A 43,032-nucleotide genomic window follows, 5' to 3' on the forward strand; every position below is an offset into this window, starting at 1 on the left:
TGCGGGCCGATCCCGAGTGCGGGATGGCGCTGCTGGTGAAGGAGTCCGTGCAGGCCGTCGAGCGTGATCCGCTTCTTCCGGTTCTGATGTCCGAGGAGGGGACGCGCGTACTGGCCTCGCTTTCGCCTGCCGAGCAGCAGGAGCTGATGGAACGGGATGTGCGGCTCGTGCACCGGATCGTCGGTGTACTGCGGGAGGCCGGAGCGGCACCGGAGATCCCGGAACGAGTGCTCGTCGGGTTGCTGCGTTCCCTGGTCTTCGCCGGAATGCACCGCGCCGAGATCGGCGAGGACCTCCTCGCGGAGACCGCCGAATGGCTCACCGGCGTGCTGGAAGGGCGGGAGCGGTGAGCACGCCCGCCCTCCGGGTCGCGGGCCTGGCACACCGGTTCGGGACGACCAAGGCCCTGGACGGTGTCGACTTGACGGTAGAGCCCGGCCGGGTCCACGGGTTCCTCGGCCGCAACGGGGCTGGGAAGACCACGCTCATCCGTGCTCTCCTGGGCCTGCTCGTTCCCGACCGCGGCGAGGTCGAGGTGCTCGGCACGCCCGTGCGCGGCGGCCGTACTCCCGCCGCGCTGTGGTCGCGGGTCGGCTGCCTGGTCGAAGGTCCGGGCCTGTATCCCGCGTTGACCGTGGCCGATCACCTGCGCATGGCCGCCCGGCTGCGCGGCCTGCCGCGCCCGGCGGCCCCCTGCGTCACCGAACTGCTGGATCTGGGCCGCTACCTGGACGTGCCCGCCCGCGCTCTGTCGCTGGGCAACCGGCAGCGGCTCGGCCTGGCCCTCGCTCTGATCCACCGGCCGGCCCTGGTGGTGCTCGACGAGCCCGGCAACGGCCTGGACCCCGCCGGCGTGGTCGACGTGCGCAACCTGCTGCGCCGCCTGGCCGAGGAGGGCACCACCGTGTTCATGTCCTCCCACCTGATCAGCGAGGTCGCCCGCACCGCCGATCACGTCTCCATCATCCACGCCGGACGGCTGGTGGCCGAGCTGTCCGGCGCCGAGCTGCGGGCGCCCGGGCGGGCACGCCTCGCCGCGGCTTTCCGCGACGGCGAACACGCCCGTCTGGCCGCGGCCGCCTTGACCGCCGCAGGCATCCAAGCGCACGCCGACGGCGACGGCCTGACATCCGAGGCGCCCGAGGCGGTCGAGTACCCCGACCGGATGGCCGTCCGGCTGGTGGAGGCCGGCCTGCCGCCGATCCGCCTGGCCGTCGAGCGCGACGACCTCGAACACCACTTTCTGCGCCTCACCGGAGGAACGCGGTGATGAGCGACTACCGCGCGGCCCTGTACGCCGAGATCCTCAAGGCCCGCCGGGCCAGGGTCCCCGCCCTGACCTTCACGGTGATGGCGCTGCCCGCGGGCCTGGCCGCGCTGTTCATGTTCGTCCTCGCCGACCCCGAACGTGCGCGCCGCTTCGGCCTGCTCGGCCAGAAAGCCGAACTCTCGGGCATCACCGCCGACTGGAGCGGCCTGTTCGCCTTCCTCGCCCAGATCGTCGCGGTGGGCGACCTGCTGCTCCTGGCGTTCATCATCACCTGGGTGTTCGGCCAGGAGCACACCGCCGGCACCCACCGCTACCTGCTCGTCCTGCCCGTGCCGCGAGCCGCGACCGTCCTGGCCAAGTTCACTCTCACCACCCTGTGGGGGATCGGTGCCAACCTGTGGCTGGTGATCCTCGTCCTGTCCGCCGGGTGGGCGCTCGACCTGCCCGGCGGCGACGCCGGCGTCCTGGCCGACGGGCTCGGCGGTGTGACGGCGGCGGCCGCGCTGATGCTGCTGGTGACGACCCCGGCGGCGTTCCTGACCGGCGCCACCCGCTCGCACCTGTCTCCGCTGGCCGCGGCCGTCGGCGTCCTCGTCCTGGCCCAGGCCGCCGCCGTCCTCGGCTACGCCCATCTGTTCCCCTGGTCGATTCCCGCCGCCGCGACCGGCCTGGCCCCCACGGATCTGGGCACCGCGGGCATCGCCATCGCAGCCGTCACCGGCCTCGCCGGCGTCCTGGGCACCTTGTCCTGGTGGAGTGGACGGCACGCCGACCTCTGACCTCACGCGTTCTTCGGGCACATTCGGCAGACCTGGGCTGGACAACCGTATGGCATACGGATGTATTGTTGATTGAACGCTTGTATTGGAGGGGTTGCGTTGGACGGCCGGGGGACGACGTCGGAGGATCTGACCGCGCGGACGCGGATCAGGGACGCGGCGCTGCTGGAGTTCGCCGAGCACGGCGTCAGAGGGGCGACGATCCGGGGGATCGCCGCGGCCGCCAGGGTCTCGGTGGGGCTCGTGCAGCACCACTTCGGGACGAAGGAGCAACTGCGGGAGGCATGCGACGCTCATGCGCTGGAGACCATCCGCAGGACCAAGCAGCGCGCGTTCGACGAGGGGATGGGCGACCCGGGGTTCATGGCGATGGCGGTGGAGGTCGCGCTGCCGATCCAGCGGTACATGGCCCGGGCGTTGGTGGACGGATCGCCGGCGGCCGCCCAGCTGTTCGACGACGCGGTGGCCTTCACCGAGGAGCTGCTCGCAAGCGGCGCCCCGGGGATGGGCACACCGAACACCTCCGACCTGCACGCCTACGCGGCGGTGATGACGGGGATGAACGTCGGGCTGATGGTCCTGCACGAGCATCTGTCCAGAGCGCTCGGCGCCGACACCCTCAGCAGGGAGGGATACCGGCGGCTGGCGCTGGCGATACTGGACATCAACGACGACAGGCTGATGAGCCCGGAAATCGTCGCCCATGCCCGTGCGGCATTGCAGCAATTGCCTGCCGCCGGCACCGGCGGAGGCAGCGATGCGGAGTAGTTCCCTCTCGCGGTCCGCAGGCCCCTCGAGGCGCGTGAGGTACCACTCGGCCCGAGGGGCCGTCGAGCCGCTGGGCCGGATATCGACGTCGGCCGCCGCCGCCCGCAAGGCCGACTCCGACCCGCCCCGGGCCCGTGCGCGTCTTCCGCTGCTTCTCCCTGGTCTTCACGCACGGTTCCGCACTCCGTCCGGCCGGTTCATGCACTCACCCGAGGAAGAGGCCGGTGCCGTGCTCTCCTTCCCTTCGGCCTCCAAGAGGTGCAGACATGAACACACCTGTGACGACCCCGATATCGGTGTCCGGTCTGACGAAGTCGTTCGGCCGTACCCGCGCCCTGGACGGTCTGGACCTGACCGTCCGTTCCGGTGAGGTTCACGGTTTCCTCGGCCCGAACGGCTCGGGCAAATCCACCACCATCCGCGTCCTTCTGGGCATGCTGCGAGCCGACGGCGGCACCGTCGAGCTTTTCGGCGGAGACCCCTGGCGGGATGCGACCGAATTGCACAAGCGGGTGGCGTACGTTCCCGGCGATGTCACCCTGTGGCCCTCCCTGACCGGCGGCGAGGTCATCGACCTGCTCGGCCGGATGCGCGGCGGCATCGATTCGCGCCGCAAGACCGATCTGCTGGAGCGTTTCGAGCTCGACCCGCGTAAGAAGGGCCGCACCTACTCCAAGGGCAACCGGCAGAAGGTCGGGCTGGTCGCCGCGCTGGCCTCTGACGCCGAGCTGCTCATCCTGGACGAACCGACCTCGGGTCTGGACCCTCTCATGGAGGAGGTGTTCCAGGACCTCATCCGCCGGGAGCGCGCGGGCGGGCGGACCGTGCTGCTGTCCAGCCACATCCTCAGCGAGGTCGAGGCCCTGTGCGACCGGGTCACCATCATTCGTGGCGGCCGCACCGTCGAGAGCGGCTCCCTGGCCGAGCTGCGCCACCTGACCCGCACCTCCCTGGACGCCGAGCTCGAGTCCCCGCCGGACGGGTTGGCCGCGCTGCCGGGCGTCCACGACCTGCAGGTCGACGGCGTCCGCATCCGCTGCGAGGTCGACACCGTCCGGCTGAACGAGGTGCTGGCCCGGCTCACCGCGTCGGGTGTCCGCACCCTGACGAGCCGTCCTCCGACACTGGACGAGCTGTTCCTGCGCCACTACAAGGGCGGGTCGCAGGAGGTCACGCGATGAGCGCGTTCACCGGAACGGGCGACCTGGTGCGGTTGATCTCGCGCCGCGACCGCGTGGTGCTGCCGATCTTGGTGTTGTGGCTCGGGCTGCTCCCGGCCGGTTTCGTGTCGGCCACCGGGCAGCTCTACCCCACGGCGGCCGACCAGCTCCAGTACGCCCGCACCGTCGGTGCCAGTCCCACGTTCCTCGCCATGTACGGGCCCATGTACGACTTCGGCCTGGCCGGCATCGTGGTGCAGCGGAGCGGGGTGATCCCCGTGGTCATGGCGATCGCCGCCATACTCCTTTTGATCCGCCACACCCGGGTGGAGGAGGAGGCGGGGCGGCGGGAGCTGCTGGGCGCCGCGGTGCTCGGGCGGGGTGCGCCCGTCACCGCGGCCCTGCTGGTCACCATGGGGGCGAGCCTGGCCGTCGGTCTGCTGCTGGCCGCCGGTATGGCCGCCCAGGACCTGCCGGTCGCCGGCTCGGTCGCATTCGGAGGCCAGGCCATCGCCGCCGGGTGGCTGTTCGCCGCGGTGGCGGCGGTGGCCGCCCAGCTCTCCCAGGGCGCCGCCGCGGCACGTGGAATCGCCCTGACGGCGTTGGGCGCGGCGTTCGTGGTGCGGTTGGCCGCTGACGCGGGCGGTGCCGGCAGCGGCCTGTCCTGGCTGGGATGGCTGTCGCCGCTGGGCTGGGCGCAGCGGGTGCGGCCCTACGCCGCGGAGCGGTGGTGGCTGTTCGCCCTGGTCGTCGCCGCTGCCGGTGCGCTGGCGTGGGTGGCGGTACGGCTGGCGGCACGCCGTGACCTGGACGCGGGGGTCTGGCCCCAGCGGCTGGGGGCCGCCGACGCCGCACCCTGGCTGGCCGACCCGTTCGGCCTGGCCTGGCACCTGCACAGCCGGACGCTGTACGGGTGGCTGGCCGGATTCGCCGCGCTGGGCGCCGTCTACGGCGGTGTGGCGGGCGGGGTCGAGGACATGCTGCGCGACAGCCCCGGCCTCCGGGAGATCTTCGTCAGGCTGGGCGGCGAGTCGAGCCTCCTCGACGCCTATTTCTCCTCGTCGATGAGCGTGCTCGGCCTCATCGCCGCCGCCTACGCCGTCTCGTCCGCCCTGCGGCTGCGTTCGGAAGAGGCGGGCCTGCGCGCTGAGCCGGTGCTGGCTGCACCGGTCGGACGGTTGAAGTGGATGGCGAGTCATCTGGTGTTCGTGCTCGCGGGACCGGCCGTGGTGCTGGCCGCAGGCGGCCTGGTCGCGGGCTTGGTGCACGGGCTCGACACCGGCAGGGTCGGCGACGTGCTCCCCAGCGTGCTCGGTGCCGCGATGGCCCAGGTGCCGGCCGTCTGGCTGACCGCCGCGTCGGCGGTCGCGCTGTTCGGGCTGTTCCCGCGCCTGACCGGCCTGTCCTGGGCGGTCGTGGGTGCGGCGGCGGGCATCACGATGTTCGGAGCCGTGCTGGATCTCCGGCAGTGGGTCCTCAACCTGTCGCCGTTCACGCACGTTCCGGCGCTCGGCGCCCAGGACGGCACCGTGACACCGTTTCTCGGACTGCTGGCCCTGACCGCTGCGCTCGTGCTCATCGGCCTGGCCGGATTCAAACGCCGGGACCTCGCGCTGGGGTGAGGTGACAGGGGCGGTCGTCCTTCGCCTCAGCCGCCGCGTTCATCGGCCGCCGACCGGGCGCGCCGATGGACGCGGCCTCGGCATCAGTCTGTCTCTGCGGTGCGCTCGGTGTGCCAGCGGTCGAGGAGCGCGGGGATCTCGCGGAGCATGAAGGTGTAGAAGTCGCGCATCTCGGTCAGGCGGCGTGCGGCGGGGGAATCGGCGTCGACGGCCTCGATGCCCTGTTGGGCGGCTTCGAGCATGGCCAGGAGCATGCCGTTCTTGGCCGACATGAGGGTCGCCCAAGCACCTTCACGCAGCCGGTAGTGCTCGCGGCGGCTGCCCGGCATCGGAACGCGTTCGATGAGGCCGACGGTCGAGAGCATCTTGATCGCGCCGGAGGCCGAGCCGGAGCTGATGCCGAGCTGCTCCACCAGCTCACTCGCGGTGACGCTCTCGGTTTCGGAGAACAGGAACGCCGCCATCACGCGCGCGGTCGCCTTCTGCAGTCCGTTCTCGCTGAGCATCAGAGCCAGCCGTTCGGCGGCCTCCGCGGCCTCTGTCATCGCGCTCACCCTCCCCCTTCAGGATCCTGGACGATCCTAATGCATCAGAGTCTTCAGAAATCTTTGAAATCTCTGATATTGATGTAAGTATGAACGTCGCGATCGAGCTCACGGAACTCACCAAGACCTATGGAATTCGCCGCGGGCTGGACGGGCTGACCCTGCGGGTGCGTGCCGGTGAGGTGTTCGGCTACCTGGGTCCCAACGGAGCAGGTAAATCCACCACCATCCGGCTGATGCTGGACCTGATCCGCCCCACCGGCGGCACCGTCCGGGTACTGGGGAAGGACCCGCGCGCCGAGGCGGTGCGGCTGCACCGCCGGATCGGCTACCTGGCCGGCGACTTCGCCGTCGACGGCCGCCAACGGGCCGGCGAATGCCTGTCCTTTCTGGCGGGCCTGCGCGGCGGCGTCCCGGCGGCGCGCATCACCGAGCTGGCCGAACGGCTGGAGCTGGACCTCGCAGCCCGGATCAAGAGCCTGTCCAAGGGCAACCGGCAGAAGGTCGGGCTCATCCAGGCGTTCATGCACCAGCCCGAACTGCTGATCCTGGACGAGCCCACCTCCGGCCTGGACCCGCTGGTGCAGCAGACGTTCCTGCAGATGGTCGCCGAGGCCAAGGCGGCCGGGCAGACGGTGTTCATGTCCAGCCACATCATGAGCGAGGTGGAAGCAATCGCCGACCGGGTGGCCATCATCAGAGAAGGGCGCCTGGCGGCCGTTGACACCGTCGCCGCCCTGCGGGACCGGTCGCTGCTGCGGGTGAGGATCGACTTCGCCGAAACCATCACCGTCGAGGAGTTCGCCGCCCTGCCCGGTATCACCGGCCTGGTCGTGACCGGAACCGGAGATGGCACCACGCTGACCTGCCGCGTGGACGGCGCCCCTGATGCCCTCATCAAGGCCGCGGCCCGCCACACCGTCACCGGCCTGCGCGCCGAGAGCCAGGACCTGGAAGAACTCTTCCACGCCTACTACGCCGGAGAGAACCCCACCGGCTCATGACCGGCCGCACCGACTGATCCTTCTTCCCCTTCCACCGCTTTCGCCGAGGACGTGACATGACCGCCCTTCAGCCCGCCGCCTCTCGCACCGCCGTACCCGGTACCTCTGGGCTCTCGCGTGCGTTCGGGCGTTCGATGTTCGCCAAGACGCTGTTCGACAACCGGCGCATCTTCACCGTCTGGGCGCTGGCCACCGGCCTGCTGGCGCTGATGTACGCCGGCTTCTACCCGCAGATCACCGCCGACGCCACGGCCAGCGTGCCCGAGGCGATGAGCGGATTCGGCTTCGACGACCTGTCCTCGGCCGCCGGATACCTGCAGAGCGCGGTCTTCGGACTGCTGGTACCCCTGCTGGCCACCTTCTACGGCGCCGCCACCGGAGCCCGCATGATCTCCGCCGACGAGGAATCCGGCTACCTCGACCTGCTGCTGGCCCACCCCATCAGCCGCACCCGGCTGCTTCTGCACCGCTTCGCCGCCCTGGCCACCGGAGCCGTGCTCATCGCGGCCGTGGTGCTGGGCGCGATGCTGGCCATCCGCACCGGCGCCGAACTGGACACGATCTCCGTCGGCGGCTTCACCGCCCAGGCCGTCACCCTGGCCCTGCTCGCCCTGGTGTTCGGAGCACTCGCCACCGCCATCGGCGCGGCCACCGGCAAGAGTCGAGCCGTCGTATTCGGTGCGACCGCCGGAATCGGGGTGCTGTCCTACGCCCTCAACGGCTTCGCCTCCCAGATCGGCGCAGACTGGCTGCGTCGTCTCACTCCCTTCCGCTACTACATCGGCGGTGAGCCGCTGAAGAACGGCCTCCCCCTCGCCGACGTGTGCGTGCTGGCCGCCGTCACCGCCGTGCTCCTCGGCGTGGGGGCCTGGCGGTTCGCCCACCGTGACCTCGGTCGTTGAAACCCGGCTGCAGCCAGTACGCCCTTGCGTTCGACATCCGATCCGCCGGATGTCCGCTGCATCGGTGGTCGACGCCATCACACGTCGGTGCCCTGTCGCGTGGTCAGATCCAACCGTACTCGCGGGCGAGGCGGGCGGCGGCATGGCGGTTGTCGGCGTCCAGCTTGATGACGGCCGAGGAGAGGTGGTTGCGGACGGTTCCGCTCTTGCCGTGGATGCGGGCGTGCAGCGAAGAGCTGAATCAGGCAGTGGAGTCGAGGAAGAATTTCTCGAGTAGTGGTGCGAGGTAGTCGGGGTCTGGGTCGTGTGGCTGGCCGTGCATGGTCTGCTGCTGCGCGTGTGGGAGCAGGCCGGCGACGGCTTGGGCTGCGTCGCGGCGCCAGGGTGCGCTGATTTCGCCGTCGAGTACGAGTGTGGGCTGGGTGACGGTGGTGTCCCACCAGGTGGGCAGGCTGAAGTCGCCCATTATCGTCAGGTCGTATTCGATGGTGTGGGCGACTGCTTCAAGCTCTTGCCAGCGGGGCGCGCTGCGCATCGGGGCGAGCACTTCCGGGGCCATCTGGACGACCACGGTCAGGAAGTGCTCGACCGCGTCTCCACGGCGTCCGGCGGCGATCAGCTCTTCAAGCCGGGCGATCATGTCGATGGGCACCGGCTCCCTGGTCCCTGGCAGCGTGAACACAGGCTCGACCAGCGCGAGCCTCTCGAACGGGATGCCCTGGGCGGCGGCCTCGGCCGTCAGGACCGCGCCGGAGGTGACTCCGAAACCGAAGACCGGACCGTCGAAGCGCGAGACGAGTGCTGCGAGGTCCTCGATCTCGCGTGCCACCGCGTACGGGGGCGTGTCGCCGCTGTCGCCGCGTCCACGCCGGTCGTAGACGATCGCGGTGAACCGACGGGCGAGCCGCCGGGCCAGCGGGGCGAGGGCGCGACGGTCGTTCATCGTGTTCGTGACGAGGACGACCGGCGGGCCTTCCCCCCACTGCTGGAAAGCGATGGCTGTGCCGTCCGCCGAAGTCACGTACTGGACGGCACCGCTGATCTCCGGCTGTGACCGCTCCACCGGGCCCTGCTGATAGATGGCGCCGACATGTGAGAACAATTCTCCGTACCCGTACAGACGAGGTTCTGAGCGCTGCGCGATCCCCTGGTAGTAGGCGGCGTACCGAGTGCGGGTCTCCTCGACCTCCCCATTGAGCTGGTCGAGGCAGAACGCCCGTACGGTCTCCAGCAACCGAAAGCGCGACATCCCATCAAGCCGGACGACCAACGATCTGTCGACCAGCCTGGCCAGAAGATCGGCGACCTCGTAGGCGGAGATCTCGCCGGCCGCGCACACGGCCTCGGCCGCCGGCAAGGTGAAGGCATCGGTGTGCAGGGCGAGCCGGCTGAGCACCGCCTGCTCAGCGGAGGTCAGCAGGTCCCAGCTCCACGAGATCACCGCACGGAGGGTCTGCTGCCGGGTGGCGAGCATCCGGAACCGGTCGTCGAGCCGGGCCGCGACATCATGGACGCCCAGCGCACGGACCCGGGTCGCGGCCAGTTCGAGGGCGAGCGGCAGCCCGTCCAGACGGCGGCAGATCTCGCCGATCGCCTGGGCGTTGGCAGGCGTCACCTCGATTGCGGCCCGTTCGGCGAAGAGCTGAACGGCGCTGTAGGACGTGGTCGCCGCAGCGGGCGGGAGTTCGAGTGGACGAACCGGACAGGTCTGCTCACCGAAGATCCCGAGGGGTTCCCTGCTGGTGGCCAGGACTCGCAGCCGGGGAGCGGTACGCAGCAGCCGCTCGGTGACCGTGGCGGCGGCCTCGACCACGTGCTCACAGTTGTCGAGCACGAGAAGGAGCGGCCCGCGCGTGACGTCCACGATCGTGGCGATGGCCGCTTCGACCTGCACGGCCGATGCCTGCGCCGAGAGCGAGGCCAGTTCCACCAGCCAAGCGCTCTCCGGACACTGGCGGGCGGTCTCGATCGCGACACTGGTCTTCCCGACACCGCCTGGGCCGGTCAGCGTGATCAGACGGCTGTGTGCCAGCCGGTCGCGTACTCCGTCCACGAGATCCTGCCGTCCGACCAGGGCGGTGAGAGCGGCGGGGAGGTTGGTCTGCTCAGCGGCCGGGGACAGGGCCGGGTCCTGGGTGAGCATCGACTGGTGCAGCGCGTCGAGCTCGGGGCCGGGATCGAGGCCGAGTTCGTCGGCAAGGCGTTTGCGCAGGTCGTGGAAGGTGTCGAGGGCTTCGCTGTGCCGTCCGGAACGGTAGAGCGCATGCATGTAGGAAGCGCGCAGCCGTTCGCGGAACGGGTTCTCCGTGACCAGATGGCCCAGCTGGGCGACGTCGTGCTCGCCCAGTTCCAGCTGCGCTTCGGCCCGGGCCTCCAGTGCGGTGAGGCGTTCTTCGTCGAGCCGGGAGATCGCGGCACGCGCGAACGGCTCGTCGAGCACGTCGGCGTAGGCCGGGCCGCGCCACAGGTCCAGGGCTTCGTCGAGCAACGAGACCCTCGCGCGGGCGTCAGTGGTCTCTCGTGCGCGGGCGGCCAGCTCGCGGAAGCGACGGACGTCGTCCGCGCCGCCGCGCAGCAGATAGCCGGGAGGCTGAGTGACGACCAGATCGCGGCCACCGGGTTCGGCGTCGGCCAGGACCCGCCGCAGCTGTGAAACGCGGGTCTGCAACGTGTTGGCCGGGTTGGCGGGCAGCTCCTCGCCCCACAGGTCGTCGATGAGGCGGTCGGTCGAGACCGCCCTGCCCTCGTGGATGAGCAGGTGGGCGAGCAGGGCGCGGACCTTGCGGTCGGGTACCCGCACGGGCTCATCGTCGGCGGTCCGAACGGCCAGGGGGCCAAGCACATCAAAACGCACGATCTTGACTTTAGACGGCTGACAGCCGACCTGAAGTCTTTCTGAACCGCGATCCGGCAGAGTCAGGGACAAGAAGAAAGAAACACCCACCGGCAAGGAGAACGAAATGCGCGTCATGACCCTGCTGAAGTCCGCTGGAAACTTCGGAATGCCGCCGCAGGAACTGTTCGCCGCACTCGGCGCACTCGGCGAAGAGCTCCAGGCCACCGGAGTCCTGGTCGAAACGGCCGGCCTCGCGCCCACTGCCGCCTCGCCCCTGGTGAAGCTGGCCGACGACACCATCACCGTCACGAACGGCTTCGAAGGAGCCGGCACGGTCGACGCCTACGCCATCTACGAGGTCGAGTCGATCGACGACGCCGTCAAGCTGGCTCAGAGCTTCCTGGAGATCCACCAGAAGTACTGGCCCGCATGGAGCGGCGAGGTCGAAGTCCGTCAGACCTTCGGCGGCTAGCAGCCCGATCGAACAACCTCGAGAAGACGCGGCCAAGCCCGGTGCGATGCCAACGCACCGGGCGCTCAGCACGCGCCGACTCGCAGAACCTCCCGGTAGAAGGTTCTGTCATGGAATCGGCGTGACACGTCGCCTTTCGGCCATGGCATGAGTGAGACGCCCAGATCGGGCACGGCGAGCCGGACCTCCTCGGCCGCCGCGCCCTCGCCGGAAGAACGGGACCCGCGCATGATCTCCCCGACCTGGGGTAGCTCCCGAAAAGGGAGTTAAGGGGGACTCATGGCGGTCGAGACGGCGATGTTGACGTTCGTGGGGAACGCTACGACGATCATCCGGTACGGGCCGTTCACGCTGCTGACCGATCCGAACTTCATCCGGAAGGGGCAGCGGGCCTACCTCGGGTACGGGCTGACCAGCAGGCGGCTGAAGGACCCGGCGGTGTCCGTGGACGACCTGCCCGAGCTCGACGGGGTGATCCTGTCGCACCTGCACGGGGACCACTGGGACGGGGTGGCCGAACGGCGCCTGGACCGCCGCCTGCCCATCCTGACCACCCCGCTCGCCGCACGCGCCCTGCACCGCAAGGGGTTCCGCCACTCCGAGGGGCTGCGCACCTGGAACTCCGAGATCCTCACCAAGGGAGACCACCAGGTACGCGTCACCGCCATGCCGGGACGGCACGCGCCGGGCCTGCTGCGCCGCCTGCTGCCGCCCGTCATGGGTTCGCTGCTGGAGTTCGGGCCGCGAGGGGGCGAGCCGGAGCTGCGCGTGCACATCAGCGGCGACACCCTCCTGTACGACGAGATCGCCGAGATCGGGCGGCGGCATCCGCACATCGACGCGGGCGTCGTCCACCTGGGCGGGACCCGCCTGCTGAGGCTGATCCCCGCCAGCATGGACGGGCGGCAGGGCGCGCGCTGGGTGGAGACGGTCGGCTGCGCCACCGTCATCCCCGTCCACTACGACGACTACACGGTGTTCCGTTCACCGTTGTCGGACTTCGAGCGGGAGCTGGGCCGCCGCGGTCTGCACGGCAGGCTCCGGCGTGTCGAGCGCGGCGGGACGCACGTGCTCACCCGGCAGCAGGGAGCCGGTCAGATCCGGCGCTGAGGCCCCGCGCCGTCTCGGGAGCGTTCAGGCGCGGGGCGCGTACATGATGACCAGGACGCCGGCCAGGCAGATGAGGGCTCCGGTGATGTCCCACCGGTCGGGGCGGAACCCGTCCATGACCATGCCCCAGGCCAGGGAGCCCGCGACGAACACGCCGCCGTAGGCGGCCAGGATCCGGCCGAAGTTCGCGTCCGGCTGCAGGGTCGCGACGAACCCGTAGAGGCCGAGGGCGACGACGCCCGCGCCGATCCACCAGGTTCCCCGGTGCTCGCGCACGCCCTGCCAGATCAGCCAGGCGCCCCCGATCTCGGCCACGGCGGCCAGCACGAACAGGAGGAGGGACCGGGCGACTGTCATGGTCGGTACGGTACCGAGGGCGGCGCCCCCGCCGCGCTCCGGGCCATGCTCCCTTACCGGCATGGGCAAATCTGCCTCAGGTGATGTTCGTTTCGCCAGGTAGGTGGGCAAGGGTTACAAATCCTGACAGATCCTGATGCGGGGGCGCAGATGAAGATCGGGTACAAGCTCATGGCGGAGGGGTTCGGGCCCCAGGAGCTGGTGCGGCAGGCGGTGAAGGCCGAGGAGGCCGGATTCGACTTCGTCGAGATCAGCGACCACTACCACCCGTGGCTGCACGAGCAGGGGCACTCGCCGTTCGCCTGGTCGGTGCTGGGGGCCATCGCCGCGAAGACCGAGCGGATCGGGCTGGCGACCGGGGTGACCTGCCCGACCGTCCGCTACCACCCGGCGGTCATCGCGCAGGCCGCGGCCACGCTGGCGCTGCTGTCCGACGGGCGCTTCACGCTGGGGATCGGCTCGGGGGAGCGGCTGAACGAGCACGTCGTCGGGCCGGGGTTCCCGCAGTCGGTGCAGGCCCGCCAGGACATGATGCGCGAGGCGCTGGAGATCATCCGGCTGCTGTGGCAGGGCGGCTACCGCTCCTACCAGGGCAAGTACCTGCAGCTCCAGGACGCACGGGTGTTCGACCTGCCCGAGGAGCTCCCGCCGATCGCGGTGGCCGCGGGCGGCGCGCAGGCCGCCAGGCTCGCCGCCGAACTGGCCGACGGCCTGTTCTCCACCGAGCCCAAGGACAAGCTCGTCAAGGAGTTCCGCGAGGCCGGGGGCGACGGGCCGCTCTACGCGGAGGTCCCCATGGCGTGGGCGCCCGACGAGCAGACCGCCGCCAAGGCGGCGTGGGAGACCTCCCGCTGGGCGCTGACCGGGTGGAAGGTGATGAGCGAGCTGCCCAACCCGGCCAACTTCGCCGCGGCCAGCACCACCGTGCGCCAGGAGGACGTCCTCGAGCAGTTCGCCTGCGGTCCGGACCCGTCCCGCTACCTCGAGGTCACCCGGCCGTTCGTCGACGCGGGGTTCGACCACCTGGTGATGCAGAACGCCGGCCCCGACCCCGACGGGTTCATGGACTTCTACCAGAGCGAGCTCGACGGCCGGATCAGGAGTCTCCAACCCGCCTGACCGGCCGAAAGCAGCACCGCCGCCGCGGACACCGCCACCGGGACCGCGGCGAGCACGAAGCACAGGGACAGGGGCAGGCGGCCCACCACGAACCCGGTGAAGGCCGTCGCCCCCGTCGACCCGGCGCTCGGCAGGGAGTGCCCGGCGTCGCCTCTCACGCACAGCAGCGGAACATGCGGAACAACCTGACAGGCGGGGAGGACGTTCCGCGATCGCGCTGCGTCTGCCCGGATCTGGTCGGCTCTATTAATGTCGCTATACATCTCTATCTTCCCGTATATTCCTTCCAAAGCTATCTTAAAGGGAAGGATGGGGAAGTCGGATGGGCGATCACTTCCGCTCTCCGTCCCTTGATCACAGGGAAGAGGCGCTCGTGTCATGAGCACGATCTACAAGTCCGAGGCTGGCGGGAACGCGATCCGGCGGCGTTACCGGGAGGCTCTGGAGGACTGGCCGGTCCCCGCCGAGCATGTGCGGGTGAAGACCCGGGAGGGCGAGACCTTCGTCGTGTCCTCCGGGCCCCGGGAGGCCCCGCCCCTGCTGCTGCTCCACGGTTCGGGGACGAACACGGCGATGTGGATGGGCGACGTCGCCGTCTGGTCACGGCATTTTCGTGTCCACGCCGTCGACCTCGTCGGAGAGCCCGGACTGAGCGCGCAGTCCCGTCCGCCCCTGGCGTCCGACGCGCTCGCGCTGTGGCTCGACGACGTGCTCGAGGGGCTCGGGATCACGAGCGCCTCGATCGTCGGGGCCTCCCTGGGCGGCTGGCTGGCGTTGGACTACGCGGTCCGCCGTCCGGACCGGGTGGCGCGCCTGGCTCTGCTGTGCCCCGGCGGCGTGGGCGGGCAGAAGACGGGTTGGCTGTTCAAGGCGTTGTTCCTGCGCATGTTCGGCGTGAAGGGGATACGCCGGTCGGCGCGGGTCGTCACGGGTCTGGACACGTCGCTGGACCAGCACGTCCTCGATTCCTTGGCACTGACCTTCAACCACTTCAAGCCGCGCACGGAACGGCTGCCGGTGTTCCCCGACGACGCTTTGCGCGGTCTGGCCATGCCCGTGCTGGTGGTGGTCGGCGGCCGTGACGTCATGCTCGACTCCCATGCCACCGCCCGACGCGTACGCGAGTGTGTTCCGCACGCGACCGTGAACCTCCTGCCCGAGGTCGGACACGCGATCCTCGGCCAGACCGATTCCGTCCTGGCGTTCCTGCGCGATGAGGAGAACGGACATGCCTGACTCACTCCAGGACTTCTCGGGAACACCCGTCCTCGTGTACGCGCCGGACGGCCCTCCACTGCGGAACGAGAACGACGCCCTCGACGTGATCGGCGAGAGCGGCTACCGGGGCGCCACGTGGGTCGCGGTCCCGGTCGAGCGGTTCACGGACGAGTTCTTCCGGCTGCGCACCCGCGTCGCGGGCGACATCGTCCAGAAGTTCGCCAACTACGGGATGGGGCTCGCCGTCATCGGTGACATCTCCCGCCACCTGGACGCCAGCTCCGCGCTGCGCGACTTCGTCCGGGAGAGCAACCGGGGCGCTCGGCTCTGGTTCCTGCCCGACGCCGACGCCCTGCGTTCCCGGCTCGCACGGAGCTGACCGGGCGACGGGCCTCCGCCTTCAGGAGGGACCGGGCTCGGCGCGGAGGAATCGGCGCAGGATGAGGTGCAGGGTGGGGAGCTGCTCGGCGGGCTCGAACCCCGGGTTGGTGGCCGCACCGGTGTAGAGGGAGCCGATCAGGGTCTGGATCCACGTCGCGGTGCCGACCGGATCCAGGCCGGGGTCGATCTGCCCGGCTTCGGCGGCCCTGGACAGGAGCGCGGCGATCGCGGCGTGCTCTTCGGCGTTGTCCCGGCTCAGCGCCGCCTCGACCTCGGGGTCCCGGTAGGCCTGGACCATCGCCTCCATGACCAGCGGCGGGACGGTCGGTTCCGCCGCCGGGGCGGCGAGGAGGTCGACGACCTCGAGCAGGGCCGCCCACGGGTCGTCGCCGGCCACGGCTCGAGCCAGGAATTCGGCCTTCTCGTCCCCGTCTTCCTCGAACACGGCGAGGAAGATCGCCCGCTTGTTGGGGAAGTAGTGGAACAGGTTGCCCGTGCTCGTGCCCGCGGCCTTGCAGATCTCGGCGGTCGTGGTGCGTTCGAAGCCCTTGGCCGCGAACAGCCCGGCCGCCGCGTTCACGATGTTCCGCCGGCGGGCCTCGTGCTTGGCCGGGTCGATCGTCCTCATCATGCCCTTTCCTGACGGATCCCTCGCGAGCGGACCCACCTTATCGGCTCGGGACTAAAAATAGACCGAGCGCTCGGTTTATGATTTGATCGGCTCTCCCTCCGATACGAGAAGGAACCGACATGGACACCGACCGAACCGTCCCGGCCCCCTCACCGCGGCACGGGCTCGCGCCGGCGATCGGACTGCTGGTGCTGTCCCCGATCTGCGCCGAATACCTCATCGGCTACCTCGAGCTCATGGGCCGTCCGCTGGAACTGCTGGCCGGCCTGCTCTTCCTCGCCCCGCTCTACGGCACGGTCGCGGTGATGATCCGCGAGGCGGTCCGGCGAACCGGCCGCGGATGGCCGGCGATCCTGCTGCTGGGCGCGGCGTTCGGCCTGATCCAGGCCGGATTGATCGACCAGAGCTTCTTCAACCCGGATTTCGTCGACGAAGCCTCCTGGGATGAGGAGCGGCTGCCCACTCTCCTCCCGGGTCTGGGAATCAGCGTCGGCCACGCGCTGACCTTCCTCGCGGGCCATGTGATCTGGAGCTTCGCCGCGCCGATCGCCGTGGTCGAGGCCTGCGTTCCCCGGTTCGCCGACCGGCCGTGGCTGGGCAAGGGCGGCATGAGCGTGATGGTCGTGCTGTACGCGCTGGCCGTCGTGGTGTTCTTCCACGAGCACACCAAGGAGTTCATGGCCGCCCCCGCCCAGCTCGGCACCGCCGCCGCGCTCGCCCTCGTCCTGATCGCGGCGGCCTTCGCGCTTCCGCGCCGCGCCGTGAGACGTCCCGGCCGGGTACCGGCCGCGTGGCTCGTCGGGGTCATCGGCCTGATCCTCCTGGCCTCCTTTCACCTGTCGCCCGCGACCTGGCCGGGGACCGCTTTGAAGGCGGCACTGCTGGTCCTGTACGGCGGCCTGGTGCTGTGGTGGTCCACCCGAGCGCGTTGGGGACGCGCCCATGTGCTGGCCACCGGCGGCGCCGCCCTGGTGGCCAACGTAGGTCTCTCCTTCGTGGTCCAGCCGTTGGGCGAGGTCTCCTACCCCGCCAAGTACGCCGCCAACACCGCCCTGACGCTGGGCGTGCTGGCCCTCCTCGCTTGGGCCCGGCACCGGCTGCGCCGCGCGGAGTCCCCGGCCTCTGTGCCCGATGGCCGAGCCGCCCGTGCATTACCGCGACTCCACCTCGTGGAGTCTGCGCCGCAGATGGGCGCGTTCGGGTTCGGTGCCGGCGAGGTCAAGGGCCCTGCGGTAGGCGGCCGCGGCCTCGGGCAGGCGGCCGAGGCGGTGCAGGAGTTCTCCGCGGGCGGCCGGATAGGGGTGATGGGTGCGCAGCTTCTCGTCGTCGGCCAGGCTGTCGAGTAGCGCGAGGCCCGCTTCCGGGCCGTCGCGCATGGCGACTGCCACGGCGCGGTTGAGCGCGACGACGGGGGATGGGGTGAGTGCCAGCAGGACGTCGTAGAGCGCCACGATCTGCGGCCAGTCGGTGGCGGCGAAGTCCGGGGCCTCGTCGTGCAGCGCGGCGATCGCGGCCTGCACGCCGTACGGGCCGGGCGGGCCGCCCGCCAGAGCGGGCGGCACCAGGGAGAGGCCTTCTTCGATCATGGGCTGGTCCCACAGGGCTCGGTCCTGGTCCTCGAGCAGCACCATGCCGCCCTCGGCGCCGGTGCGGGCCCTCCGCCTCGCGTGGACGAGGAGCATGAGGGCCAGCAGGCCGGTGACCTCCCGCTCGGCGGGCAGCAGCCGGCGCAGGACCCGTGCCAGCCGGATGGCCTCCTCCGCCAGGTCGAGCCGCTGCAACCGGGTTCCCGAGCTGGCCGCGTACCCCTCCGTGAAGATCGAGTACAGGACCTGCAGGACCCCTGGCAGGCGTTCGGGAAGCTCGTCGGGGCCGGGCACCCGGAACGGGATCCGGGCCTCTCGGATCTTCTTCTTCGCCCGCACGATCCGCTGGGCCATCGTCGCCGGCGGGACGAGATGGGCCCGCGCGACCTCGGGCGTGGTCAGTCCGGCCAGGCAGCGCAGGATCAGCGCCCCGCGCGCCTCGGCCGGGAGGGCGGGGTGGGCGCAGGTGAAGAACAGCTGCAGCCGCTCGTCGGGGAGCTCACCCCCGGCGTCCGCCGCCGGGGCGGGACCGGCCCGCTCGGCGTCCACTCGCAGGACGGCGAGCCGGGCGGCGTACGCCCGCTCCCGCCGCAGCCGGTCGAGCGCCTTGCGGCGGGCCGTCGTCAGCAGCCACGCCCCCGGCCTGGAGGGCACCCCGTCCAGGGGCCAGCGCACCAGCGCCGCCTCGAGCGCCTCGGACGCGACCTCCTCGGCGAGGTCGAGGTCGCCGAAGCGGCTCACGAGGGAGGCGAGCAGAATGCCGTGCTCCTCCCGGAACACCGCTTCCACGGCCAGGTCGGCGGCGGTCGACCGATCCCGCATCCCCGTCAGGCCCCGAAGTCGGCGACCGGCCGCACCACGACCGACCCGCCCCCTCGCGAGCCGGGGCAGCGGGCCGCCCAGTCCAGCGCGACGTCCAGGTCCGGCACGTCGATGACGTAGAAGCCGCCCAGCACCTCACGGCTCTCCGCGAACGGACCGTCGGTGACCGTGCGCTCCCCGCCGGGCCCGACCCGGACCGTCGTGGCGGTGACCAGGTCCGCCAGGGACTCCGACGAGACGAGGATCCCCGCGTCCCGCACGGTCTTGTCGTAGGCCACCCAGTCCTCGACGGTGCAGCCCTCGGCCCCGCCGTTCTCGTCGACCCCACCACTGTTTATGAGCAGCATGTACTTCACGATCGGGCTCCTTCGCCTCGGTGTCCGCGGCGGCCTTCCGCCGCACACCCTGACGACGAACGGCACCCGGCCGTATCGACATCGTCCCAAAGTTTTCTTCCGCGACTTCGCGGATCCCGCCGTCAGAGCGCCCTTTGAGCTCCGGGTCCGGCGGACCGGGGTGCGGTCCGCCGGACTTCGGACGGGATCAGATACCTGCCTTGAAACGGGGGAGATAAGCGCCGGAGTGGCCGGCGGCGGTCGGATGGTAGGAGTTGACGATCGGATACTCCAGAGCGTGGATCCACTGGACGGAGTCGCAGAGTTGGTGGCCGGAGAAGCCCGGCCTGGTGCCGATGGCTTCAGGAGCCCATCCGCGTGTCTACGGTCAGGGCGTCACGATGTCGAAGTCGCGGTCGGGCTCGTCGAGGAAGCCGAGCAGAGTCGTGAAGACGCTTCGGTCGCCGTCGACATGGACCCCCTCCAGGCTTCTGGTCGCGATGACGCCGAGAAGCCGCGGTCTGGTCATCGTCAGCGTCAGGTCGGCCGAGGAGCCCGCGTGGTGAGCGCTCTGGGTGAGGACGCCGTTCGCGAGGGTCAATCGAACCTCCTCTTTGAGGTCGGTGAGGACCCAGTCGATGGTCAGGCGGGTGTCCCACGCGCGGGGACCGTTGACGCGGATGGCCAGGGAGTCGAAGAGCTGCTCGACGCTGAGGGCCCCCATGACATCGGGACTCGCGCTGTCCAGCGTGTTCTCGGGCTTGTTCCCCCGCAACTCGGCCGCCCCCTGGAGGTAGAAGTTGCGCCAGGTGCCGTTCTCGCTGCCGTGGCCGAGACGGGTGTAGGCGTCGGCGAGCATCCCGCGTGCCTCGGTGTCGCCCGGGTCGGCGAAGACGAGGTAGTTCAGGACCTGGGCGGCCCAGCGCAGGTCTCCCGCGTCGAGCGAGGCCCTGGCCTTGGGCAGGATCGCGTCGCGGCCGCCCATGAACTCCACGTGCTTGCGCGACGACTCCTCCGGCGGCAACTCCCACAGGTGAGCGGGATTGCCGTCGAACCAGCCCATGTACCGCTGGTAGATCGCCTTGACATTGTGGGACACCGAGCCGTAGTAGCCGCGCGCGTGCCAGGCGCCCGCCAGGGCGGGCGGCAGTTCGATCACCTCGGCGATCTCCGGACCCGTCATCCCCTGGTTCAGCATCCGCAGCGTCTGGTCGTGCAGGTAGGCGTAAAGGTCCCGTTGCTGCGACAGGAACCGCGACAGCTCCTCGGTCCCCCAGGTCGGCCAGTGATGCGAGGCGAACAGCACATCCGAGCGGGCCGCGAACATCCCGATCGCCTCGGTCAGGTAGCGCGCCCACACCCGTGGGTCGCGCACCAGCGCGCCGCGCAGCGTGAGGATGTTGTGCAGGTTGTGGGTGGCGTTCTCCGCCATGCACAGCGCCCTGTGCTCGGGCAGATAGAAGTTCATCTCGGCAGGCGCCTCAGTGCCCGGGGTGAGCTGGAAGATGAACCGGACCCCGTCGACCGTCTCCTCGTGCCCGGTCTCGGCGATCGACACGGTCGGCTCGATGAGCGAGACGGTGCCGGTGGACGTCGTCACGCCCAGGCCCGCGCCGAGCTGTCCTTCCGGGCCCCGGCCGAGTTCCGCGCCGTACATGTAGATCGCCCGGCGGTTCATCGCCGTCCCGGCGTACACGTTCTCGGCGACGGCGTGTTCCAGGAAACCGGCCGGGGCGATGATCGGAACGTCCGCGCCCTCGTCCAACACGCCGCGCACACCGCCGAAGTGGTCGGCGTGCGAATGCGTGTAGATGACGGCCGTCACAGGCCGGTGCCCCCGGTGCTCCCGGTACAGCGCCAGGGCCGCCGCCGCCGTCTCCACCGACAGCAGCGGGTCCACGACGATCACACCCCGCTCGCCCTCGAGGAACGTGACGTTCGACAGGTCGAACCCGCGCACCTGGTAGATCCCGGCCGCCACCTGGTACAGACCGTGCTTCGCCGTCAGCTGCGACTGCCGCCACAGACTCGGATGCGCGCTGTCCGGGCACGGCCCGTCCAGGAAGGCCGAGGCCGCGAAGTCCCACACCACCCGCCCGGAGTCGTCCTTGATCTGCTCGCGCGACACCGTCCCGACGAACCCCCGGTCGGCGTCGTCGAAGTCCGTCCGGTCCTCCGGCGACGGCGTGGTCTCCACAGCGGCTCCCTGCTGCTCATTGATCCTCTGCGCGCGACCTTCCCCGGATCCCTTCGGGGAAGGACCAGCACATGGCAATGAACTCGCCTCACAGCGAACCGACCGTCACATCACGGGCACCCGACAAGACCTCCGGCCCGGCGGCTCCGGTGGTGGCGGTCAGAGGGCGCGTTCGAAGGCGACGCTGACGTTGTGGCCGCCGAAGCCCACCGAGTTGTTGAGGGCGGCCGCCGGGCCGTCGGGGATCTTGCGGGGTTCGCCGGTGACGATGTCGAGGTCGATGGCCTCGTCGAGGTTGTCGAGGTTGGCGACCGGGGGCACGAGGCCCTCGCGCAGGGACAGGACGGTGAGCAGGGAGCCGAGCGCGCCGGCTCCGCCGAGGAGGTGCCCGGTCAGCGACTTGGACGCGGTGATGGCCAGCTCGCGGGCGTGGTCGCCGAAGGCGCCCTTGATGGCGTTGATCTCGGCGACGTCGCCCTGCGGCGTGGAGGTGCCGTGCGCGTTGATGTGGAGGATCTGCTCGGGGCGCAGGCCGGCGTGGGCGAGGCAGCGGACCATGGCCTTGGTCAGGCCCCGCCCGTCCTGGGGCGGCTGGACCATGTCGTGGCCGTCGGCGGAGTACCCGACGCCCGCGGCGTAGGCGTGGATCCGGGCGCCGCGCGCACGCGCGTACTCCTCGGACTCCAGGACCAGCACCGCCGCGCCCTCGCCGAGCACGAAGCCGTCCCGGTCCCGGTCGAACGGGCGGGAGGCCCGCTCGGGATCGTCGTTGCGGGTGGACATGGCCCGCATCGCGGCGAAGGACACCATCGGCAGCGGGTGGATGCACGCCTCGGCGCCGCCCACGATGACCACGTCGGCCCGGCCGCCCCGGATCATGTCGATGCCGTAGCCGATCGCCTCGTTGCTGGAGGAGCACGCGGACACGAGCGCGTGGACGCCCGCGGTCGCCCGGTACTCCAGGCCCACCCTCGCGGCCGGGCCGTTGGGCATCTGCATCTGCACGCCGAGCGGGGAGACCTGGTGCCAGCTCTCGTTCAGGAGGGCGTCGTAGTTCTTCGCCGTACTGAGCAGGCCGCCGATCCCCGAGGACAGCACCACGCCGAGCCGGTCGGGGTCGACGGTCCGTCCGCCGTCCTCCCCGTACCGGTATCCGGCGTCCCGCATCGCCTCCCTCGCGGCGATCATCGCGAACAGCTGGCTGCGGTCGATGTCGCGCAGCTGCTCTTCGGACAGCACCCCGGACGCGGCGGGTTCCACGGCGGCCTGGCCCGCGAAGTGCACGGGCAGTCCGTCCAGGCCCTCCCAGGGGAGGGTGCTCACCCCGGACTCGCCGGCCAGCGCGGCCGCCCAGGTCGAGGCGACGTCTCCCCCCAACGGGGTGCTGGCGCCCAGACCGGTGACGGCGACGCGGGTCTCGCCCATAGGTCTTGTCTCCTCTTGCGCGGGGGTCTTCAGAGGCACGGCCCGGGTGCGGTTTCGTCGGGGCGGAACCGCACCCGGGCTCGCTGATGCGAAGCTCAGCGACAACCCTGCACCAAACAGCCTCCTCAGGTAAGTGCGGATTCCCACAAAGATCGCGGCACTATGCGGCCTCTCCATGAACGATTTCCACTCTCTCCCCACGGCCCAGGGGCCGGGAGGGAGCGGTGAGGAGGACGAGCGCCAGGGCGAGGACGGCCAGTCCCGACCAGGAGAGAAGGGGCAGCCGTTCCCCGAGGACGGCCACGCCCATCAGGGCCGCCACGGCGGGTTCGGCCAGCGTCAGGGTGGTGGCGGTCTGGGCGGAGGCGTGGCGCAGTCCGTGACCGAAGAGGCGGTAGGCCAGGAAGGTGGTGAAGAGCGCCAGGTGCAGGGCCACGGCCGTGCCGCGCCAGGTGAGGAGCCACTGCGTGCCGGCGGCCGCCAGTACCGGCAGGACGAGCAGGGCCGCGCCGCCGAACATCACGCCCATCACCGCGCCGGAGGAGTGGCCGCGCGCGATGAGCCTTCCGCTGATGAGGGCGTAGACGGCGTAGGAGAGGCCCGCCAGAACGGCCAGGAGGACACCGACGGCGTCCACGGGGGCGGCGCCGTCGGTGAGTTCGGGGCCGAGGACCAGCGCGGTGCAGCCGAGCACGGCTCCGGCGGTGGCGCACAGCCGGCGGCTGGAGGGGCGGTCGCCTCCGACGAGCCAGGCCAGCAGCCCGGTGAGGACCGGGGCGCTGCCCAGCGCGATCACGGTGGCCACGGCCACGCCCGTCCGCGCCACGGCCGGGTAGAAGGTGACCGGGTATCCGGCCACGGCGATGGCGCCCAGGACGAGCAGCCACCGTTCGGCGCCGCCGCACGCGGCGGGCAGCGAGCGGGCGCCCCGCGAGGACAGGAACAGCAGCAGCCCGCCGAAGGCCAGTCCGGCCGAGCCGACGGCCGCCGCCGGCGCTCCGGAGGGTGCGAGGGAACTGGCGGTGCCGGTGGTGCCCCACAGCACCGAGGCGATGAGGATGGGCGTCGCGCCCGAGGTCTGGTTCTGCACAGTCGTGAACTTTCGTTGCCGAATTCAGGAAAGGACCGGATTCGAGAACGAGCGCACGACGAACGGCCCGCGGACGTGACCGCAGGTGAAATGAGAGATCAGGCCTTCAGTTCGTGCGCTCGTTCAGAGGCGCACGGGCGGCGGCAGGACGCCGTTCAGGTGAAAGTTCACCCGCTGATCGTACAGAAGTCCCGGCCGGCGGCATCAGCAGGCACCGGCCGGGACGGTCACACGAGTTCCTGGAGCGTCACCGAAGCTTCCGGAAGAAAAGGCGGATGTCGTCGACGAGGACCGCGGAGGGGTCGCCGCCATGGGCGCGGGGGTCGCGGAGGGGGCCGATGACGTCAAGGAAGTCGGCGAAAGTGCCGGGCCGGGCCGTCCGCTGCCCGGGCGCGCTCGGGCTGGACGCGGAGCAGGTCAGAAGCCGGCGGTGATGCGGGTGAACTGCCAGGGAGTCTGGTCGACTCCGCTGCAGGTGGAGACGACGTCGCCGGGGCAGGGGCGGTCGCGGTTGACCGACCAGAAGGCCAGGCGGCCCAGGCCGCGGGCGGAGGACCAGTCGCGGATGGCCTTCCAGGTGGCGGGGGTGGTGACCTCCTTCTGGTCGGAGTGGCCGTTCATGCCGGAGATGCCCATCCGGGAGTAGGCGGTGCGGTCGCTCCAGCCCCAGGTGGAGGTCAGCGCGCGCTTGAGGCCCTCGGCGGCGCCGACGGTGTCGGCGTACAGGTCGGAGCCGTTGAAGTTGAACGGCATGATCGTGTAGTTGTCGACGTCCACGCCGAGCGCCTTGGCCTGGCGGATGAGGCGCAGGCCCCAGGTGTCGGGGCCGTCCTTGCCGGTGCTCATCGTGATGACGACCTTGATGCCGGGGTTGTCGCGCTTCACGATCTTCAGGCCGCGCAGGATGCGGTCCTGGACGGCCGCGTCCTTCAGTTCGTCGTCGTTCTCCATGTCGAAGTCGACGGCGGCCGGGCCGTGGGCGTCGATGACCTTCTGGACCGCGGCCGCGTACTCCTCCGGGCTGGAGCAGGCGGGGCCGAGCTTGCGGCCCGACCAGCCGCCGAAGGAGATCTGGACGCTTCCTCCCGCTTCCTTGATGTCCGCGATGGTCCGGGCGTCGACGCCTCCCCGGAGCGGGCGGCTGCCGTCCCAGGCGGGATCGCATCCGCCGCCGGAGAGGACGAAGGCCATGGTGAACGACCTGATCCCGGTCTCCCGCATCACGGTCTTCACCTCCGGCGGGCGTCCCCACCCCAGGTGGAGGTACGCCGTGGCCGTCGGGTTCCCCGCCGAGGGGGTGCAGCCGCGCGTCTTCAGCTGAAGGGTCCTGCGCTTGGACTCTCCCTGCGCGTTGAACGCCACGACCTCGAGCCGGTACGACCGGCACGCCTTCAGGCCTTTGATCTCGAGCTTGTTCCCGTTGCCCGCGGCCAGGAGCTTCGTCCCGTCGTACACCCGGTAGCCGGTGACGTTCCCGCCGGAGGATCCCCATCTCAGCGCGACGGTCGAGGCGTCGATGTCCGTGACGGGTACGGCCGGGACCGCCGGAAGGCGGGTCTTCTTGGACTGCTTCGGCAGGGCGGGCTGCTCCGCGGCGAACGGCTCCGCCTCCGTAGCCTCCGGGGTCTGCGAAGCCGCGGCCGAACGCGGCTCCTTGTCCTCCCGCCCGTCGGCGGTGAGCGCGACGACGGTCCCCGCGCCGATGCCTCCGGCCACGATCCCGGCGACGACTCCGATGCCCAGATCAACGCGCCTCATGCGACGACTCCTCGGCAGGGGACGGAAAAGCCTCCCAAGCCTAGAGCACGGCGATCCTTTTCCGGCAGTGCGGTCAGAAGCCGGCGGTGATGCGGGCGAACTGCCACGGGTCCTGGGAGACGCCGCTGCAGGTGGTCCTGACGTTGCCGGGGCAGGGGCGGTCGCGGTTGAGGGACCAGAAGGCCAGGCGGCCCATGCCCTTGGAGGAGGACCAGTCGCGGATCGCCTTCCAGCTGGCGAGGGTCGTGACCTCCTTCTCGTCGGAGCGGCCGTTCATGCCGGAGATGCCCATCCGGGAGTAGGCGGTGCGGTCGCTCCAGCCCCGGGTGGAGGTCAGCGCCCGCTTCAGCCCCTGGGCGGCGCGGACGGTGTCGGTGCGCACGTTGGAGCCGTTGAAGTTGAACGGCATGATCGTGTAGTTGTCGATGTCCACGCCGAACGTCTTGGCCTGGCGGATGAGCCGCTTGCCCCAGGCGTCGGGGCCGTTCTTGCCGGTGCTCATCGTGACGATGATCCGGACGCCGGGGTTCTTCCGCTTCACGATCTTCAGGCCGCGCAGGATGCGGTCCTGGACGCGGGCGTTCTTCAGCTCGTCGTTCTCCATGTCGAAGTCGAGCGCGGTGGGCCGGTAGGCCTTGACGACCTTCTGCACCGCCGCGGCGTAGGCCTGCGGGCTGGAGCAGGCGGTGCCGAGCTTGCGCCCCGACCATCCGCCGAAGGAGACGTGGACGTTCCCGCCCGCCGACTTGATGGCCGCGATGGTCCGGGCGTCGGCGCCGCCCTTGAGCGGGCGCCGGCCGTCCCAGGCGGGGTTGCATCCGCCGTCGGAGAGGACGAAGGACAGGGTGAACGTCTTGAGCCCGGTCGCCTTCATGACCTTCTTCACCTGCGGCGGGCGTCCCCAGCCCAGGTGGAGGTAGGCCGTCGCCACGGGGTTCCGCGCGGCCCTCTCGCAGCCGCCGGTCCGCACCTGGAGCGCCGTGCGCCTGGATTCGCCCTTGGTGTTGAAGGCGGTCACGTCCAGCTTGTACGACGAGCAGGCTTTCAGGCCTTTGATCTCGAGCTTGTTCCCGTTGCCCGCGGCCAGGAGCTTCGTCCCGTCGTACACCCGGTAGCCGGTGACGTTCCCGCCGGAGGATCCCCATTTCAGCGCGACGGTCGAGGCGTCGGTCTCCGTCGTCGCGGGTTCCGGGGGAGGCTCGGGGGCGCGGTTCTTCTCGGTCTGTGCCGGAGCGGAGCCTTCCGGGGAGGCCGTCGCCGACGCCTTCCGCGTCTCGCGGGGCTCCTCCCCGTCCGTTCGGGCCGAGATGAGGGCTCCCGCGCCGACGCCTACTGCCACGACCCCGGCAACGATTCCGATGCCCAGATCAACGCGCCTCATCCGACTCCTCAGCCACGGGTGGAAATCGGCCTAAGCGTAAAGCACTACCCGTCAGGCATAAGGCCAAAACAGCAGTAAAGATCATTACATTACGAAAAGCCGTGTGCCATAGGTTTTCTGGGCTCGTGTCGGGTTCAGCGCCGGAACACGACGGCCGCGACGGGCATCGCCGGGTTCTGGCGGCCCAGCAGCGACAGGGTGAAGCCGTGCCCGGACGCGACGCCGCACAACTCTCCCGGCTCGACCCGGACGCCGCGCGCCTCCAGGTCCGCGACGACCTCGGCGTAGGGGCGGCCCAGCAGCGGGACGCCGTCGAAGCACGCGGTGCCCTTGGCGCCCACGTAGCTGACGACCAGCGTCCTCAGCCGCTCGACCTCGTCGAACGTCAGGATCAGCCCGTGGTCGAAGTACCAGTCCCGGGCCGATCCGCCGTAGGCGGGGACGCTCTCCAGCGAGGGTCCCAGACGGGCGCGCAGCTCCCACCTGTCCTGTCCGAGCCGCACCGTCCGGGTGCCCTCGCCGGACACCAGCACGTGCTCGGTGACCGGCTCGACGCCGGGCTCCAGGGACATCCTGAGCAGGCCCTCCGAAGGGCTGCGCAGGAACACCCCGACCGACTGCACGCCCAGGGAGTCGTCCTCCGGGTCCACGGCGGCGAGGTCGAACCCGGCATCCGGGACCTCGCAGCCGGTGTCGCCGTCGACCACCCTGTGCCCTCGTCCCCGCAGGTCCGCGACGACCTTCCCGTAGGGGCGGCCGGTCAGCAGGACGCCGTCGTGATGGACCGGGGCGACGTCGTGGACCTCCAGGTGGAACAGCCGGTCCAGGTCGTCGTAGAACAGGGTCAGGTCGCCTTCGACGTAGTGGTCGCACACGCCGGTGTCCCAGACCGACTTGCGGAACGTCCGGACCTCTCCCACGGCGTCTCCGAGCGCTCGGGAGAACTGCCGGGTGATCTCTCGCCTGGTCCTGCCGAACAGGACGGGCTTGGCGTGGAGGCCCCCTATACCTGCGAAAGGCAGGATCTCCCACCCGAAAAGACTCACGCGGAGATGATGCCAGACAACCCTCGCGTCCAGGGGCGAGGGCGAGGCCGGGTAAGTTTCCACTTATAGGTCGAGGAGGTTCGATGTCGGTGAACGGATGGGGCGGAGCCCACTGGGTGGACCACGTGGCGCGGCACGCCTACACGCGTCCGGGCGGAATCGCGCTGCGGTTCGAAGGCGTCTCCACGACCTGGGCCGAACTGGACCGCAGGGTCCGCGCGCTGGCGGGCGGGCTGCACGCGCGGGGCGTGCGGCAGGGCGACCGCGTCGTGATGCTGATGACGAACCGCCCGGAGTTCGTCGAGACCGTCGTGGCGGTGAACCTGCTGGGGGCGATCGCCGTCCCGGTGAACTTCCGCCTGTCGGCGGCCGAGGCGTCCTACATCGTCGCCGACAGCGGCGCCCGGGTGATGGTCGCCGACAGCGGGCTGGCCCCGCTCGCGGCGACGGTGCGCTCGATCGGCGAGGAGCCGCTCGCCTGCCTGGTGACGGGGGAGTCCGCCGCCGAGGCGGGGCCGGACGCCGAACGGTACGGCGACGTGCTCGCCGAGGAGGCCGAGCCCCCGTCCGTGCGGATCGACGAGCGGGACACCGCGCTGATCATGTACACGTCGGGGACGACGGGCCGCCCCAAGGGCGCGATGCTCTCGCACCTCAACCTGCTCATGCAGTCGTTCACCCTCATCCGGGCGTGGCGGCTGTTCGGCGACGACGAGATCAACCTGTGCGCGTCCCCGCTGTTCCACATCGGGGCGATCGGCTCGGTGGCCCCGATGCTGATGGTCGGCGCCACCACCGTGATCCTGCCGAGCGGGCAGTTCGACGCCGCCGCGACCCTCGGGCTGATCGAGTCCGAGGGGGTCACCAGCGCGTTCCTCGTCCCGGCGCAGTGGCAGGTGCTGTGCGCCGGGACGTCGGCCTCCGAGCGCGCCCGCTCGCTGCGGACGATCAGCTGGGGCGCGGCGCCCGCCACGGTGACGCTGCTGGAGCGCATGGCCGAGGTCTTCCCGCACGCCTCCAACGTCGCGGTGTTCGGGCAGACCGAGATGTCCCCGGTCACCTGCGCGCTGGAGGCCCAGGACGCGCTGCGCAAGATCGGCTCGGTGGGCCGGCCGGTCGCGACCGTCGCGGTGCGGGTCGTGGACGCGGACATGAAGGACGTGGAGCCCGGCGAGGTCGGCGAGATCGTCTACCGGGGCCCGTCCACGATGTCGGGGTACTGGAACAACCCGGAGGCCACTGCGGAGGCGTTCGAGGGCGGCTGGTTCCACTCCGGCGACCTGGTGAGGGTCGACGAGGAGGGCTTCGTCTACGTCGTCGACCGCAAGAAGGACATGATCATCTCGGGCGGGGAGAACATCTACTGCGCCGAGGTGGAGAACGTGCTGGCCGCGCACCCGGAGATCGCGGAGGTCGCGGTGGTCGGGATGCCGCACGAGCGCTGGGGCGAGACGCCGCTGGCGGTGGTCGTCCCGATGCCCGGATGGCACGCTCCGACCGCGGCGGAGCTGGGCGAGTGGTGCCGGGACAGGCTGGCGTCCTACAAGAAGCCGACGGCGGTCGCCGAGATCGCGGAGCTGCCGCGCAACGCCTCCGGGAAGGTGCTCAAGCACGAGCTGCGCGCGAAGTACTCCGGCTGAACCGTCGGCAGGAGGCCGCCCCGGGCCGCCGGGGCGGTCCGCCGTCCGGTGACGGCGATCCAGAGGCCGGATATCGTGCGACTCGACTTGATCCTCCTCGGAACGGACTGATGCGGGATGAACGAGACGGCGATCCGTCCTCCGAGCGGCGTACCGATCCTGGAGGGGCGGCGGATCGGGCAGATCGGCGTCCTCGTCCCGGACATGGACGCGGCGCTGGTGTCCTACAGCGCGTTCTGCCCTCCGGGCCGGTGGCGGATGGTCGAGCCCTCCGGCCCGATGCCGGGCTCCACCTACCGGGGCGAACCCGGTAGTTTCGCCGTCCGGCTGGCCTTCGGCGGAGCCGACCCGGAGATCGAGCTGATCCAGTCGCTGCACGGGCCCAGCGTCTACAGCGAATGGCTCGACACGCGCGGGTACGGGGTGCACCACATGGCCGTCTTCGTCGACTCCCTCGAGGAGTCCACGCGGGTCATGGAGAGCGCGGGGTTCCCGGCGGTGCAGTCCCTGCTCGGCTACGGGCCCCGCAAGGACGGCGGATACGTCTTCTACGACACCGTCGCCGAACTCGGCTACTACCTCGAGGCGATCAGGCTCTCCAGCCGCTGACGTCCCGAGGCCGTGCTCCCATGCGGCACGGGCCCGGAGCAAAAGATCGACTCGCCGTTGGATGTGCGAGTCGGAGGCTTCCACTCTGGGGCACACTGGACATCGTGGACAGGGAGCAGATCGGGCGGTACCTGGCGAGAATCGGTGCGGCCAGGCCCGGCGAACCCGACCTCGAAGGCCTGCGCGCCCTGCAGTACGCGCACCTGCGGACGGTGCCCTTCGAGAACCTGGACATCCACCTGGACGAGCCGATCGTCCTGGAGGAGGCGTCCCTCTACGAGAAGATCGTCCAGCGGCGCCGCGGCGGCTTCTGCTACGAGTTGAACGGTCTGTTCGCCGCCCTCCTGCGCGCCCTCGGATACGAGGTGACGCTGCTGGCGGGCAGGGTGCGGGGCTCCGACGGCGTCCTCGGCATCCCCTACGACCACCTGACCCTGCGCGTCGACCTGGACGAGCCGTGGCTGGCCGACGTCGGCTTCGGGCACTTCACCGACGGCCCCCTGCGGCTGAACGCGCGGACCCCGCAGCACGACCCCGCCGGGGTCTACCGCATCGCCGAGAACGGGGACTTCCTGGAGGTCCACTCCGACGATGACTCCCTCCTCATCGACCCGCGCCCCGCCGAACTCGCGGACTTCACCGCGGCCTGCTGGTGGCACCGGACCTCTCCCGACTCGCACTTCACCCGCTCCCCGGTCTGCAGCCTCCGCACCGCCACCGGCCGCGTCACCCTCAGCGGCACCAAGCTGATCACCGCCGGGAACGGCGCCCGCACCGAGACCGTCCTCCCCGACGAGGCGTCCGTCCTGGCCGCCTACCGCGACCACTTCGGCATCGACATCGACCGCGCCCCGGCCCTGCGCAGAGCCTGACCGCCCCAGACGCCGACGGCATGTACGGCGCTGGCGGGATGCGGTCCGGCGGACGCCTTCAGCGCAAGCTCGCGGTGGCCGAGGCGAAAGCGTGGCGGAGGACGCGCTGGAACCGGTTCGGGTGCCTTGACGATATCGACGGGCACACTGTGTCATGATCGATTACTCTACGCGTCTTCTTTTGGGAGGGTCGTCATGCGTGTGCGTCTGGCCTGTGCCGCGGTCGCCCTGGGCGTCGGCGCTTCCGTGCCGGCGGGGGCGACCGGGGCTTCGGCGGGGCCGGCCCAGGTCGAACCCGGGGTCTACCAGATCGTCACGCCCGCGGGGCACTGCCTGAGCGGGACGGGCGAGGACGACCTGTCGCTGTGGCTCGGCCCCTGCGAGGGGGCCGGGTGGCGGGTGGAGGCCGGAGAGGGCGGCTACACGATCAGGCACGCGGTCACGGGCAGGTGCCTGGCGCCCTCGTTGCTGAGGATCTATCCGCAGCGGGTGGGCACCCGCGACTGCGGCGCCCTGGACGAGCGGTGGACGATCACCGTGATCGAGACGGCGGACGGGCAGGAATGGGTGCGGATCACCCGCCCGGACTACTACACCTCCCTGTCCTGGCTCAGCACCAGGGAACCCGTCTTCCTGCTTCCCCAGAGCCAGACCGGCGACCAGCGGTGGGCGCTCAAGAGGGTTTGACGGCATCAAAGAAAGAGGCTTCATGTTCGGTCGTCCAAGCCGTGCGCTGTCAGTGCCGGCGGCCTTCCTCGTCTCCGGCGCGCTCGCCTCGGGTGCCTCGGCGGCTCCGGAGGACCCGAAGGCGAGGATCGCGCCCGGAGTGTACGAACTCGTCGCCTCCACCGGGAAGTGCCTGCACAGCGATGACGGGGACCAGGCGATGGTGTCGGTCGGCGCGTGCGACACCAGATGGAGGATCGAGGACAACGACAAGGGCTACGCCGTCAAGCACTCGGTGACCGGCAACTGCCTCGCCCCGTCGCTGGCGGCGGTCTTCCCGCCGCATGTGGCGACGCGCTCCTGCGAGATCTCCGACCCCGTCTGGACCGTCCTGCGGACGGGGGCCGACGAGGTGACCGTCTCACTGGACGAGGGATTCGCCCTGCTCAGCTGGATGCGGGACTACCCGCTGACGGTCCTCGTCGACGAGGAGCCCGCCGGCGGCGGACAACGCTGGACGCTGCGCAAGAGCTGACGCCTCCGCTCGTTCCCTCGCGCTCGGCGCCGCCGCGGTCGTACGGCGGCATCAACCGATCGGCTGATGACAGGACGAGCGCTTCGGGTGATGCGGGCGGGTATCGCCTGAAGCGATCCTCGAAGCATGTCGATCATCGAAGTCAACGGCCTGCGCAAGGCCTACGGCGGCCGCCCCGTGGTGGACGGCGTCGCGTTCACCGTCGAGGAAGGGGAGATCTTCGGGATCCTCGGCCCCAACGGGGCCGGCAAGACCACGGCCGTCGAATGCGTGGAGGGCCTGCGCGAGCCCGACGCCGGCACCGTCCGCGTCGTCGGCCTCGACCCGCGCACCGACCGCGACGAGCTCACCCGGATCCTCGGCGTCCAGCTCCAGGAGAGCGAACTCCAGGAGAAGCTGACCGTACGGGAGGCCCTGGAGCTCTACAGCGCCTTCTACCCGAATCCGGCCGACTGGCATGAACTCGCCGAACGCCTCGGCCTCACCGGCAAGCTCACCACCCGTTTCGGCAACCTGTCCGGCGGCCAGAAGCAGCGCCTCTTCATCGCCCTCGCCCTCCTCGGCCGCCCCAGGGTCGTCGTCTTGGACGAGCTGACGACCGGCCTCGACCCGCGCGCCCGACGCGACACCTGGAAGCTGATCGAGGAAGTCCGCGACTCCGGCGTCACCGTCCTCCTCGTCACGCACTTCATGGAGGAGGCCCAGCGTCTCTGCGACCGCATCGCGGTGTTCAAGCAGGGACGCGTCGCCGCCCTCGACACCCCCGCCGGGCTGATCCGCCGCAGCGCCGGCGGCACCGTCATCTCGTTCTCCCCGTCCGAGCCCCTCGACGACGGTGACCTGTCCGGCCTGCCCGAGACCTCGGCTCTCGAGCGCCGGAACGGCCATCTCACCATCCACGGCACCGACACGACCGTCAACGCGGTCATCTCCCTGCTCGCCCGCCACCAGATCACCGCCCACCAGCTGCGGGTCGTCGACTCCACGCTGGACGACGCCTTCCTCGAACTCACCGAAGACCGGGAGAACTGACGTGTCCGTGTTCACCGCCGTCCTCAAGGCGGAACTACGGCTCTTCCTCCGCGAGCCGTTCAGCCTTTTCTGGATCGCCGTCTTCCCCACCATCCTGCTGACGATCCTGGGCCTGATCCCGTCGTTCCGGGAACCCGATCCCGGCCTGGGCGGGCGCCGGGTCATCGACCTGTACGTCCCGGTCAACGTGCTGATCGCCTTGATCATGGCCGGGATCCAGGTGCTGCCGCCCGTCCTGTCCGGATACCGCGAGCGCGGCATCCTGCGCCGCATGTCCACCACCCCCGTACGGCCCGCCTCGCTGCTGGCCGCGCAGATCGTCCTGCACTTCGCGGCCGCCCTGGGCTCGGCGCTGCTGGTCGTCGCCGTCGGCCGGATCGTCTTCGGCGTGGCGCTGCCCGGCCACCTTCCCGGATACCTGGCGGCGCTCCTCCTCGGCGCTCTCAGCGCGCTCGCGCTGGGCTCCGCGGTCACCGCGGTCACGCCCACCGTCAAGGCCACCACAGTGGTCGGCTCGGTCGTCTTCTTCCCGATGATGTTCTTCACGGGCGTGTGGATCCCCGTCCAGACCATGCCCGACCCGATGCGGAACGTCGTCGAGTACTCCCCGTTCGGCGCCGCATCCCAGGCCCTCGACCAGGCCGCCGAGGGCGGCTGGCCCGATCTGGCGCATCTCGGCGTCATCGCCGCCTGGGCCGTCGTCCTGATCACCGTCGCCGTGCGCTGGTTCCGGTGGGAATAAGGGAAAATATTCCGATGACGACGCTCCAGGAGCAGTGGGAACGGTTCCACCGCTGGGGGCCTTTCGGCCTGCTGCTCCTGGCCACCCTCATGGCCCTGCTCATCCGGGAAGAGGTCATGTCGCCCGCGGAGGAGCGGACGGCCGTGCCGCTCCTCCTCACCGCTCTGGCCCTCCAGATCCTGCACGCCACCGGGAAGGTCCCCGGCCCCCTCTACTACTGGATCCGCACCCCCATCGCGTTCGTCCTCACCTGGCTGAACCCCTTCTTCTGCATCTACGTCGCCCTCGGATACTTCGACTCCCAGTACTACCTGTCCGGCCGCTGGGCCCTGGCCGGATCGTTCGTCACGGTGTTCACCATGGCCGGAGCCCAAGCGGGCGGCCTCCCGCCGGAGGACTTCGGCCAGGTGGCCGCGTTCGTCGGCCTCTTCGTCCTGAACTCCGCGCTCGTCTTCATCTTCACCGGCCTCGCCGAGAGGGAGGTCGATCAGGCCCGCGTCCAGGCGGAGACCATCACCGAACTCGAACGGACCAACGCCCGCCTGGAGCAGGTCCTCGCCGAGAACGCGGGTCTTCAGGCCCAACTCCTCGTCCAGGCGCACGAGGCCGGTGTGAGCGACGAGCGCCGCCGCCTGGCCGCCGAGATCCACGACACCATCGCCCAGGGCCTGACGGGCGTCATCACCCAGCTCCAGGCCGCCGAGGACAACGAGCACGTCCGCCGCGCCACCGACCTCGCCCGAGAGAGCCTCCGCGAGGCCCGCCGCTCCGTACAGGACCTCGCGCCCACCCGCCTGGAACACGGCACGCTCCCCGAGGCCCTCCAGGAGGTCGCCGACGGCAGGGCCCACCTCACCGTCACCGGCACTGCGGAACCCCTGCACGACGAACTCGAGGCCGCCCTCCTGCGCATCGCCCAGGAAGCCCTCGCCAACGCCACCCGCCACGCGCACGCGAACCGCATCGGCGTGACCCTCTCCTACATGGACGACGAAGTGACCCTCGACATCCGCGACGACGGCCGCGGCTTCACCCGTCCCTCCCGCGGCTTCGGCCTGACCGCCATGCGCGAACGCGCCGAACGCGTCGCCGGCACCTTGGAGATCGAGTCGGAGCCCGGCCGGGGCACGGCCGTCTCCGCCCGCGTACCGTTGATCCGCCATGCCTGACATCACCCTGCTGATCGTCGACGACCATCCCGTCGTCCGGAACGGACTGCGCAGCATGTTCGCCGCGGCCCCCGGCTTCGAGGTCCTGGCGGAGGCCGCCGACGGCCGCGAAGCCGTGGCCCTCGCCGAAGACCTCCGTCCCGACGTCGTCCTCATGGACCTCCGGATGCCCGGCGGAGGCGGTGTGGCGGCCATCGCCGAACTCACCCGCCGGGGCCTGCCCTGCAAGGTCCTCGTCCTCACCACCTACGACACCGACACCGACACGATCCCGGCGATCGAGGCCGGCGCCACCGGCTACCTCCTCAAGGACGCCCCCCGCGACGAACTCTTCGACGCCGTCCGCGCCGCCGCCGAAGGCCGCACCGTCCTGTCCCCGGACATCGCGGCCCGCCTGGTCACCCGCGTGCGCGAGCCCCGCAGCGGATCCCTGAGCACCCGCGAACTGGAGGTCCTGCGCCTGGTCGCCCGCGGCACCGGCAACCGGGAGATCGCCACCGAACTCTTCATCAGCGAGGCCACGGTCAAGACCCACCTCACCCACATCTACACGAAACTGGGCGCCAAAGACCGCGCCGCGGCAGTGGCCACCGCCTACGACAAGCACCTGCTGCCCTGACGGGGCCCGGTGCTCACCGCACATGCGGCGAGCACCGCACCGCCTCGTGATCGGCTCCGCCCCACGCCTCCCCGAGGGCCCGCCACCGGGACCGGTCAGCCGCCGCGGGGCTTGCCGAACTCCTCGATCAGCACGGGATACTGCTCACCGCCGTGTCCGGCGGCGATCGAGCGGTCGGCCATCTCCTTGATCAACTTCGGCAGTTCGGCGTTGACGCCCACCGCCTCGCTCTCCTCGATCAGGTGCGCCATCGCCCGCGCGTCGGTCTCCAGGGCCGAGACCTCGGCGGGGAAGGAGCCGCTGTCGATCTGCTCGGCGTACCCGGGCAGCCATCCGGCCACCTCGGCGGCGATCTGCTGCGCGAACGGCGCATACGTCGCGGCGTCGACACCGGCCGTCCTGAGCAGGGCGGTGCCCTGGAGCCAGGCGTTCAGGACGCTCCACATCATGGCCAGGCCGGCCACGTCGTACAGGGACGCCAGGCCGTGGTCCGCACCGAGGTAGGTGACGGTGCCGAGCACGTCGAGTGTCGACTTGTGCGCCTCGAACTCCGGCTGCGGCCCGCTGTTCAGGATCACCGCCTCGGCGGTCCCGATCGCAGGCGGGACGGCCATGATGGCGCCGTCCAGGTAACGGGCGCCGCGCTGCTCGGCCCATCGGGCGGTCTCCCTGGCCTGGGCCGAGTCGCCCGAGGTCAGATTGATCAGCGTCGTGCCGTCCAGCTCGACGTCGCTCGCGCCGAGCAGTTCGTGCACGGCCCGGTAGTCGGTGACGCAGATGATCGCCAGGGAACCCGCCCTGAGCGCGTCGCCGACCGTCGGCGCCAGTCGTGCGCCCTCGGCCACCAGCTGGTCGGCCTTGGAGGTCGTACGGTTCCACACGGTCGTGGGGTGCCCGGCTTTGAGGAACGCGCCGGCGAGTGCCCGGCCCATCAGTCCGAGTCCGATGACCGTCACGGGTGTATCGGTTCTGTTGCTCATGGCACCATCGTCAACGTTGATACCGGTATGAAGGTCAAGTGAGGTTTCGATGCGGATCGGGGAACTGGGGCGCCGGACGGGCGTCAACGCCCATCAGCTGCGCTACTACGAGGCCCAGGGCCTGCTGGAGGCGGAGCGCGGCACGAACGGCTACCGCGAGTACGACGAGAACGCCGTGCTGCGGGTGAAGCAGATCCGGCACCTGCTCGGCGCCGGTCTGTCCTCTGAGGACATCGCGTACCTGCTGCCCTGCGCGCTCGGAGAGGCCCCGGAACTGCTCGGGTGTCCCGAGCTGCTGACCGCGATGCGGTCGCGGCTGCAGCGGCTGGACGATCAGATGGACAGGCTCGCTCAGTCCCGCGACGCTCTCGCCCGGTACATCGACGCGGCCGCCCGAACGGGCGAACAGGACTATCCGCCCTCTGGCGATGCCTGCCGGGAGTCCGTCCCCGCCTGAGCAGCCGGGGCGCCGGCCTACGGCCCGAGCAGGCCGCCGCTCGCGTCGATCTCGTCCGCCTCGACGAGGAGACGGGCGCCGTCCGGCAGGACCACCGTCCACAGTCCCGGCGGCTCGTCGTCGCCGTACAGAACATAAGCGTCGAAACGGGCAGCGAACCTTCTGGTGAACTCCCGGCGGCCGACCCGGTCGGCCAGGCGGCCCTCCACGCCGACCTCGAAGCTCATGGCGAAGTGCCCGGACGCCGGGGCGTGCGTACAGAAGACGGCGTACACCACGTCCTCCGGAACGTCCCGCAGGGCCTCGTCGACCAGGTCGGTGCGGGAGATGAACAACTCGGGCTCGCCGATCTCGAAACAGTCCAGCAGGAAGGCCCGCAGTTCACTCTCCGGGACCAGGCGGGAAGACAATCCGTCGTACCCCGTGGGCTGCGCCTCCGCCATGGCGCCACCCTACGCGGCCCCTTCCGGAGACCCTGCCCGCCGATGCGCGTCGAGCGGCTGCAGAAATCCGGGTGGCGGGATCTGCGGCCGACGTCCCGGGCCCGCCATGTTTTTCTTGTAGAAGATAGTATTCATCGTATAGTTGGGTTGGATGAGCGCGGCGGGGGCGGAGCAGAGCCCGCGCCGGGCGGTGGGGTCTGAGGCCCCGCCGCCGGGGGCCCCGCTCCGCCGAACGTTCTCGACCTGGGGGTGGACCGTGCAGCTCCGGCAACCGCGGCTGGCGGAGATGGTCGCCGCCATCCTGCGGGACCGCATCCTGAGCGGGGAGCTCAAGAACGGGGACGAGCTGCCCGCCCAGGACGAGCTGCTGCGGGAGTTCCAGGTCAGCAGGCCCTCGCTGCGCGAGGCGCTGGGGATCCTGGAGGCCGAGGGGCTGATCACGGTGCAGCGCGGCAACAAGGGCGGCTCGGTCGTGCACGTGCCGACCGCCGCCAACGCCGCCTACATGATCGGCCTGGTCATGCAGTTCCAGCAGACCTCCTACGCCGACGTGGGCGAGGCGCTCAAGCGGCTCGAGCCGGTCTGCGTGTCGCTGTGCGCGCTGCGGGACGACCGGGCCACCGAGGTGCTGCCGCAGCTGCGGCTGATCCACGAGCAGACGCTCGAGGCCGTCGACGACGAGGTGGAGTTCACCCGGGTCACCCGCCGCTTCCACGAGGCGCTGGTCCAGCTGTGCGGCAACCAGACGCTGATCCTGATCACCGGGACGCTGGAGTCGCTGTGGGCCTCCCAGGAGCAGGCGTGGGCGTCCAAGGCGCTGGAGGCCGGGGACTTCCCCGACGTGGCGCGCCGCGAGACCGGCATCCGCGCCCACGAGCGCATCATGCGGCTGATCGAGCGGGGCGAGGTCGAGCAGCTCGAGGGGTTCGCCCGGGTTCACCTGGACAACACCATGCGCTACGGGCTCGCCCCCGGCGCGTCCGTGGTCTCCTCGCAGTCCCTGAAGAGCCGCCTCCCGTAGGAGGCGGCCCCGCGGGACGTCGTCAGCTGAGGCGTTCGATCACCATGGCCATGCCCTGGCCGCCGCCGACGCACATGGTCTCCAGGCCGAAGGTGCCGTCCTTCTCCCGCAGCCCGTTGATCAGGGTGCTGGTGATGCGGGCTCCGGTCTGGCCGAACGGGTGGCCGAGCGCGATCGCGCCGCCGTGCACGTTGACCTTGTCGAGGTCGATGCCCAGCTCCTGGTAGGAGGGGACGGCCTGGGCGGCGAACGCCTCGTTGATCTCCACCAGGTCGAGGTCGGAGACGGTCAGGCCGGCCCGCGCCAGGGCGCGGCGGGAGGCGTCGACCGGGCCGAGGCCCATGATCTCGGGGGAGAGGGCGGAGACGCCGGTGGAGACGATGCGCGCCAGCGGGGTGAGGCCCAGCTCGGCGGCCTTGGTGTCGCTCATGATGACCAGGGCGGCGGCGCCGTCGTTGAGGGGGCAGCAGTTGCCCGCGGTGACGGTGCCGTCCTCGCTGAACACCGGCTTGAGCCCGGCGAGGGACTCGGCGCTGGTGGAGGGCCGCGGGGAGTCGTCGGTGGAGACGACGGTGCCGTCGGGCAGCTCGACGGGGGTGATGTCCCGCTCGTAGAAGCCCGAGGCGATGGCCTGCGCGGCCAGGGTCTGGGAGCGCAGCGCGAACTCGTCCTGCTCGGCGCGGGAGACGCCGCGCAGCCCGGCGACGTTCTCGGCGGTGCGGCCCATGGCGATGTAGACGTCGGGCAGCTCCCCGGCCTGGCGGGGGTCGTCCCACTTGCCGGCGCCGGTGCGGGCGCGGGCGTCGGCGAAGGCCGGGTGGTGCCAGCCGAAGTCGGCGGCGGTGCCGGCGTCGACCGGGGGCCGGTCGCTGGTGCCCTTGGCGTAGTTGCTCACCGACTCGGTGCCGGCGGAGATGACGATGTCGGCCTCTCCGGCCTTGATCGAGTGCAGGGCCATCCGGGTGGTCTGCAGCGACGAGGAGCAGTAGCGGGTGACGGTGACGCCGGGGACCTGGTCGTAGCCGAGCAGGACGGACACGACGCGGGCCATGTTGAAGCCCTGCTGGCCGCCGGGCGAGCCGCAGCCCAGGATCAGGTCGTCGATGTCGTCGGGCGACACCTGCGGCACCTTGGCCAGCGCCGCGGCGATCATCCGCGCGGCGAGCTCGTCGGCGCGCAGGTCCTTCAGCGAGCCCTTGTAGGCGCGGCCGATCGGGGATCGGGCGGTGGAGACGATCACTGCCTCGGTCATGGTGCTCCTCCTGGTTGCTTGTTTCTATGAAGATAGCTATCTTCTAAAAGAAAGACGAGTCAAAGGTGGCGGAGTCTCCTAGATCCCTCGAAAGCGGGCAGATCAGGTCGGCCGTCACAGGAGGGCACCCTCATCTTGGAGGGGCTCCACCGAAGATGAAGTGGGGGATACCGATGAGCGGGATGCTCACCGACAAGGTGGTGCTGGTGACCGCCGCCGCCGGAGCCGGGCTGGGCTACGCCACCGCCCTGAGGTGCGCCCAGGAGGGCGCCCGGCCGGTCATCAGCGACATCCACGAGCGCCGCCTGGCCGAGGCCGCCGAGCGCCTGGCGAAGGAGACCGGCGCCGACCCGATCGCGATCCCCTGCGACGTCAGCGACACCGCGCAGGTCGACGCCCTGGTCGAGCAGGCCGTGGAGCGGGCCGGACGCATCGACGTGCTGGTCAACAACGCCGGCATGGGCGGCGACCAGGCCGTGGTCGAGATGACCGACGCCGAGTGGGACAAGGTCATCGACATCAGCCTCACCAGCGTCTTCCGCGTCACCCGCGCCGTGCTGCGCCACATGCTGCCGCGCGAGTCCGGCGTCATCGTCAACCTCGCCTCGGTCTCCGGCTGGCGCGCCCAGGAGCGCCAGGCCCACTACGCCGCCGCCAAGGCCGGCGTCATGGCCTTCACCCGCTGCGTGGCGATGGAGGCGGCCCCGGCCGGGGTCCGCGTCAACGCCGTGGCCCCCAGCCTGGCCATGCACCCCTTCCTGGAGAAGACCGTCAGCGCCGAACTGCTGAAGGAGCTGACCTCCAAGGAGGCGTTCGGCCGGGCGGCCAGCCCCGAGGAAGTCGCCAACGTGGTGCTCTTCCTGGCCAGCGATCTGTCGTCGTACATGACCGGCGAGGTCGTGTCGGTCAGCAACCAGCACCCGTGAGAGAGAACCTGAGGACCGAGGGGAACCCCTGATGGATCTGGATTTCACCCCAGAAGAGGAGAAGTTCCGCGCCGAGGTGCGGGAGTGGCTGGAGGCCAACGTCCCGGCCGAGCCGCTCGCCTCCTTCGACACCGCAGAGGGCTTCGCCGCCCACCAGGAGTGGGAGGCCCGCCTGCACGGCGCGGGCCTGTCCGTGGTGACCTGGCCGGTGGAGTACGGGGGCCGCGAGGCGTCCCTCACCGAGTGGCTGATCTTCGAGGAGGAGTACTACCGGGCGGGCGCGCCGGGCCGGGTCGGCCAGAACGGCATCTACCTGCTGGCCCCCTCCCTGTTCGAGTTCGGCACCCCCGAGCAGAAGGCCCGCTTCCTGCCGCCGATGGCGAGCGGCGAGGAGGTCTGGGCGCAGGGCTGGTCGGAGCCCGAGGCCGGCAGCGACCTGGCGAACGTGCACAGCCGCGCCGAGAAGGTCGACGGCGGCTGGCTGGTGAGCGGCCAGAAGACGTGGAGCTCCCGCGCGGTGCACGGCCACTGGCTGTTCGCGCTGGTGCGCACCGACCCCGACTCCGTGCGCCACCACGGCCTGACCTACTTCCTCCTCCCGCTGAACGCCCCGGGCGTGACGGTCCGCGGCATCCACCAGCTGGACGGGTACGCCGGGTTCGCCGAGGTGTTCCTGGACAAGGTGTTCGTCCCCGACGACCAGGTGCTGGGCGAGGTCGGCCAGGGCTGGAAGGTCGCGATGTCGACCACCGGCTCCGAGCGCGGCCTGACCCTGCGCTCGCCGGGCCGCTTCCTGGCCGCCGCCGACCGCCTGGTGGACCGGGCCCGCGAGGCCGGCCCGCTGGACGACGGGCTGCGCGAGGACGTCGCCGACTCCTGGATCAGGGCGCGGGCCTACCAGTCCTACACCTTCCAGACCCTCACCCGGATCCTGGACGGCGAGAGCATCGGCCCCGAGTCCAGCATCAACAAGATCTTCTGGTCGGAGATGGACCTGAGGCTGCACGAGACCGGTCTGCGGCTGCTCGGCCCGGCCGGCGAGCTGGTCGAGGGCGCTCCCGAGGCGGTCGACGGCGGGCGGTGGGCGGACGGGTTCCTGTTCGCGCTGGCCGGCCCGATCTACGGCGGCACCAACGAGGTGCAGCGCAACATCATCGCCGAGCGGGTGCTGGGCCTGCCGAGAGAACCGAGGAGCAAGCGATGAGACTGGGCCTGACCCCCGAGCACAAGCAGTTCGGCGACGCCGTCGCCGGTCTCCTGGAGGCCCACGGCGGCGCCGAGGACGTGTGGGAGCGCCTGGCCGGGCTGGGCGTGCCCGCGGTGCTCGTCCCCGAGGAGCACGAGGGCGCCGGAGGCGACGAGGTCGACCTGCTGGCCGTCCTGGAGCAGGCCGGCCGCGCCGCGCTGGGCGAGCCGGTGGTGGAGGCCGCGGTGGCCGCCCGCCTGCTGTCGGGCATCGGCGGCGATCTGGCCGCCGAGTGGCTGCCGAGGCTGGCGTCGGGCGAGGCGCTGGTCGTCGCGGCCCCCGGCCCCTACGTTCCGCACGCCGACCGGGCCGGGCTGGTCCTGGTCGGTGAGGGCGGCGCCTGGTACGCGGTGGAGCCGGAGGCCGGTTCGCTGACCGTCCAGCGGTCCCTGGACCCGCTGCGCCGCCTGTCGGCGGTGCGGGTGCCCGAGGGCTCCGTCCCGGTGGCCGAGGGCGCTCTGGCCGCCGAGGCCTTCGACCGCGGCGCGGCGCTGACCGCCGTCCAGCTGGTGGGCGTGGCCCGCCGCCTGGTCGACTTCGCGGTGCGCTACGCCGGCGAGCGCAGCCAGTACGGCCGCCCGATCGGTTCCTTCCAGGGTCTGCAGCACCAGATCGCCGACGCGCTGGTGGACGTGGAGTTCGCGCGTCCGGCGGCCTACAAGGCGGCCTACGCGCTGGCGAAGGGCGAGGCGGAGGCCTCGCTGGACGCCTCGGGCGCCAAGGCCCTGGCCTCGGACGCCGCCCTGCACGCGGCGAAGGTCTCGCTGCAGGTCCACGGCGCGATCGGCTACACCATGGAGCTCGACCTGCACCGCTGGCTGCGCCGCGCCTGGAGCCTGGCCTCGGCGTGGGGCGACGCCTCCCACCACCGCCGCGCGGTGGCCGCGAAGCTGATCGGCTGACGGCTTCGCAGTGTCAGAGCCGGAGCACGCCGCAAGGCGTGCTCCGGCTTCTGCGTGTCGTGGGGGGCCGGCCGGGCCGCGGCCGTCTGGAGCGCGTCGCCGTCCGC

The 43,032-nt window shown here is 70.8% G+C and carries 43 protein-coding genes (1 of these 43 cut by a window edge); 27 read left to right on the forward strand and 16 right to left on the reverse strand.

What is annotated here, in order from left to right:
- The 6 genes from ABD327_RS29780 to ABD327_RS29805 all read left to right on the forward strand — a co-directional run.
- Positions 1-350: the 3' portion of a TetR/AcrR family transcriptional regulator gene (locus ABD327_RS29780; RefSeq protein WP_344455261.1), read on the forward strand. Its footprint begins 235 nt before the window's first position; only the last 350 of its 585 coding nucleotides appear in the window; the start codon falls outside the window, past its left edge; the stop codon is at positions 348-350.
- Entirely contained in the window at positions 347-1,270 is a 924-nt protein-coding gene (locus ABD327_RS29785) for an ABC transporter ATP-binding protein (protein WP_344455264.1), read from the forward strand. Before ABD327_RS29780 ends, ABD327_RS29785 begins: the two co-directional genes overlap by 4 nt.
- Positions 1,270-2,049, forward strand: a complete 780-nt coding sequence (locus ABD327_RS29790; protein WP_344455266.1) for an ABC transporter permease — start codon at positions 1,270-1,272, stop codon at positions 2,047-2,049. Before ABD327_RS29785 ends, ABD327_RS29790 begins: the two co-directional genes overlap by 1 nt.
- Positions 2,050-2,148: 99 nt before the next feature.
- Positions 2,149-2,817: a TetR/AcrR family transcriptional regulator gene (locus tag ABD327_RS29795; protein WP_344455268.1), complete on the forward strand. Its 669-nt coding sequence runs from the start codon at positions 2,149-2,151 to the stop codon at positions 2,815-2,817.
- Between the two features lie 266 nt (positions 2,818-3,083).
- A complete protein-coding gene (locus ABD327_RS29800; protein ID WP_425547247.1) occupies positions 3,084-3,998 on the forward strand; it encodes an ABC transporter ATP-binding protein in 915 nt (304 codons plus the stop codon).
- Positions 3,995-5,599: an ABC transporter permease gene (locus tag ABD327_RS29805; RefSeq protein ID WP_344455270.1), complete on the forward strand. Its 1,605-nt coding sequence runs from the start codon at positions 3,995-3,997 to the stop codon at positions 5,597-5,599. The genes ABD327_RS29800 and ABD327_RS29805 overlap by 4 nt, the downstream gene beginning before the upstream one ends.
- 83 nt (positions 5,600-5,682) lie before the next feature.
- On the opposite strand, the gene ABD327_RS29810 is transcribed toward ABD327_RS29805, so the two are convergent.
- On the reverse strand, positions 5,683-6,144 hold the full coding sequence (locus tag ABD327_RS29810) for a GbsR/MarR family transcriptional regulator (protein WP_344455549.1): 462 nt from the start codon (positions 6,142-6,144) through the stop codon (positions 5,683-5,685).
- A gap of 89 nt (positions 6,145-6,233) precedes the next feature.
- Between ABD327_RS29810 and ABD327_RS29815 the strand changes: the two genes are divergently transcribed.
- Positions 6,234-7,148 carry an ABC transporter ATP-binding protein gene (locus tag ABD327_RS29815; RefSeq protein WP_344455272.1) on the forward strand — a complete coding sequence of 305 codons (915 nt, stop codon included), beginning with the start codon at positions 6,234-6,236 and terminating at the stop codon, positions 7,146-7,148.
- A gap of 56 nt (positions 7,149-7,204) precedes the next feature.
- Positions 7,205-8,050: an ABC transporter permease subunit gene (locus ABD327_RS29820; RefSeq protein ID WP_344455274.1), complete on the forward strand. Its 846-nt coding sequence runs from the start codon at positions 7,205-7,207 to the stop codon at positions 8,048-8,050.
- 241 nt (positions 8,051-8,291) lie between these two features.
- On the opposite strand, the gene ABD327_RS29825 is transcribed toward ABD327_RS29820, so the two are convergent.
- The gene (locus ABD327_RS29825; protein WP_344455276.1) at positions 8,292-10,850 is read right to left on the reverse strand and encodes an AfsR/SARP family transcriptional regulator; all 2,559 of its coding nucleotides are present in this window, start codon (positions 10,848-10,850) and stop codon (positions 8,292-8,294) included.
- Between the two features lie 160 nt (positions 10,851-11,010).
- Between ABD327_RS29825 and ABD327_RS29830 the strand changes: the two genes are divergently transcribed.
- Positions 11,011-11,358: a YciI family protein gene (locus tag ABD327_RS29830; protein WP_344455279.1), complete on the forward strand. Its 348-nt coding sequence runs from the start codon at positions 11,011-11,013 to the stop codon at positions 11,356-11,358.
- Positions 11,359-11,637: 279 nt separating this feature from the next.
- A complete protein-coding gene (locus ABD327_RS29835) occupies positions 11,638-12,468 on the forward strand; it encodes an MBL fold metallo-hydrolase (protein ID WP_344455281.1) in 831 nt (276 codons plus the stop codon).
- Positions 12,469-12,492: 24 nt separating this feature from the next.
- Here the strand turns inward: ABD327_RS29835 and ABD327_RS29840 are convergent, their stop codons facing one another.
- The gene (locus ABD327_RS29840; protein ID WP_344455283.1) at positions 12,493-12,825 is read right to left on the reverse strand and encodes a YnfA family protein; all 333 of its coding nucleotides are present in this window, start codon (positions 12,823-12,825) and stop codon (positions 12,493-12,495) included.
- A 150-nt stretch (positions 12,826-12,975) separates the two neighbouring features.
- Between ABD327_RS29840 and ABD327_RS29845 the strand changes: the two genes are divergently transcribed.
- Positions 12,976-13,944 carry a TIGR03557 family F420-dependent LLM class oxidoreductase gene (locus tag ABD327_RS29845; RefSeq protein ID WP_344455285.1) on the forward strand — a complete coding sequence of 323 codons (969 nt, stop codon included), beginning with the start codon at positions 12,976-12,978 and terminating at the stop codon, positions 13,942-13,944.
- Here the strand turns inward: ABD327_RS29845 and ABD327_RS29850 are convergent.
- Positions 13,896-14,102: a hypothetical protein gene (locus ABD327_RS29850; protein ID WP_344455287.1), complete on the reverse strand. Its 207-nt coding sequence runs from the start codon at positions 14,100-14,102 to the stop codon at positions 13,896-13,898. The genes ABD327_RS29845 and ABD327_RS29850 overlap by 49 nt on opposite strands.
- 220 nt (positions 14,103-14,322) lie before the next feature.
- Here ABD327_RS29850 and ABD327_RS29855 point away from each other — a divergent pair, with 220 nt between their 5' ends.
- On the forward strand, positions 14,323-15,180 hold the full coding sequence (locus ABD327_RS29855) for an alpha/beta fold hydrolase (protein ID WP_344455289.1): 858 nt from the start codon (positions 14,323-14,325) through the stop codon (positions 15,178-15,180).
- Positions 15,173-15,541 (forward strand): DUF4180 domain-containing protein, encoded by a 369-nt coding sequence (locus ABD327_RS29860; RefSeq protein WP_344455291.1) that lies wholly within the window; start codon positions 15,173-15,175, stop codon positions 15,539-15,541. Before ABD327_RS29855 ends, ABD327_RS29860 begins: the two co-directional genes overlap by 8 nt.
- Before the next feature lie 21 nt (positions 15,542-15,562).
- On the opposite strand, the gene ABD327_RS29865 is transcribed toward ABD327_RS29860, so the two are convergent.
- The 9 genes from ABD327_RS29865 to ABD327_RS29905 all read right to left on the reverse strand — a co-directional run bounded on the left by ABD327_RS29865 (position 15,563) and on the right by ABD327_RS29905 (position 27,814).
- On the reverse strand, positions 15,563-16,174 hold the full coding sequence (locus tag ABD327_RS29865) for a TetR/AcrR family transcriptional regulator (protein WP_344455293.1): 612 nt from the start codon (positions 16,172-16,174) through the stop codon (positions 15,563-15,565).
- A 1,151-nt stretch (positions 16,175-17,325) separates the two neighbouring features.
- A complete protein-coding gene (locus ABD327_RS29870) occupies positions 17,326-18,582 on the reverse strand; it encodes an RNA polymerase sigma factor (RefSeq protein ID WP_344455295.1) in 1,257 nt (418 codons plus the stop codon).
- A gap of 5 nt (positions 18,583-18,587) precedes the next feature.
- Positions 18,588-18,929: a YciI family protein gene (locus ABD327_RS29875; protein WP_344455551.1), complete on the reverse strand. Its 342-nt coding sequence runs from the start codon at positions 18,927-18,929 to the stop codon at positions 18,588-18,590.
- Between the two features lie 376 nt (positions 18,930-19,305).
- The gene (locus tag ABD327_RS29880; protein WP_344455297.1) at positions 19,306-21,114 is read right to left on the reverse strand and encodes an alkyl/aryl-sulfatase; all 1,809 of its coding nucleotides are present in this window, start codon (positions 21,112-21,114) and stop codon (positions 19,306-19,308) included.
- A 159-nt stretch (positions 21,115-21,273) separates the two neighbouring features.
- Positions 21,274-22,539 (reverse strand): beta-ketoacyl-[acyl-carrier-protein] synthase family protein, encoded by a 1,266-nt coding sequence (locus ABD327_RS29885; RefSeq protein WP_344455299.1) that lies wholly within the window; start codon positions 22,537-22,539, stop codon positions 21,274-21,276.
- Between the two features lie 160 nt (positions 22,540-22,699).
- The gene (locus ABD327_RS29890) at positions 22,700-23,629 is read right to left on the reverse strand and encodes a DMT family transporter (RefSeq protein WP_344455302.1); all 930 of its coding nucleotides are present in this window, start codon (positions 23,627-23,629) and stop codon (positions 22,700-22,702) included.
- A 417-nt stretch (positions 23,630-24,046) separates the two neighbouring features.
- Positions 24,047-25,387 carry a fibronectin type III domain-containing protein gene (locus ABD327_RS29895; RefSeq protein ID WP_344455305.1) on the reverse strand — a complete coding sequence of 447 codons (1,341 nt, stop codon included), beginning with the start codon at positions 25,385-25,387 and terminating at the stop codon, positions 24,047-24,049.
- A gap of 73 nt (positions 25,388-25,460) precedes the next feature.
- The gene (locus ABD327_RS29900) at positions 25,461-26,768 is read right to left on the reverse strand and encodes a fibronectin type III domain-containing protein (RefSeq protein WP_344455307.1); all 1,308 of its coding nucleotides are present in this window, start codon (positions 26,766-26,768) and stop codon (positions 25,461-25,463) included.
- Between the two features lie 134 nt (positions 26,769-26,902).
- Positions 26,903-27,814 (reverse strand): hypothetical protein, encoded by a 912-nt coding sequence (locus ABD327_RS29905; protein ID WP_344455309.1) that lies wholly within the window; start codon positions 27,812-27,814, stop codon positions 26,903-26,905.
- Between the two features lie 83 nt (positions 27,815-27,897).
- Between ABD327_RS29905 and ABD327_RS29910 the strand changes: the two genes are divergently transcribed.
- The 9 genes from ABD327_RS29910 (at position 27,898) to ABD327_RS29950 (ending at position 35,698) form a co-directional block, all read left to right on the forward strand.
- Positions 27,898-29,454, forward strand: coding sequence for a long-chain-fatty-acid--CoA ligase (locus ABD327_RS29910; RefSeq protein ID WP_344455311.1), 1,557 nt, complete (start codon positions 27,898-27,900; stop codon positions 29,452-29,454).
- Positions 29,455-29,571: 117 nt separating this feature from the next.
- Entirely contained in the window at positions 29,572-30,063 is a 492-nt protein-coding gene (locus tag ABD327_RS29915) for a VOC family protein (RefSeq protein ID WP_344455313.1), read from the forward strand.
- Positions 30,064-30,167: 104 nt separating this feature from the next.
- Complete coding sequence (locus ABD327_RS29920; RefSeq protein ID WP_344455315.1) at positions 30,168-30,935, forward strand: arylamine N-acetyltransferase family protein; 768 nt, start codon at positions 30,168-30,170, stop codon at positions 30,933-30,935.
- Between the two features lie 195 nt (positions 30,936-31,130).
- Positions 31,131-31,622 (forward strand): hypothetical protein, encoded by a 492-nt coding sequence (locus ABD327_RS29925; protein WP_344455317.1) that lies wholly within the window; start codon positions 31,131-31,133, stop codon positions 31,620-31,622.
- Positions 31,623-31,644: 22 nt separating this feature from the next.
- Complete coding sequence (locus ABD327_RS29930; protein WP_344455319.1) at positions 31,645-32,136, forward strand: hypothetical protein; 492 nt, start codon at positions 31,645-31,647, stop codon at positions 32,134-32,136.
- Between the two features lie 126 nt (positions 32,137-32,262).
- The gene (locus tag ABD327_RS29935) at positions 32,263-33,168 is read left to right on the forward strand and encodes an ABC transporter ATP-binding protein (RefSeq protein ID WP_344455321.1); all 906 of its coding nucleotides are present in this window, start codon (positions 32,263-32,265) and stop codon (positions 33,166-33,168) included.
- A 1-nt stretch (position 33,169) separates the two neighbouring features.
- Positions 33,170-33,910 carry an ABC transporter permease gene (locus ABD327_RS29940; RefSeq protein ID WP_344455324.1) on the forward strand — a complete coding sequence of 247 codons (741 nt, stop codon included), beginning with the start codon at positions 33,170-33,172 and terminating at the stop codon, positions 33,908-33,910.
- Positions 33,911-33,924: 14 nt separating this feature from the next.
- Positions 33,925-35,079: an ATP-binding protein gene (locus tag ABD327_RS29945; protein WP_344455326.1), complete on the forward strand. Its 1,155-nt coding sequence runs from the start codon at positions 33,925-33,927 to the stop codon at positions 35,077-35,079.
- Positions 35,072-35,698, forward strand: coding sequence for a response regulator (locus ABD327_RS29950; RefSeq protein ID WP_344455328.1), 627 nt, complete (start codon positions 35,072-35,074; stop codon positions 35,696-35,698). The genes ABD327_RS29945 and ABD327_RS29950 overlap by 8 nt, the downstream gene beginning before the upstream one ends.
- A gap of 95 nt (positions 35,699-35,793) precedes the next feature.
- Here ABD327_RS29950 and ABD327_RS29955 read toward each other — a convergent pair whose 3' ends face one another.
- Complete coding sequence (locus tag ABD327_RS29955; protein ID WP_344455330.1) at positions 35,794-36,678, reverse strand: NAD(P)-dependent oxidoreductase; 885 nt, start codon at positions 36,676-36,678, stop codon at positions 35,794-35,796.
- Positions 36,679-36,727: 49 nt separating this feature from the next.
- Here ABD327_RS29955 and ABD327_RS29960 point away from each other — a divergent pair, with 49 nt between their 5' ends.
- Positions 36,728-37,135 (forward strand): MerR family transcriptional regulator, encoded by a 408-nt coding sequence (locus ABD327_RS29960; RefSeq protein WP_344455332.1) that lies wholly within the window; start codon positions 36,728-36,730, stop codon positions 37,133-37,135.
- Between the two features lie 17 nt (positions 37,136-37,152).
- On the opposite strand, the gene ABD327_RS29965 is transcribed toward ABD327_RS29960, so the two are convergent.
- Positions 37,153-37,578, reverse strand: coding sequence for a hypothetical protein (locus ABD327_RS29965; RefSeq protein WP_344455334.1), 426 nt, complete (start codon positions 37,576-37,578; stop codon positions 37,153-37,155).
- A gap of 256 nt (positions 37,579-37,834) precedes the next feature.
- Here ABD327_RS29965 and ABD327_RS29970 point away from each other — a divergent pair, with 256 nt between their 5' ends.
- Positions 37,835-38,599, forward strand: a complete 765-nt coding sequence (locus ABD327_RS29970) for a FadR/GntR family transcriptional regulator (RefSeq protein WP_344455336.1) — start codon at positions 37,835-37,837, stop codon at positions 38,597-38,599.
- A gap of 22 nt (positions 38,600-38,621) precedes the next feature.
- Here the strand turns inward: ABD327_RS29970 and ABD327_RS29975 are convergent, their stop codons facing one another.
- On the reverse strand, positions 38,622-39,851 hold the full coding sequence (locus ABD327_RS29975) for an acetyl-CoA C-acetyltransferase (RefSeq protein ID WP_344455338.1): 1,230 nt from the start codon (positions 39,849-39,851) through the stop codon (positions 38,622-38,624).
- 155 nt (positions 39,852-40,006) lie between these two features.
- Between ABD327_RS29975 and ABD327_RS29980 the strand changes: the two genes are divergently transcribed.
- From ABD327_RS29980 to ABD327_RS29990, 3 genes are read left to right on the forward strand one after another with little or no spacing between them, the layout of a single operon-like run.
- The gene (locus ABD327_RS29980) at positions 40,007-40,777 is read left to right on the forward strand and encodes an SDR family oxidoreductase (RefSeq protein ID WP_344455339.1); all 771 of its coding nucleotides are present in this window, start codon (positions 40,007-40,009) and stop codon (positions 40,775-40,777) included.
- 31 nt (positions 40,778-40,808) lie between these two features.
- Positions 40,809-41,981, forward strand: coding sequence for an acyl-CoA dehydrogenase family protein (locus ABD327_RS29985; RefSeq protein ID WP_344455340.1), 1,173 nt, complete (start codon positions 40,809-40,811; stop codon positions 41,979-41,981).
- Positions 41,978-42,925 (forward strand): acyl-CoA dehydrogenase family protein, encoded by a 948-nt coding sequence (locus ABD327_RS29990; protein ID WP_344455341.1) that lies wholly within the window; start codon positions 41,978-41,980, stop codon positions 42,923-42,925. Before ABD327_RS29985 ends, ABD327_RS29990 begins: the two co-directional genes overlap by 4 nt.
- Positions 42,926-43,032 lie beyond the last annotated feature (107 nt).

This window comes from Actinocorallia aurantiaca, assembly GCF_039533685.1.
Taxonomy (GTDB): Bacteria; Actinomycetota; Actinomycetes; order Streptosporangiales; family Streptosporangiaceae; genus Actinocorallia; species Actinocorallia aurantiaca.

Bases quoted from the DNA above. Each gene is read 5' to 3' on its own strand.
- ABD327_RS29945 (WP_344455326.1), top strand. From the start codon at position 33,925: ATGACGACGCTCCAGGAGCAGTGGGAACGGTTCCACCGCTGGGGGCCT.
- ABD327_RS29915 (WP_344455313.1), top strand. From the start codon at position 29,572: ATGAACGAGACGGCGATCCGTCCTCCGAGCGGCGTACCGATCCTGGAG.
- ABD327_RS29990 (WP_344455341.1), top strand. From the start codon at position 41,978: ATGAGACTGGGCCTGACCCCCGAGCACAAGCAGTTCGGCGACGCCGTC.
- ABD327_RS29820 (WP_344455274.1), top strand. From the start codon at position 7,205: ATGACCGCCCTTCAGCCCGCCGCCTCTCGCACCGCCGTACCCGGTACC.
- ABD327_RS29955 (WP_344455330.1), bottom strand. From the start codon at position 36,678: ATGAGCAACAGAACCGATACACCCGTGACGGTCATCGGACTCGGACTG.
- ABD327_RS29960 (WP_344455332.1), top strand. From the start codon at position 36,728: ATGCGGATCGGGGAACTGGGGCGCCGGACGGGCGTCAACGCCCATCAG.
- ABD327_RS29865 (WP_344455293.1), bottom strand. From the start codon at position 16,174: ATGATGAGGACGATCGACCCGGCCAAGCACGAGGCCCGCCGGCGGAAC.
- ABD327_RS29875 (WP_344455551.1), bottom strand. From the start codon at position 18,929: ATGCTGCTCATAAACAGTGGTGGGGTCGACGAGAACGGCGGGGCCGAG.
- ABD327_RS29935 (WP_344455321.1), top strand. From the start codon at position 32,263: ATGTCGATCATCGAAGTCAACGGCCTGCGCAAGGCCTACGGCGGCCGC.
- ABD327_RS29910 (WP_344455311.1), top strand. From the start codon at position 27,898: ATGTCGGTGAACGGATGGGGCGGAGCCCACTGGGTGGACCACGTGGCG.
- ABD327_RS29980 (WP_344455339.1), top strand. From the start codon at position 40,007: ATGAAGTGGGGGATACCGATGAGCGGGATGCTCACCGACAAGGTGGTG.
- ABD327_RS29965 (WP_344455334.1), bottom strand. From the start codon at position 37,578: ATGGCGGAGGCGCAGCCCACGGGGTACGACGGATTGTCTTCCCGCCTG.
- ABD327_RS29810 (WP_344455549.1), bottom strand. From the start codon at position 6,144: ATGACAGAGGCCGCGGAGGCCGCCGAACGGCTGGCTCTGATGCTCAGC.
- ABD327_RS29840 (WP_344455283.1), bottom strand. From the start codon at position 12,825: ATGACAGTCGCCCGGTCCCTCCTCCTGTTCGTGCTGGCCGCCGTGGCC.
- ABD327_RS29835 (WP_344455281.1), top strand. From the start codon at position 11,638: ATGGCGGTCGAGACGGCGATGTTGACGTTCGTGGGGAACGCTACGACG.
- ABD327_RS29855 (WP_344455289.1), top strand. From the start codon at position 14,323: ATGAGCACGATCTACAAGTCCGAGGCTGGCGGGAACGCGATCCGGCGG.
- ABD327_RS29805 (WP_344455270.1), top strand. From the start codon at position 3,995: ATGAGCGCGTTCACCGGAACGGGCGACCTGGTGCGGTTGATCTCGCGC.
- ABD327_RS29800 (WP_425547247.1), top strand. From the start codon at position 3,084: ATGAACACACCTGTGACGACCCCGATATCGGTGTCCGGTCTGACGAAG.
- ABD327_RS29885 (WP_344455299.1), bottom strand. From the start codon at position 22,539: ATGGGCGAGACCCGCGTCGCCGTCACCGGTCTGGGCGCCAGCACCCCG.
- ABD327_RS29985 (WP_344455340.1), top strand. From the start codon at position 40,809: ATGGATCTGGATTTCACCCCAGAAGAGGAGAAGTTCCGCGCCGAGGTG.
- ABD327_RS29830 (WP_344455279.1), top strand. From the start codon at position 11,011: ATGCGCGTCATGACCCTGCTGAAGTCCGCTGGAAACTTCGGAATGCCG.
- ABD327_RS29815 (WP_344455272.1), top strand. From the start codon at position 6,234: ATGAACGTCGCGATCGAGCTCACGGAACTCACCAAGACCTATGGAATT.
- ABD327_RS29930 (WP_344455319.1), top strand. From the start codon at position 31,645: ATGTTCGGTCGTCCAAGCCGTGCGCTGTCAGTGCCGGCGGCCTTCCTC.
- ABD327_RS29870 (WP_344455295.1), bottom strand. From the start codon at position 18,582: ATGCGGGATCGGTCGACCGCCGCCGACCTGGCCGTGGAAGCGGTGTTC.
- ABD327_RS29950 (WP_344455328.1), top strand. From the start codon at position 35,072: ATGCCTGACATCACCCTGCTGATCGTCGACGACCATCCCGTCGTCCGG.
- ABD327_RS29845 (WP_344455285.1), top strand. From the start codon at position 12,976: ATGAAGATCGGGTACAAGCTCATGGCGGAGGGGTTCGGGCCCCAGGAG.
- ABD327_RS29900 (WP_344455307.1), bottom strand. From the start codon at position 26,768: ATGAGGCGCGTTGATCTGGGCATCGGAATCGTTGCCGGGGTCGTGGCA.
- ABD327_RS29975 (WP_344455338.1), bottom strand. From the start codon at position 39,851: ATGACCGAGGCAGTGATCGTCTCCACCGCCCGATCCCCGATCGGCCGC.
- ABD327_RS29925 (WP_344455317.1), top strand. From the start codon at position 31,131: ATGCGTGTGCGTCTGGCCTGTGCCGCGGTCGCCCTGGGCGTCGGCGCT.
- ABD327_RS29790 (WP_344455266.1), top strand. From the start codon at position 1,270: ATGAGCGACTACCGCGCGGCCCTGTACGCCGAGATCCTCAAGGCCCGC.
- ABD327_RS29860 (WP_344455291.1), top strand. From the start codon at position 15,173: ATGCCTGACTCACTCCAGGACTTCTCGGGAACACCCGTCCTCGTGTAC.
- ABD327_RS29895 (WP_344455305.1), bottom strand. From the start codon at position 25,387: ATGAGGCGCGTTGATCTGGGCATCGGAGTCGTCGCCGGGATCGTGGCC.